56 protein-coding genes and 3 pseudogenes (1 of these 59 running past the window's edge) are annotated in these 55559 nt (G+C 62.8%); 39 read left to right on the forward strand and 20 right to left on the reverse strand.

Translation table 11 applies throughout. From position 1 onward, the window contains the following. Positions 1-2 precede the first annotated feature (2 nt). A complete protein-coding gene (locus tag GGD66_RS36110; protein ID WP_183261462.1) occupies positions 3-1682 on the reverse strand; it encodes a DNA polymerase/3'-5' exonuclease PolX in 1680 nt (559 codons plus the stop codon). Positions 1683-2209: 527 nt separating this feature from the next. Between GGD66_RS36110 and ligD the strand changes: the two genes are divergently transcribed. Together ligD and GGD66_RS36120 are read left to right on the forward strand one after the other, a co-directional pair. Further along, a complete protein-coding gene (gene ligD / locus GGD66_RS36115; RefSeq protein WP_210316857.1) occupies positions 2210-3100 on the forward strand; it encodes a non-homologous end-joining DNA ligase in 891 nt (296 codons plus the stop codon). 34 nt (positions 3101-3134) lie between these two features. Then, positions 3135-3440: a hypothetical protein gene (locus GGD66_RS36120; protein WP_183234818.1), complete on the forward strand. Its 306-nt coding sequence runs from the start codon at positions 3135-3137 to the stop codon at positions 3438-3440. Between the two features lie 360 nt (positions 3441-3800). On the opposite strand, the gene GGD66_RS36125 is transcribed toward GGD66_RS36120, so the two are convergent. After that, positions 3801-4175, reverse strand: a complete 375-nt coding sequence (locus GGD66_RS36125; protein WP_210317847.1) for a hypothetical protein — start codon at positions 4173-4175, stop codon at positions 3801-3803. Between the two features lie 369 nt (positions 4176-4544). Between GGD66_RS36125 and GGD66_RS41765 the strand changes: the two are divergent. Next, positions 4545-4652 (forward strand): annotated as a pseudogene (locus tag GGD66_RS41765) (AraC family transcriptional regulator); the annotation flags it as partial. A gap of 125 nt (positions 4653-4777) precedes the next feature. Here the strand turns inward: GGD66_RS41765 and ribB are convergent. Both ribB and GGD66_RS36135 read right to left on the reverse strand, forming a co-directional pair. Then, positions 4778-5854: a 3,4-dihydroxy-2-butanone-4-phosphate synthase gene (gene ribB / locus GGD66_RS36130; protein ID WP_183234986.1), complete on the reverse strand. Its 1077-nt coding sequence runs from the start codon at positions 5852-5854 to the stop codon at positions 4778-4780. A gap of 142 nt (positions 5855-5996) precedes the next feature. Then, positions 5997-6554, reverse strand: a complete 558-nt coding sequence (locus GGD66_RS36135; protein ID WP_246783209.1) for an Lrp/AsnC family transcriptional regulator — start codon at positions 6552-6554, stop codon at positions 5997-5999. Positions 6555-7231: 677 nt separating this feature from the next. Between GGD66_RS36135 and GGD66_RS36140 the strand changes: the two genes are divergently transcribed. The 12 genes from GGD66_RS36140 (at position 7232) to GGD66_RS36195 (ending at position 18564) form a co-directional block, all read left to right on the forward strand. After that, a complete protein-coding gene (locus tag GGD66_RS36140; protein ID WP_018316669.1) occupies positions 7232-7585 on the forward strand; it encodes a VOC family protein in 354 nt (117 codons plus the stop codon). Positions 7586-7654: 69 nt separating this feature from the next. Beyond that, positions 7655-8200, forward strand: coding sequence for a flavin reductase family protein (locus GGD66_RS36145; RefSeq protein WP_246789153.1), 546 nt, complete (start codon positions 7655-7657; stop codon positions 8198-8200). A gap of 114 nt (positions 8201-8314) precedes the next feature. Then, positions 8315-9184, forward strand: coding sequence for a branched-chain amino acid ABC transporter permease (locus GGD66_RS36150; protein ID WP_183234816.1), 870 nt, complete (start codon positions 8315-8317; stop codon positions 9182-9184). Positions 9185-9254: 70 nt separating this feature from the next. Next, positions 9255-10199: a branched-chain amino acid ABC transporter permease gene (locus GGD66_RS36155; RefSeq protein WP_061881449.1), complete on the forward strand. Its 945-nt coding sequence runs from the start codon at positions 9255-9257 to the stop codon at positions 10197-10199. Next, positions 10196-10921: an ABC transporter ATP-binding protein gene (locus GGD66_RS36160; RefSeq protein ID WP_028140599.1), complete on the forward strand. Its 726-nt coding sequence runs from the start codon at positions 10196-10198 to the stop codon at positions 10919-10921. Before GGD66_RS36155 ends, GGD66_RS36160 begins: the two co-directional genes overlap by 4 nt. After that, the gene (locus GGD66_RS36165; protein ID WP_183234815.1) at positions 10914-11633 is read left to right on the forward strand and encodes an ABC transporter ATP-binding protein; all 720 of its coding nucleotides are present in this window, start codon (positions 10914-10916) and stop codon (positions 11631-11633) included. Before GGD66_RS36160 ends, GGD66_RS36165 begins: the two co-directional genes overlap by 8 nt. Before the next feature lie 105 nt (positions 11634-11738). Next, on the forward strand, positions 11739-12503 hold the full coding sequence (locus tag GGD66_RS36170; RefSeq protein WP_092215471.1) for an enoyl-CoA hydratase/isomerase family protein: 765 nt from the start codon (positions 11739-11741) through the stop codon (positions 12501-12503). A 4-nt stretch (positions 12504-12507) separates the two neighbouring features. After that, entirely contained in the window at positions 12508-13299 is a 792-nt protein-coding gene (locus tag GGD66_RS36175) for a creatininase family protein (protein WP_183234814.1), read from the forward strand. A gap of 167 nt (positions 13300-13466) precedes the next feature. Continuing rightward, positions 13467-14600 carry an LLM class flavin-dependent oxidoreductase gene (locus tag GGD66_RS36180; RefSeq protein ID WP_007594451.1) on the forward strand — a complete coding sequence of 378 codons (1134 nt, stop codon included), beginning with the start codon at positions 13467-13469 and terminating at the stop codon, positions 14598-14600. Between the two features lie 16 nt (positions 14601-14616). Then, positions 14617-15396, forward strand: a complete 780-nt coding sequence (locus tag GGD66_RS36185) for an enoyl-CoA hydratase/isomerase family protein (protein ID WP_007594449.1) — start codon at positions 14617-14619, stop codon at positions 15394-15396. Between the two features lies 1 nt (position 15397). Next, on the forward strand, positions 15398-17263 hold the full coding sequence (locus GGD66_RS36190; RefSeq protein WP_183261464.1) for a long-chain fatty acid--CoA ligase: 1866 nt from the start codon (positions 15398-15400) through the stop codon (positions 17261-17263). Positions 17264-17340: 77 nt separating this feature from the next. Continuing rightward, positions 17341-18564: an ABC transporter substrate-binding protein gene (locus GGD66_RS36195; RefSeq protein ID WP_183234812.1), complete on the forward strand. Its 1224-nt coding sequence runs from the start codon at positions 17341-17343 to the stop codon at positions 18562-18564. A gap of 72 nt (positions 18565-18636) precedes the next feature. Here the strand turns inward: GGD66_RS36195 and GGD66_RS36200 are convergent, their stop codons facing one another. Further along, entirely contained in the window at positions 18637-19497 is an 861-nt protein-coding gene (locus GGD66_RS36200; RefSeq protein WP_018316658.1) for a helix-turn-helix domain-containing protein, read from the reverse strand. A 370-nt stretch (positions 19498-19867) separates the two neighbouring features. Between GGD66_RS36200 and mdeB the strand changes: the two genes are divergently transcribed. The 6 genes from mdeB (at position 19868) to scpA (ending at position 31341) form a co-directional block, all read left to right on the forward strand. Continuing rightward, positions 19868-22546 (forward strand): alpha-ketoglutarate dehydrogenase, encoded by a 2679-nt coding sequence (gene mdeB, locus GGD66_RS36205; protein ID WP_183234811.1) that lies wholly within the window; start codon positions 19868-19870, stop codon positions 22544-22546. Between the two features lie 17 nt (positions 22547-22563). Then, positions 22564-23844 (forward strand): 2-oxo acid dehydrogenase subunit E2, encoded by a 1281-nt coding sequence (locus GGD66_RS36210; protein ID WP_183261466.1) that lies wholly within the window; start codon positions 22564-22566, stop codon positions 23842-23844. Between the two features lie 8 nt (positions 23845-23852). After that, entirely contained in the window at positions 23853-25568 is a 1716-nt protein-coding gene (gene lpdA / locus GGD66_RS36215; protein WP_183234809.1) for a dihydrolipoyl dehydrogenase, read from the forward strand. Between the two features lie 17 nt (positions 25569-25585). Next, on the forward strand, positions 25586-27115 hold the full coding sequence (locus GGD66_RS36220; protein ID WP_183234808.1) for an acyl-CoA carboxylase subunit beta: 1530 nt from the start codon (positions 25586-25588) through the stop codon (positions 27113-27115). 8 nt (positions 27116-27123) lie between these two features. Continuing rightward, a complete protein-coding gene (locus GGD66_RS36225) occupies positions 27124-29139 on the forward strand; it encodes an acetyl/propionyl/methylcrotonyl-CoA carboxylase subunit alpha (RefSeq protein ID WP_183234807.1) in 2016 nt (671 codons plus the stop codon). A 63-nt stretch (positions 29140-29202) separates the two neighbouring features. Next, positions 29203-31341 (forward strand): methylmalonyl-CoA mutase, encoded by a 2139-nt coding sequence (gene scpA, locus GGD66_RS36230; RefSeq protein WP_183261467.1) that lies wholly within the window; start codon positions 29203-29205, stop codon positions 31339-31341. Positions 31342-31380: 39 nt separating this feature from the next. On the opposite strand, the pseudogene GGD66_RS36235 reads toward scpA, so the two are convergent. Continuing rightward, positions 31381-31799 (reverse strand): annotated as a pseudogene (locus tag GGD66_RS36235) (sigma factor); the annotation flags it as partial. Between the two features lie 317 nt (positions 31800-32116). On the opposite strand from GGD66_RS36235, the pseudogene GGD66_RS41770 reads away from it, so the two are divergent. Then, positions 32117-32281 (forward strand): annotated as a pseudogene (locus tag GGD66_RS41770) (MFS transporter); the annotation flags it as partial. On the opposite strand, the gene GGD66_RS41775 reads toward GGD66_RS41770, so the two are convergent. After that, on the reverse strand, positions 32245-33414 hold the full coding sequence (locus GGD66_RS41775) for a site-specific integrase (protein WP_246783207.1): 1170 nt from the start codon (positions 33412-33414) through the stop codon (positions 32245-32247). The pseudogene GGD66_RS41770 and the gene GGD66_RS41775 overlap by 37 nt on opposite strands. A gap of 541 nt (positions 33415-33955) precedes the next feature. On the opposite strand from GGD66_RS41775, the gene GGD66_RS36245 reads away from it, so the two are divergent. Further along, a complete protein-coding gene (locus GGD66_RS36245; protein ID WP_183261470.1) occupies positions 33956-34777 on the forward strand; it encodes a helix-turn-helix domain-containing protein in 822 nt (273 codons plus the stop codon). Positions 34778-34817: 40 nt separating this feature from the next. Next, positions 34818-35642: a helix-turn-helix domain-containing protein gene (locus GGD66_RS36250; RefSeq protein WP_092258952.1), complete on the forward strand. Its 825-nt coding sequence runs from the start codon at positions 34818-34820 to the stop codon at positions 35640-35642. Here the strand turns inward: GGD66_RS36250 and GGD66_RS36255 are convergent. Then, positions 35630-36430: a thioesterase family protein gene (locus tag GGD66_RS36255; RefSeq protein ID WP_092258955.1), complete on the reverse strand. Its 801-nt coding sequence runs from the start codon at positions 36428-36430 to the stop codon at positions 35630-35632. The genes GGD66_RS36250 and GGD66_RS36255 overlap by 13 nt on opposite strands. A gap of 170 nt (positions 36431-36600) precedes the next feature. On the opposite strand from GGD66_RS36255, the gene GGD66_RS36260 reads away from it, so the two are divergent. Beyond that, on the forward strand, positions 36601-37266 hold the full coding sequence (locus tag GGD66_RS36260; protein ID WP_020508626.1) for a DsbA family oxidoreductase: 666 nt from the start codon (positions 36601-36603) through the stop codon (positions 37264-37266). 7 nt (positions 37267-37273) lie between these two features. On the opposite strand, the gene GGD66_RS36265 is transcribed toward GGD66_RS36260, so the two are convergent. The 3 genes from GGD66_RS36265 to GGD66_RS36275 form a co-directional block, all read right to left on the reverse strand. Continuing rightward, positions 37274-38434 (reverse strand): GNAT family N-acetyltransferase, encoded by a 1161-nt coding sequence (locus tag GGD66_RS36265; protein ID WP_183261472.1) that lies wholly within the window; start codon positions 38432-38434, stop codon positions 37274-37276. A 150-nt stretch (positions 38435-38584) separates the two neighbouring features. After that, positions 38585-40027, reverse strand: a complete 1443-nt coding sequence (ccoG, locus tag GGD66_RS36270) for a cytochrome c oxidase accessory protein CcoG (protein WP_183261474.1) — start codon at positions 40025-40027, stop codon at positions 38585-38587. Positions 40028-40058: 31 nt separating this feature from the next. Beyond that, positions 40059-40376 carry a helix-turn-helix transcriptional regulator gene (locus tag GGD66_RS36275; protein ID WP_018316642.1) on the reverse strand — a complete coding sequence of 106 codons (318 nt, stop codon included), beginning with the start codon at positions 40374-40376 and terminating at the stop codon, positions 40059-40061. A gap of 93 nt (positions 40377-40469) precedes the next feature. Here GGD66_RS36275 and GGD66_RS36280 point away from each other — a divergent pair, with 93 nt between their 5' ends. From GGD66_RS36280 to GGD66_RS36290, 3 genes are read left to right on the forward strand one after another with little or no spacing between them, the layout of a single operon-like run. Beyond that, on the forward strand, positions 40470-40898 hold the full coding sequence (locus tag GGD66_RS36280) for a YeeE/YedE family protein (protein ID WP_183261476.1): 429 nt from the start codon (positions 40470-40472) through the stop codon (positions 40896-40898). A 5-nt stretch (positions 40899-40903) separates the two neighbouring features. Further along, a complete protein-coding gene (locus GGD66_RS36285) occupies positions 40904-41371 on the forward strand; it encodes a DUF6691 family protein (RefSeq protein ID WP_183230093.1) in 468 nt (155 codons plus the stop codon). Between the two features lie 23 nt (positions 41372-41394). Then, on the forward strand, positions 41395-41751 hold the full coding sequence (locus GGD66_RS36290) for a carboxymuconolactone decarboxylase family protein (RefSeq protein WP_092258973.1): 357 nt from the start codon (positions 41395-41397) through the stop codon (positions 41749-41751). Between the two features lie 76 nt (positions 41752-41827). Here the strand turns inward: GGD66_RS36290 and GGD66_RS36295 are convergent, their stop codons facing one another. Together GGD66_RS36295 and GGD66_RS36300 are read right to left on the reverse strand one after the other, a co-directional pair. Then, complete coding sequence (locus tag GGD66_RS36295) at positions 41828-42154, reverse strand: hypothetical protein (RefSeq protein ID WP_018316638.1); 327 nt, start codon at positions 42152-42154, stop codon at positions 41828-41830. Positions 42155-42267: 113 nt separating this feature from the next. Next, positions 42268-42672, reverse strand: a complete 405-nt coding sequence (locus tag GGD66_RS36300; protein WP_026201706.1) for a hypothetical protein — start codon at positions 42670-42672, stop codon at positions 42268-42270. 164 nt (positions 42673-42836) lie between these two features. Here GGD66_RS36300 and GGD66_RS36305 point away from each other — a divergent pair, with 164 nt between their 5' ends. Then, positions 42837-43061 (forward strand): hypothetical protein, encoded by a 225-nt coding sequence (locus tag GGD66_RS36305; RefSeq protein ID WP_018316637.1) that lies wholly within the window; start codon positions 42837-42839, stop codon positions 43059-43061. Positions 43062-43074: 13 nt separating this feature from the next. Then, entirely contained in the window at positions 43075-45111 is a 2037-nt protein-coding gene (locus GGD66_RS36310) for a pyrroloquinoline quinone-dependent dehydrogenase (RefSeq protein ID WP_246789155.1), read from the forward strand. A gap of 44 nt (positions 45112-45155) precedes the next feature. Here the strand turns inward: GGD66_RS36310 and GGD66_RS36315 are convergent, their stop codons facing one another. Then, positions 45156-45398 (reverse strand): PilZ domain-containing protein, encoded by a 243-nt coding sequence (locus GGD66_RS36315; RefSeq protein WP_183261478.1) that lies wholly within the window; start codon positions 45396-45398, stop codon positions 45156-45158. 182 nt (positions 45399-45580) lie between these two features. Between GGD66_RS36315 and GGD66_RS36320 the strand changes: the two genes are divergently transcribed. After that, entirely contained in the window at positions 45581-45874 is a 294-nt protein-coding gene (locus tag GGD66_RS36320) for an HdeA family protein (RefSeq protein ID WP_026201704.1), read from the forward strand. 133 nt (positions 45875-46007) lie between these two features. Here GGD66_RS36320 and GGD66_RS36325 read toward each other — a convergent pair whose 3' ends face one another. Further along, positions 46008-46472, reverse strand: coding sequence for a PaaI family thioesterase (locus GGD66_RS36325; protein WP_183261480.1), 465 nt, complete (start codon positions 46470-46472; stop codon positions 46008-46010). 376 nt (positions 46473-46848) lie between these two features. Here GGD66_RS36325 and GGD66_RS36330 point away from each other — a divergent pair, with 376 nt between their 5' ends. Continuing rightward, the gene (locus GGD66_RS36330) at positions 46849-47145 is read left to right on the forward strand and encodes a hypothetical protein (RefSeq protein WP_018316631.1); all 297 of its coding nucleotides are present in this window, start codon (positions 46849-46851) and stop codon (positions 47143-47145) included. Positions 47146-47269: 124 nt separating this feature from the next. Next, positions 47270-47524 carry a hypothetical protein gene (locus GGD66_RS36335; protein WP_183261482.1) on the forward strand — a complete coding sequence of 85 codons (255 nt, stop codon included), beginning with the start codon at positions 47270-47272 and terminating at the stop codon, positions 47522-47524. Positions 47525-47533: 9 nt separating this feature from the next. Here the strand turns inward: GGD66_RS36335 and GGD66_RS36340 are convergent, their stop codons facing one another. Next, positions 47534-47767, reverse strand: coding sequence for a DUF6894 family protein (locus GGD66_RS36340; protein WP_018316629.1), 234 nt, complete (start codon positions 47765-47767; stop codon positions 47534-47536). Between the two features lie 153 nt (positions 47768-47920). Beyond that, on the reverse strand, positions 47921-48118 hold the full coding sequence (locus tag GGD66_RS36345; protein ID WP_026201702.1) for a hypothetical protein: 198 nt from the start codon (positions 48116-48118) through the stop codon (positions 47921-47923). 357 nt (positions 48119-48475) lie between these two features. Between GGD66_RS36345 and GGD66_RS36350 the strand changes: the two genes are divergently transcribed. Further along, positions 48476-48733 carry a DUF2798 domain-containing protein gene (locus GGD66_RS36350; RefSeq protein WP_179734448.1) on the forward strand — a complete coding sequence of 86 codons (258 nt, stop codon included), beginning with the start codon at positions 48476-48478 and terminating at the stop codon, positions 48731-48733. 663 nt (positions 48734-49396) lie between these two features. Here the strand turns inward: GGD66_RS36350 and GGD66_RS36355 are convergent. Together GGD66_RS36355 and GGD66_RS36360 are read right to left on the reverse strand one after the other, a co-directional pair. After that, positions 49397-49564, reverse strand: a complete 168-nt coding sequence (locus tag GGD66_RS36355) for a hypothetical protein (protein ID WP_018316626.1) — start codon at positions 49562-49564, stop codon at positions 49397-49399. A 155-nt stretch (positions 49565-49719) separates the two neighbouring features. After that, positions 49720-49920, reverse strand: coding sequence for a hypothetical protein (locus tag GGD66_RS36360; RefSeq protein ID WP_183261484.1), 201 nt, complete (start codon positions 49918-49920; stop codon positions 49720-49722). Between the two features lie 300 nt (positions 49921-50220). Here GGD66_RS36360 and recA point away from each other — a divergent pair, with 300 nt between their 5' ends. The 5 genes from recA to GGD66_RS36380 all read left to right on the forward strand — a co-directional run bounded on the left by recA (position 50221) and on the right by GGD66_RS36380 (position 54441). After that, positions 50221-51309 carry a recombinase RecA gene (gene recA / locus GGD66_RS36365; RefSeq protein WP_018316624.1) on the forward strand — a complete coding sequence of 363 codons (1089 nt, stop codon included), beginning with the start codon at positions 50221-50223 and terminating at the stop codon, positions 51307-51309. A gap of 107 nt (positions 51310-51416) precedes the next feature. Beyond that, on the forward strand, positions 51417-52403 hold the full coding sequence (locus GGD66_RS36370; RefSeq protein WP_183261486.1) for a hypothetical protein: 987 nt from the start codon (positions 51417-51419) through the stop codon (positions 52401-52403). A 9-nt stretch (positions 52404-52412) separates the two neighbouring features. Further along, the gene (locus GGD66_RS36375; protein ID WP_183261488.1) at positions 52413-53411 is read left to right on the forward strand and encodes a hypothetical protein; all 999 of its coding nucleotides are present in this window, start codon (positions 52413-52415) and stop codon (positions 53409-53411) included. Between the two features lie 56 nt (positions 53412-53467). Then, the gene (locus GGD66_RS41780; protein WP_246789157.1) at positions 53468-53779 is read left to right on the forward strand and encodes a hypothetical protein; all 312 of its coding nucleotides are present in this window, start codon (positions 53468-53470) and stop codon (positions 53777-53779) included. Then, on the forward strand, positions 53773-54441 hold the full coding sequence (locus tag GGD66_RS36380) for a hypothetical protein (RefSeq protein WP_246789159.1): 669 nt from the start codon (positions 53773-53775) through the stop codon (positions 54439-54441). Before GGD66_RS41780 ends, GGD66_RS36380 begins: the two co-directional genes overlap by 7 nt. Before the next feature lie 136 nt (positions 54442-54577). Here the strand turns inward: GGD66_RS36380 and gcvP are convergent, their stop codons facing one another. Further along, positions 54578-55559 carry the final stretch of an aminomethyl-transferring glycine dehydrogenase gene (gene gcvP / locus GGD66_RS36385; RefSeq protein ID WP_183261490.1) on the reverse strand. The gene runs 1886 nt beyond the window's last position, so the window shows 982 of its 2868 coding nt (coding positions 1887-2868); its start codon lies off the right edge, out of view — the gene reads right to left on this strand; the stop codon is at positions 54578-54580.

Here is a 55559-nt window from a genome sequence, read left to right on the forward strand (position 1 = left end):
CATCAGGCAGCGCGGGCGAGCGAGCGCCGCTTCTGGCGGAGGTAGCGCGTGATCTCAGGAAGCGTCATCGCATTCAGGATACGGTCGGCGGGGACTCCACCCTTGCGGGCCATCTCGACGCCCCAGTGCATGTGGTCGAGCTCGGCAATCGAGTGCGCGTCCGGATTGATGCTCAGCATGCAGCCGAATTCGAGGGCCGCCTGGTGCCAACGCCAGTCCAGGTCGAGGCGCCATGGATGTGCGTTGATCTCAACGACGACGTCGTGCTTCGCACAGGCCCGAAGTACCTTCTCGACGTCGATTTCGTAGCCGGGCCGTCGCTGGAGCTGTCGCCCGGTCATGTGGCCGATGATGGTCGTGTGAGGATCGGAAATGGCCCGAAGCAGGCGCTGCGTCTGCGCCTTGCGGTCAAGCTTGAAACGGCCGTGAATGCTGGCGACGACGAAGTCGAAACCTTCAAGCACCTTTTCATCGTAGTCGAGCGACCCGTTAGCCAGAATGTCCGACTCAATTCCCTTGAGTATCCGAAAGTCCTTACCGAAGCGCTTGTTCAGGCGGTCGGCTTCCCGGTGCTGCTGCACGATCTCTTCGAGGGAGAGACCGCCGGCGTAATGGGCGGACTTGGAATGGTCGGCGACCCCAAAATACTCGAAGCCGCGCTGACGGGTCGCCTTCGCCATGGTCTCTAGGGTCTCTGTCCCATCGGAAGCATCGGTGTGGCAGTGCAGGATTCCGCGCAAGTCCTTGTCGGTCACAAGCTTCGGCAACTTGCCCTTCAAGGCCAGCTCGACCTCGCCGCGGCCTTCCCTTAGCTCGGGATCGATGAAGGGCAGCCCGAGAGCCTGGTAGATGTCAGCCTCCTCGCTGGCAATCAGTGCGCGGCCCTTGTGCAGGCCGTGAGCGTCCAACCGCATGCCCTTCTCGGCGGCCAAGGCTTGGAGCTGCTCGATGTGAGCGGCGGAGCCGGTGGCGAAGAGAAGGGCGGCGCCGAAATGTTTGCGGTCGGACACCCGGACTTGCAGTCCTTCGGACGATGGCATCGCTGTCTCGTCCGACTTGGCAGCCTCCGCAACGATTGTGAGGTCGGCGACGAGTTCGCAGCCTCGACGGAAATCGCCGGCAATCGTCACGCGCTTCAGTTCTGGCCGGGACTTCCGGATGGATTCCTTCGCGTGCGCGAGCAGGGTGGCGGCGCGGTGCAGGTGGAGGCGGCCTTCTCCGCTTTTGGCCATCGCCAGGTTCTGCAGGATCTTGGTCTGCAGCGCGGCACCGAGTCCTTTCGCCTTCTTGATGCGGTCGTCCTTGGCGGCGGCCTCCAATTCCGCGAGCGAGGTGATGCCGAGATCCTGATAGAGCCGCAGCACCTTCTCCGGCCGCAAACCGGGTACCGCGAGCATCTCGAGCACGCCCTCGGGAATCTCCTTCCGCAGCTTTTCGAGACTGGGATGACTGCCCGTCTTGTGAAGCTTGGTGATGATGTCGGCGATCGCATCCCCGACGCCCGGGATTTCTGTGAGCTGATCTTCGGCGATGAGCACGTCCAGAGCAACGGGGAGGGCCGCTAAGCTGTCGGCGGCCCGAGAGTAGGCTTTCGCCCGGTAGGGGTTGCCGCCTCGCAAGGCGGTGCGCTGCGCGTACTCTCGCAGGAGACTTGCCACACCGCGAGCGTCGAGCACTGGCATTCAGCGAACCTCCCGGTCCGCGCTTTGCGTCGCCGTTGGAGTAGAGCGAACGCCAGAGCGGCCGCTTGACCGGCGATCGAACGAACCCTCGAGCTTCTGGGCGGCGCGGAAGTCGTCCAGGTGCTGGATATTGGAACCGTAAGCGGCCTCCTTCTTGAGGGGATTGTATATCCGACCGGCCACTAGCTGCAGATGCTTCAGCCGGCCCTGCGGCATAGATCTCGCTTTGCAGAGAGCGCGAACGGCGTAGGCCCGAAAGTAATCGAATGCGTCTGACATGATAGGTAAACGCCCGCCATGGACCGGAGTTCGATGCGGCAGGATTGGCTTTTTCGGCGCTGCTCGAAAGCTTGCGAGGTGCGAGGTCTGGGAACTCCTCGCTGCCTTCGAAGTTGCGAGACTCGTTGAGTAAGGTAGGTAAACTGCCCGCCGCCGGCCCCAACCCGGCGGCGGTTTTTTGTGAGTGGCGTAGCGTGGCAAAGCGTACAAGAGCGGCGCCTCCGGCCGAGAAGCCAGAAGCTCCTCAGATGCCGGGGTTCATCAGCCCCCAACTCGCGAGCCTGAAGGTGAAGGCACCTTCGGGATCAAGATGGATTCACGAAATCAAATACGACGGGTACCGCATCCAGCTCCGAATCGATGGCGACGATCGCCGGGCCTACACCCGCAACGGCTACAATTGGGTCAGCAAGTTTTCGAAGATTGCTGCCGCCTTCGATATCGAGGGGCAGGCCATCGTCGACGGCGAAGTCGTCGTCATCCATGACGGCCGCACCAACTTTTCCGAGCTGCAGGCAGACCTCGGCAGAGGCGACCAGGACCGCCTGATCTTCTTCGCGTTCGATCTGCTGTGGCTCGACGGCAAGGATTTGCGCAAGGAGCCGCAGCTCGAGCGGAAGAGGCTGCTCAAAGAACTGATCGAGGAGCACAGGCTCGAGGAGCCCATCTTTTTTAGTGAACACCATGAAGGGGACGGGCAGGCTCTGTTCGTCGCCGCCAGCAAGTTGAACTATGAGGGCATCATCTCAAAGCGCGTGGATGCGCCATACCGATCGGAGCGGGTCGAAGCCTGGCAGAAGATCAAAGTCGTCCAGAAAGGGAAGTTTCCCGTGGTCGGCTTCATCAAGGACCCATCCGGCGTCGCCGCGCTCTATCTGGGCAAGAAGGAAGGCAGTGATCTCGTTTATATGGGTAAGGTCGGCACAGGGTGGAGCCGGACCACCTCGGCGCAGATCCGCAAGGCGCTCGATACCGTCGTCAGCCCCAAGCAGAAGTTGACCAAGACCATCAGAAAACCGAAGGCCACCTGGGTCGAACCCAAGTTCTATGCCGACATCGAGTACCGCGACATTACCTCCGAAGGACTCCTGCGGGCCAGCTCGTTCAAGGGACTGAGCAAAGGAACGCGCCGTTCATAGCCGCGTTTGCCTCAGAGTATCTGGAGTACCGGTCATGGACCCGGAACAGCGAGTTGCGAAGGCGTTGGAAGACGCTCAGGGCATCCTGGCCCGGTATGTCGAGCCTGGCCCCAGAGATTGCGTGCAAACCATAAACCAGCTGCTGGATGTGCTCGACGACGAGGCAGTCGTGCAGGCGCTCAAGGATTCGAAGATGGGAAAACCAACTGCAGAACAACTCGCCGAGCTCAAGAGGCTCAGCGCGATCGCACGGGTGCCGGATGAATCGGAGATCGTTACCTCGAAGGAAGAGGCCGAGACCCGAATCCGCGACCTGAAAGACAAGGCTCGGATGGAATGATGCCTGAGAAGCCCACGAATGGCGTGGAGCCCCAACGCTCCGAGGACAACATTCAGCGCGATCAGCTGGGTCCGCGCGGCGTACCCGGCAAGGAAAGTCCGGCGAGGATGACACCTCAGCGGGAGAAGAAGACGCCTAAGGACGTCGATCCCGGACATCCGGCATGAACTTGATGGACACGTTAGATCCCGATATGCCGCGTCGCCGAGATCCCCAGCCCACTACAATAAGCTAAGGCGAAGTCGCGGCGCGGATTAAGGCGGTGGGTACGCCGTGTCGCGGGCCTGCAGCCGGCACGACGGTCATTCTGACAACCAAGAATTCTGTAATGATCTCGACGAGCTAAAAAGCTGTGAAATGTCAGAATGGGCGTTGAGATGGCGAGCGAAATTCGAAGACTTCCAATCTGAGTATCGCCGAAAGCCATCCGTTCGCGAGCAGCTTCACACTGCCGAGCTCAGCCTTGAGCGACGCCATCACAGCAGCCTTTGACCGGCGAGGGGGTTTTCCAACCTCGCGCATGTCTTCGTCGTGCAGATCAATCAGATCGCCAAATGTGCGAACGTTGCGCACCGCGCGTGGTTTAGACGATCCATTGCGGTCAATGTTGCGCTCCATCTCGAGCGCCCATTCTTCGCCGTCCTTGCGCCGCCGGAAAGTCTCGGCCACATAGCGGTTCTTGCGGCGGACTTGAACGCGCCAGTTTCCCGATCCCAATTGAGTGAAGGTCGCCACGCGTGTGCACTCCGGCTTTCGTGTGCACTATGTGTGCACCGAGAGGTCAAAACGGGTACAAACGTGTGCAATTTCGGCTAGTTTGGAGTGCACACGTTCGTGCTTCATCCCATTGAGAGGATAGGATAAACGATTGAAATATCAAGACTATCGCTTTTCCGTGGCACCCATGATGGACCGGACTGGCTGATCTCGGACCCCGTTGCACGATACTTGATGATGCGCGGCCAAGTTGGATGGGCGAGATATTTTGACCGCAGATTGCGCCAGCAGGCAACAGCTCCTGTGCGATTGCCATCAGGCGTTCGGCAATTTTGAAAGTCGCGGGTTCAGCGCTGTTGTCGCGCATTTACTGTTCGTCAAGCGCGCTCTGCTGGCGACACGTTTCAGTCCGTGTCCGAGGCGCTCGGCTACGAGTCGGTGAGCGCGTTCATCACCATGTTCAAGAAGGCGCTTGGCAAATCGCCGGCGCGCTACTTCTCCGAGCGCGAGGCCGGCCAGACTGGCCCGGGGAGACCTGCCGCGAGACGAACTGCAAGCTTCGCCGGATGCCTGAGGTGCGGGACGCGCTCAATGGACTTTCGAAACGCGGATGGCTGGAGTTAGAGCGCTTCGTTTCGGACGATCTCGATGCCGAAGCCTGACAGTCCCTTGAAGTGATGCGTCGACGACGTGAGGTGACGGATGGAGCTGATCTTGAGATCCCGCAGGATCTGGGCGCCGACGCCGATCTCGCGCCATTGCCGATTACGGTCGTCTTCGCGCGAACTGATCAGGCCTAGCGGCGCAGGCGGAACGCCCGCCGCGCCGTCGCGCAGATAGACGAGCACGCCGCTGCCATTATCCTTGAAGCGTTGCAGAATGACGTTCATCTTGGCATGTTCCTGACCCGAGAACAAATCGCGCAGGATGTTGGGTTTGTAGAAACGCGTGAGGACATTGGTGCCGTCGCCCAGTTCTCCGTAGATATAGGCGACGTGATGAATGGGGTCGAACGGCGAGCGATACGAATAGCCCTGGAGCGGGCCGATCGAGCTCTCCGCCGTGACGCTCGAGACGCGCTCGATCAGCGTCTCGCGGGCCTGCCGGAAGCTGATGAGGTCTGCGATCGTGACCTGTTTCAGCTTGTGCTTGTCGGCGAACGCCGCGACTTGCGGACCCCTCATCACCGAGCCATCGTCGTTCATCAGTTCGCTGATGACACCGACCGGCTCGAGACCTGCCAGTCTGCACAGGTCGACGGCGGCCTCGGTGTGACCCGAGCGCATGAGTACGCCCCCTTCTTTTGCGATCAGCGGGAAAACGTGTCCCGGCCGGCAAAAATCGCCGGCGCCAGCGTTGGGGTTGGCGAGTGCACGGCAGCACGAGGCCCGTTCTTCGGCCGAGATGCCCGTACCGTTATCCGGCCGGTAGTCCACTGACACGGTGAACGCCGTGGTGCGAGCCGAGTCGTTGTTGACAACCATCGGGTCAAGCCGCAGGCGTCTCGCGTCTTCGAGGGTAATCGGAGCGCAGACGATTCCCGATGTATGGCGAATGATGAAGGCCATCTTCTCAGCCGTACACCGCGAGGCGGCAACGACGAGGTCCCCTTCGCCCTCGCGATCGTCGTCGTCGGTGACCACGACGATTTCGCCGTCGGCGAGCGCCTGCAGGGCCGCTTCGATCGATCCCGTCATCTCGGTCGCTCTGCTCGCTGGAACCGACGGGTGCTCGCGTTGGGCCGTGTGCGGATTGTCAGGCTCGCAGCGCCGCTCGAGCACTCTGCCGATCTTAACTTCACCATTATTGCCAACTGGCCGGAGCCCATGGCGGGGCGCCTCATAGCCTTTCCACGCTGTAGCTGGGACGATTGGTGTCGAGCCCGATCGGCGCATCGGACAGCAAAGGACCGGTTGGGTCGTATCGGGGTCTTGGTGAGCGCTCCAGAGGGCGCGAGGGGGCGGCGCAAGCCTTGACGGTGACCGGCCGATTGGCGTCGATCGGCAGCACGGTCTTGTGCGAAATGCGCTTGAGGGCCAGATTTGATCGAATGCTGCTGACGCCGGGAATGCGGGATAGTTTGTTGACAATCAGGTCTTCGAGATCTTCGATGTCGGCCGCCATGACGCGGAGCATGTAGTCGCTCTCACCGGTCATGAGATAGCATTCCATTACCTGGGCCAGCCGGTCGATGGATCGGGTGAAATTCTCGAGGGACGTCTGGACCTGCTTTTCCAGCTTGATCTGGATGAAAGCCGTTACACCAATGCCGAGCACGGCGGGATCGAGAAGGGCGATCCGTCGATCGATCACGCCGAGTTTTTCGAGTGTTCTGACGCGTGCCAGACACGGCGACGGCGAGAGATTGACGCGTGATGCGAGCTCGACATTGGTCAAGCTCGCATTCTGCTGGAGCTCGTTGAGGATCTTGATATCTATTCTGTCGAGAGAGGTTGTCGACATCGCGTATCTCCCAAGTATGGCAGTCTTCTGCGGCGCGTATCACCGTCGTTTGCGGGGTGATGACAATCGCGTGGTAAAAGCTAACCGCAATTGCGCTTGTGGGATTTCGACAAATCGTCGATTTGTATCGAAAAACCATCAACCTTCGCATTGTGCATTGCGATCAGGAGGTTAGTTGCCTACTTCCGATACATTTTTTGCCTATGCGATATGCAGGCCGACGTTGATCCACGGATTCGGTCAAGATGTAATGCCCGCCGCTCCATCGATTGGCTCCCCATGTCACTTGACGGGACGTGCAGCAGAGTTCGATGTCGAGAGCTGCCCTGTTTCGTACAACCGCCTGTCGTCGCGTGTGGCCCCCGGTCCCACGCCGCTGACCACGCCGCGGGCGTTGCGCGAGACAAAAGGTTCGGCAGCAACGACGCCCACCCTCGTCAACCAGAAAATGGCAAAGATCGGCCGGATGCAGAGTTGGATCTAGCGACTCGACAAGTCGTTACAGCATAAAATGCTGATGAAGCTTCTGTGACAGGCGTTGTTCAAGCAGTAATGCTGCGAGGCTCGGGCGACTATCCAACCACGATCGCACTTGGGTAGCGACGGTTTGGATGTCGAGCGTGAAACTGAAGCAAGTCTATTTGACAGCGAACGATCCTGGACGCTTGGCCGAGTTCTACGAAGGCCTGGGTCTGAAGGTGCGCTTCGCTGATCACGGCAAGTGGATCCAGTTCGTGAGCGATGCGGCTGCGTTCTGCGTCGCCGGACCGACGGAGTCGGTCTCGGACCAGCTGCAAGATGCCGTTCTTGTCTTCGATGTCGATGACCTCGATGCCGCCATGGAGCGTGCCGCAGCCATGGGGGCGCAAGTCGGCGCGGTCCGGGACATGGAAAGTCACGGCCGTGCGGTGAAGGTGCGGGATCCGGGCGGCAACGTCATCCAGTTCTATCAAGCAGCCGGATAGCTCAGACGTTCACCGGGGCGGCGCTGCATGCCCGGAACCACAACCAGACAAAGAGGGCGCATCCATCCCATGAATCCAAGGGTCGTAGCCATGCCGTCCGCAACACCGCCGCTGTCCGAAACGAGCCCACTCGACGCCGCAGCATTCCGTGCTGCGATGCGCAGCGTGCCGGGCACCGTGTCGATCGTCACGACAGGCCGGGCGCCGAACCGCCATGGTCTGACACTCACGGCGGGCTGCTCGCTGTCGGCGGCTCCGCCCAGCGTGCTGGTTTGCGTCAATCGATCTGCCGGTGCGCACGACATCATTCTCAGCAGTGGGTCGTTCTGCTGGAATATTCTAGGGGTCGAGCATCGCGATCTGGCGCTCAAGTTTTCCGGGCAGGACGGCAGCAAGGGCGATATCCGCTTCGGTGACGGTTTGTGGTGCGATCTCAAAACCGGAGCACCAAGTCTGGTCGGCGCGGTCTGCAGCTTCGATTGCCGCGTGGTGAATGCTTACAGCGACAGTAGTCACACCATTTTCACCGGAGAGGTGGTGGCTCAGACCACGAGGGCCGGATGTGAGTCGCTCGTCTACATCGACGGATGTTTCGCCGCGCCAAAGGCGGTCTGAAACACAGGACGACGTCAGGCGCCGCTACGTTTCCGCTACAGCCAAGATGGAACCGATCAGCATGCAAGGAAGACGAAGACTTTCTATCGCGCATCCATCGGCGGTCGGTCGCTGATGCTGTCGCTCTGGCTCAATGTCATCGCCGGCGGGGTGCTCATCGGGCTGGTTTACGGGCTCGTCGCGCTCGGTCTCACGATCGTCTTCGGCGTCATGCGCGTGGTCAATTTCGCTCATGGCGAGATGGTCGTGTTCGGGATCTACATCGGATACTGGACCGTTCAAATCTGGGACATCCCGATCGTTTTAGCCGCCGCGATCGCCGCGGTCGTCATGTTCGTGTTCGGCTATCTGCTAGAGACGCTCGTCGTGAAGCGGTTCGTTAATCGGCCGCATCACTATCAGTTCATCGTCTTCATCGGCCTCTCACTGCTTTTCAGCGGCGTATTGCTGATGTCGTTCGGTCCGGATCCGCGGCCGACGGCGTCTCAGTTGTCCTTCCAGACCGTGAGCGTGGGATCGCTCACCTTGGATTGGGCCCGCATCCAGGCGGCCGCTACGGCCGGACTGCTGATCGCCGCACTGGGAGCCTATCTGAAGTACTCCGCATTCGGCCGATCGCTGCGGGGCGCCGCCAATAATCGACTGGGCGGACTGGTGGTCGGGCTGAATATCCCTCGGGTCTATGCGGTGACCTTCGGCATCGGAGCCGCCTGCGCTGGCGTCGCCGGCGCATTGATCTCGCCGCTGTTCGATGCGCAGCCCTATCTCGCCGTCGACTTCACGCTGCTGGCCTTCGTGACGGTGATCGTCGGCGGTCTCGGCAGCTTCGGCGGCGCTCTTCTGGGCGGCCTGACGATCGGGGTCGCCGAAGCGATCGCGGCCTTGATGTTCACGCCGTCGATGAAAACAGCACTCCCTTACGCACTTCTGATCATCATCCTGATTTTCCGTCCGAGGGGGTTTTTCGGTGCAAAGGACCTCTGATCAAGCCAGCGACACCAAGCGTTGGGGTGCCGGCGCTCTAGTCTTCGCCGCCCTGGCCGTGGTGGGTGGCATGTCCAACGCCTACGTCATCTCACTTCTGACGATCGTCCTGTTGTTCACCTTCATGGGACAATCGTGGAACCTGATGCTCGGGATCGGCGGGCAGCTATCCATCGGTCACGCGCTGTTCGTTGGAATCGGTGCGTATGCGGTGGCGATCCTGAACATCAAATACGGCGTCACCCCGTGGATCGGTCTGCTGCTGGGCGCGGTGATTGCGGGCTTCGTCGGCGCGGTGCTGGCGTGGCTGAGCTTCCGCTTCGAGGTCCGTGGCATCTATTTCGCGCTGCTCACGATCGCAGCCGCCGAATTCGCCCGGATCATGTTCGGCGGGTGGGACTATGTCGGCGGCATGCAGGGCCTGTTCTATCAGGCGCCGAGTGGCACGATGGACCTCGGGATGCTGCGCGGTGACGCGCGGTTCTACTACTTCGTCGCGCTCGCGCTTGCGGCCATCGGCGTCGCGGGAACGGAGCTGATCTCGCGGTCCTATTGGGGCTATGTCTGGCGGGCGATGCGGGACGACGACGAGGCCGCCCGCGCACTGGGGGTGCGGACGTTTCGCCACAAGGTGCTGGTGGTCTCGATATCGGCCGCGACAGCCGCGGTCGGCGGCGGCGTGCTGGGCTTGGTGCAGGGTGCGATCTTTCCGGATTCGATCATGGGCATGGCGATCTCGGTCGACGTACTGATCGGCCCTGTGGTCGGCGGATTGGGCACTGCGTTCGGCCCGCTGGTCGGCTCGATGGCCGCGATCCCGCTGCATCACGCCATGGGGGCGCTCGGCGACAGCCTGGGGCTCCCCGGACTGAACAGCGTCGCCTACGGGGCGGTGCTGATCCTGGTCGTGTGGTTTCTGCCCGACGGCATCTGGCCGGCGATCGTCCGGCTCTACGAGGCGATCCAGCTGCCGGCGCGCGGCCGGATCTCACAATTGCGGAAGGTCGAGGAATGACCGCGCTGCTCGAAGTGAAGAACTTGACCAAAGCGTTCGTTGGATTGGTCGCGGTCAATGACGTCAGCTTCTCACTGCAGGCAGGCCGCATCACCGCCCTGATCGGGCCGAACGGCGCCGGCAAGACCACCTGCTTCAATCTCGTCGCCGGGGCGCTGAGACCGACCGCCGGGCGGGTGCTGTTCGAGAGGCGTTCGCTCGAGCGCGAGCCGCCCGAAGCGGTGTGCCGCATGGGCATTGCGCGCACCTTCCAGATCGTCCGACCGATGAAAGATATGTCGGTGCTCGAGAATGCCATGGTGGGCGCCTTCAGCTGGACGACGAACGTCAAGGAGGCGCGGGACAAGGCGTATGAGTCGCTCGAAAATGTCGGGCTCGCCGGCAAGGCGAATGCCCGGACGGATCAGTTGACGTTGCCCGATCGCAAGATGCTCGAGATGGCGAAGGCGCTCTCGACTCGCCCCAAGTTGCTGCTGCTCGACGAAGTGATGGCGGGGCTGCGTCCGACCGAAGCGGCCGGCGTCGTCGGCGTGCTGCACCGGCTCGCCGAGGGTGGACTGACGATCCTACTGGTCGAGCACGTGATGCGGATCGTGATGGAAGTGGCGTCGACCGTGGTGGTGCTTCACCACGGCGCCAAGATCGCCGAGGGCAAGCCGTCTGAGGTGGTAGCGGATCCCGCGGTGCTGGAAAGTTATCTGGGAGCCGGCTTCCATGCCTGACGACGCGCTTCTCGAAATCGACGACCTGTGCGTGGCCTATGACGGCTCCAATGCGCTGAACGGCGTGTCGCTCAGCATCGGTAAGGGTGAACTGATCTGCGTGGTCGGCGCCAACGGCGCCGGCAAGACCTCTCTGATCCGATCAATCGCGGGGATCGTTCCGTCGTCGCGCGGTTCCGTCAGGATCAACGGAGTCGAAATCTCGCGGCGACCGCCGTGGGACATATGCGAAATGGGCATCGCTCAGGTCGCCGAGGGCCGCCAGATCTTCAGTGCGCTCTCCGTCGAGGACAATCTGCTGATCGGCGGCTCGCTGAAGCGGGCCAGGCGAGATCTGGCAAATACGCTTGATTCCGTCTATCAGCTGTTCGGGCGACTTCGCGAGCGCCGCGACCAACTCGCCGGCACGCTGTCCGGCGGCGAGCAACAAATGCTGGCGATCGGTCGGGCGATCATGTCGAAGCCAGAAATCGTGATGTTCGACGAGCCGTCGATCGGACTGTCGCCGGCGCTGACCGATGTGATGTTCGGCGTCGTCAAATCCCTCAACGAGCAGGGGATCACGGTCCTTCTCGTCGAGCAGAATGTCGCCAAGTCGCTCGCGCTGAGCAGCCGCGGCTATGTGCTCGAGAACGGCTCCGTGGTGTTGCATGGATCTAGCCGCGATCTGCTCGAGAACCCCGATGTCCAGCGCGCCTATCTGGGATTGTGAGGCGCGCCGTCTCGGCGAGGCGTCGGGCGTTGCGGCTCTCGTCGCGCCGCCGTTCGGTCCACCGCTCCCCGGCTGTTGCAGCCGCCTCTCGCTTGGGTCTCATTGATGAACACTGCCACCTCTCTCCTGATCGAGCGTGATCAAGACCTGGTCACGATCACGATGAACCGGCCGCCGGCCAATGCGCTGAATGCGCAACTCATCGTCGAGTTGCTGGAGGCGATCCGGCGCCTTGCCGACGACGAGAATCCGCCCGGCATCGTGCTCACCGGAAGCGGCGACCGCTTCTTCAGCGCAGGCGGCGACATCAAGGAAGTCGTCGGGATCGACGTCGCGAGGCCGCGCATTCGGTTCTTCCACGAACTCCTCGTGGCGATGGAGAACTATCCGGGCCCGATCGTCTGCGCCGTCCGCGGCTATGCGGTCGGAGGCGCCCTGGAGTTTCTGCTGCATGCGGACTATGTTGTGGCCGATGCGGCGTGCAAGATTGGATTTCCGGAAATCAACCATGGCCTGCTGCCGGTGACCAAAGGCATGCGCCGGGCCGTCGAGAAGCTCGGCGTGCGGGCGGCGCAAGAGCTGCTGTACTGGGGCGAGCTCGTCGGCGCGGAGCGTGCCGTGGCGATCGGCGCCGTGAACGAGATCGTCCCGACCGAGGAGGTCGCATCCCGTGCGCGAGACGTGTGCGGCGTGTTGCGGCAGAAAGACCGCAAGCTGTTCCATGCCATCAAGCGATCGCTCAACCTCACCGCGCAAATGAGCGATCAGGCGCTCGAAAAAATGACCGTGGCCGACCTCGACGCCTATGTCACAGCCGAGAGCTCAACCAACGCGCGTGCGAGATTTTTGTCAAAGAACAGCAAGGGCTGAGCCGATGACGCGCGGATATCCCGATCAGATCTATCTGGAGCAGATGAGCCACGAGGAGGTCGCCGCGGCGCTGGCCGATGGGTGCACGACGGTAGTGATCCCGCTGGGGGCCGTCGAGCAGCATGGGCCGCATTTGTCTTTGGGCATGGATGCGGATCATGCCGATGCTCTGGCCGAGCGGATCGCGCGCAGCCGCGGCAACACGCTGGTGGCGCCGACCATCACGGTCGGCTGCTCGTCTCACCATCTGCGATTCGCGGGTACGATCTCGCTACGGCCGGAGACGCTGGAAGCGATTTGTGTCGATTATTGCACAAGCCTGGCGCGGCACGGCTTCAAGCGTATCCTGATTCACTCGGGTCACATCGGCAATTTTCCGGTGCTGAAGGACATGCTCGGTCGCTTGCGCGAGGCCGTCCCCTCGGATGTCGAGATCCTGGCGTTCTTCGACTCGACGAAATGGATCGACACGTGGCGCGATGCGGTGCGCGAAGCCGGAGGAGACGTGTTGGCCGTCGGCGGCCACGCCGACATCGCCGAGACGTCGCTGATGATGGTCATTAGGCCCGATAGCGTCAGACCGGACCGCTTCGAGGTGGGCCATCTTGGCGGCTTGTCGGAGGCTGATCTCGAACTGATGTGGAAGAACGGCATCCGATCGGTTTCGCAGAACGGCGTGATCGGAAGTCCGATCGGCTCGAGCTACGCCATCGGCGAAGCGTGCCTCGCGGCGGTCGCCGAGTTGCTGATCAAGACCTTCGATAGCGGGGCCGGAGCCGCCAGCGCCCGCCGTTGACGGTCAGCCCGTCCGCTGCGTGGCGAAGCTTCCTGGGGCGTCTGCCATGTTGCGAATGCTGACAGCATAAAATTCGGAAAGCGTTACTACGCAACGCGGCTTTCGGGCGAAAATATCGCCACGCCTATGAAACCCTGTGCCATCTCGCAAGCTAAAAGGATTGAGACATGGCACTTACGTTTGGGTTCTGGTCTGAACAGGAAACCCAGGTCGGCCACAGTTACTCGCGCAGGCTTCACGAACTGGTCGACGAAGTCCGTCTGGCCGAGAAGGTCGGCTTCGACTGCGTCGCGCTCTCCGAGCAGCACGTGGCACTGGGCGGGATCTCGAGCTCGGCGCCCGAAGTGGTGTTCGGCTATCTGGCCGCGGTGACGTCGCGCGTCAAGCTGCGCGCGGCGGTGACGCTGATGCCGCAGCGCATCAACCACGCCTTGCGTTCGGCCGAGCGGCTTGCCGTGACCGACATCCTGTCCAACGGCCGCATGGAATTCTACGGCGGCCGCGCCAACACCACCATCGCGATGCGGGCGTTCAACGTCGATCCCAACGAAACGCTGGCGCAGATGGAAGAAGGGCTGGCGCTGCTGAAAACGGCGATGCGCCAGGACATTTTCACGTTTGACGGCAAGTACTACCAGATCCCTCCGCGCCAGCTGGTTCCGAAGCCGCTGCAGAAGCCGCATCCGGTGATCGGGATCGCGGCGACCAGCGAGCGCAGTCATCTCTGGGCGGCCTCGCAGGGCTTCGCCGTGATGAGCAGCAACATCTATCAGGGCTGGGAAGCTCAGCAGAAGCTGATCGACGCCTATCAAAAAAACTGGAAGTGCGACGCGGAGGGACCGCTGCAGCGTCCGCGTATCGGCATTCCGCTGTTCATCGGCATCGGGAAAACGGACGAGCAGGCCAAGGCGGATTATGCCGGCCCGCTAATGCACTATGCCAAGATCTCGACCGATGCCTATCCGCGTCTCGCGGCGATTGCCGACGACTACAAATACATGGGGGAGAGCGTGCCGTCGATGGAGCGCGCCGCCAACGACTGGGACTATCTGGTCAACGAGTCGGCCACGACGGTGTGCGGCAGCCCCGATACGGTCATTCGTCAGATCGAGAAGTTCGAGGCCATGGGTATCGACGAGGTGCTGCTGCACATGGACTCCGTCCCGCACGAAAAGATCATGGAGGCGATCGACATGGTCGGTCGCTACGTCATCCCGCATTTCAACGACGGAAACAACGTCGTGCGGCCGACGGAGGAGATCCTCGGGCAGATCCGGCTGATGCGGACCCAGAAGCAGTAATCGAACGGTGAAATCAATGTCGCAATACGGCTACAAGTACCTGATTGTCGAGCAGCGCGCCACTGGCGTCGCGATCGTCACGATGAACCGCCCGGAGATCCTCAACGCGATCAACTGGGAGATGCACGAGGAGCTCGAAGACGTCTTCGTCAAGCTGGATCACGACAGTTCTGTCAACGCGATCGTTCTCACCGGTGCGGGCCGCGGATTTTGCTCTGGTGGCGATCAGAAGTCGCTGGATAAGGGAACGCTGCCGTCCCCGACGCGCAGCGGTCGCCACCTCATCCGCAACATGCTGGAAGTCGAAGTGCCGATCGTCGCGGCCGTCAACGGTGTCGCGGTCGGCCTGGGTGCCACGCTCGCGCTGTTCTGCGACGTGATCTATGCGAGCTCGACAGCCCGTTTCGCCGACACGCACGTCAATGCCGGCGTCGTCGCGGGCGATGGCGGCGCGGTGATCTGGCCGCTGCTGATGGGGCCGGTACGCGCGAAGCACTATCTGATGACCGGCGAATTCATCTCGGCCGAGAAAGCGGCTGCTATCGGCATGATCAACGAGGTGGTCGCAGACGGCAACGTTCTCGATGCCGCGATCGAATACGCCGAACTGCTGGCAAGCGGGCCGAAGGAATCGATCGTGTGGACCAAGTACAGCGTCAACAAGATCATCAAGCAGTACGCCCACCTGCTGCTCGACACCTCTGCGGCGCTGGAGATGTTGACGTTCAAGTCGCCCGAGCGGGCCGAGGCGGTTGCCGCATTCGCGGCCAAGCGCAAGCGTTTCGCGGAGCGCTGAGATGAACGTCGCTGAGATGACATCCGGCGCCCAGTTGGCGGATACGACCGTCGTGCAGCTTTTGGCCGCGCGACTCGCGGAGCGGCCCGACAAGATCGCCTTGCAACAAAAGCGTCACGGCGCCTGGACCGCCATGACGTGGGGCGCCTATGCGCAGCGTGTCGTGAACCTGGCCAGCGCGCTGCGGCGTGCTGGTCTCGAGCGCGGCGATCGGGTCGCGATCATGGGCGATTCGTCCGAGGAATGGCTGATCGCCGACATGGCCACGATGTGCGCCGGCGGCGTCATGGTGGGCGTTTACTTCACCTCGTCACCCGAAGAAGTGGCTTACTGCTTCACGGATTCAGGCGCGAAGTTCGCGTTCGTCGGCGGGGAGCCGCAGCTTCGCATCGTGCTCGCCTCCGGTCGGGCCGAGCAGCTCCGCGGCATCATCGTGCTCGACCCGGGTTGGACCGGCGAGGCCTCGGCGTCGATCAAGTCGCTGGCCGCCTTTGTTGGAGCACCCGATGTCGATGCGCATGACTATCTGCAGAAGGAGAGCGCGACAGCAAAGGCGTCCGATGTCGTCAGCATCGGCTATACGTCCGGGACGACCGGAAACCCCAAAGGCGCCATGCTGACGCACCTTTCCATTCTCGCCGGCGTTCATTGCATCACCCTGTTCGGCCCCAGCATGCGCGAAGAGGAACACCGGGTGGTCGTGCATTTGCCGATGTCGCACACCGTGGCGCGCGGGCAGGCGACCACGTTGCCGCTGATCGCCGACGCAGTTCCATATTTCGGCGAGACGACCGCGGACTTCGCCCAGACGATCAAAGAGGTGAAGCCCACCTACTATATGGCGCCGCCGCGGTTCTACCAGCGCTTTGCGACACAGATCCTCAGCAAGGTGCATCCCGCCGGGGAAGCGGGAGATCAGAACTACACGCTCGCCATGACGATCGCGCGCAGGGCGCTCGAAGACCGTCAGCGCGGCCACGAGGATGCCTTCGTCTCGAAACTGTTCGCGGCCTGCCGCGAGCAAGTGTTCCTGCCGCTGCTCGCGGAGGTCGGTTTCGACGAGCTGAAGGTCGCGTTCACCTCGTCGGCGGCGATGCCGTCCGAGCTGATGTCGCTGTGGCAGCTGTGGGGCTTGCAGCTCAAGGAGTGCTACGGCCAGACCGAACTGGTCGGTGCCAATCTGGTGCAGATGGCGGAGTGGCCGAAGGCCGGCAACGTCGGGGTCCCGCTGCCGGATCCGGCCTGGGAAACCGCCGTGCTCCAGGACGGCGAGATGATCGTCCGTGGACCGGGATTGTTTGCGGGCTATTGGAACAAGCCGGACGAGACGAAAGCGGCGCTTCGCGACGGCTGGCTCTACACCGGCGACATCGTCGAAGTGTCGCCGGAAGGAACCTTCAAGCTGGTCGACCGGAAGAAGGAGATCATCAACACGTCGAACGGCAAATCGATCAGCCCGACTCAGATCGAAAACGAGCTGAGGCACAGCCCGTTCATCTCCGAGGCGGCTGTGATCGGCGAGGGGCGAAAATATCTCACCGCCCTGATCGAAGTGGATGCCACCGCCACAATGGACTGGGCGAAGTCGCGCGACGACAAGATCACAGGTTACGCCGACCTGGCAGGCTCCGAGATCGTCAACCGGCTGATCGAGGCGGAGATCGGCAAGGCCAACGGAAGGCTGGCGCGAGCCGAGCAGATCAAGGCGTTCCGCATTCTGCCGGAGGAGCTGTCGCTCGAGAACGGCGTGATGACGCCGACGCGGAAGAAGCGTCGCAAGCAGATCAACGAACGCTATCAATCGCTGATCGCGTCGCTCTACGACGAAACCGAGGAAGAGTTGATCAAGGCCGAGATGGGCCTTTGACGTCGGCGGTCGGTCCCAAAACGTACGAAGCTACCAGTCGAGATAAGATTTCACTCCTTCAGCAACAGGACATCGAGATGACCAAGCGAAGCGGAATCACGCGGCGGACGATTGTCGGAAGCGGATTGGGAATTGCGGCAGGAATGGTATCAAGGCCATCGTTTGCGGCGAACACGAAAGTGAAAGTCGGAGCGATCATGCCCAGCAGCGGCGTGCTGGCGTTTCCCGGTCAGGCCTGCGTGCGCGGCATCGATCTCGGCGCCAAATTCGCGCGTGAGAAGTTCGGCCTCGACATCGAGATCGTTCACGCCGATACGCAAAGCCGTCCGGAGAACGGCCGGATTGCCGCCGAGAGCCTGATCCGGCAGGGCTGCACCGTGCTGATCGGCGCGTGGGATTCCGGTGCCACCATTTCGGCGCTGCAGGCCTGCGAGGCCGCCAAGGTGCCGATGGTGGTCCACATCGCGAGCGCCACCCAGGTAACTTCACAGGGCTTCACCCAAGTGTTCCGCTATTACCCCACGTCGCTGACCATCGTGCGGCAATCGTTGACCGAGCTGAAGTCCGTGCTCGGCACGCTGAAGGATCCGCCGAGCAGCGCCGTCGTTCTCCATCTCAACAACACGATGGGGCAGTCGACGGCGGCCAGCATCGATCAGGCGTGGAAGGAAGTGGATGTTCCGCTCAAGATCGCGCAGTACGTTGCCTATGACGAGAAGGCCAAGGATCTGTCGGTGGAAGTTGCCAAGGCGAAAGCGTCGGGTGCCGATGCTTTGATCTCGGTCACGCGCGTCAACGACGCGATCATGATCGCGCGCGAATGCATCAAGCAGGGCTGGGACCCGAAGATGGTGTTTTCGCCCAACTCCAACGGCGTGTCCGACAAGGCGTATCACGACGCGCTCGGAAAGTATGGTGACGGTCCGGTTCTGTCGGCGTTGTGGCTCAATCCCAAGGGCGCCGAGACCGACAAGATCATGAAGATGTTCGCGGCGGACTACCCGAACGACTGGTTCGATGCCAATGCGGGCTGCGCGTTCGAGGCGGTGCAGATCGTCGCAGACGCCGTGACGCGGGCGGCTTCGCCGGAGTCGGCGGCGATTCACGGCGCGCTCAAGAAGACCGAAATGAAGCCGATCCTGATGTACGGCGACAACACCAAGTTCGACGAGACCGGCCAGAACATCCACTGTTCGATGGTGATGCTGCAGGGTTTGAAAGGCAGGCCGCGGGTGGTGGCTCCAAAGGCCATCGCGGAAGCGTCGCTCGAATATCCACTTGCGCCTTACAGCAAACGCTGAGCTCGTCCCGTGCGACCCCGCGAAAGCGTCGTGGGGTCGCGGTCGTCAAATATCGAGGCAGGGACGTGCGAGCTAGGGCAAACTGTCCGAATTTATCAGGCGCGACCGCTCGGCAAGGAAGCGGCGAGGGCTCTGTCCCATCGTCTTCTTGAACATCGTGATGAACGCGCTCGGGGTTTCGTAGCCCAGTTCTAGCGACACGGCCTGGACCGAACTGCCCGCCGTGAGGCGTTGCATGGCGATCAGAATGTGGAGACGCTGGCGCCAGCGCCCGAAGGTCATCCCTGTTTCCTTGGCGATGAAGCGTGCGAACGTGCTCTCGCTCATTGCGTAGCGCGAGGCGACTTCGTCCATCGTGCTGCGGTCGCCCGGATTATTCAACAAGGAAGTGGCGAGGTGTTGAAGACGGGCGTCGGGGGAGATCGGCAGATACATTTCATCCGTCGTCGGCATCTGCACGAGTTCGTCGAGCAAGACCCGGCCGAGACGGCTGGTCGGTCCTTCCAGCGGATAGAGCGGTGGGAACACCGAGAGGCGGTGGATCAATTCGCGCACCAGCGACGTGATCATCAGCGTGCAGCAGGTCCGCGGCAGCATGCTGACCTGTGGATCGATGAACACGGTGTAGAGTTTGCCGAAATCGGCCACGCAATTGCTGTGCTGCACGCCGGCCGGGATCCATACCGCGCCTTGCGGAGGTACGATCCACAAGCCACCAGGCGCCCGGCACATCACCGAGCCATGAGATGCGACGACCAATTGGCCTTTGCGGTGTGAGTGCAGCGGTAGGTCGTCGTTGTCTTTGCTGGTTTCGAGACAGAATGAAGTGACGGGACGATCGAACTGATCCGGATCGACCGGATCATAGTTGATCCGAAGATCGGGGAGATCCATTCGCGCAAAATCCGGATCGAACTCGGTCTCGGGCGGCATTTCAATCCTGTCAATTCGTCAAGTCTGTCATGCCTTGATGCAGATCCTGCTGCTAACCCAGGTTAGCTGTTTTGAAAGCTCAGGTCACTAGTCGCGGCGAGCCGTCGAGTTCGCTGATCCGCGACAAGATGGCCGCTCCTGCGGCGTGAGCGCTGAGCGATGCGGCATGCTGCGCCGCGACCAAGCGTGAGCACCTGTCAGGCGGCCGACGGCTCGATCACTTGCCTGATTAAACCAACAGCAGAGAATGCTGCGATGCGAGCCTCGGCGTCCCGCCGGAACCGGGCAATCCGTCGGAACGCGGCCGTATTCAGCAGCACGTGCCACAGCACCCGATGCTACCAAGTGCGGGCTTCTGGGAGCCCGACGCATGACTGCACACATCGATCCGCCACGCAAGGGCGTCAACGCCGATCAGGACGCGGTCGAAACCGCCGATTGGCTCGCATCGCTCGGATCGCTGCACCACAGCGCCGGTGCCGAGCGGGTGCGATACATCCTGGCTGCGCTCGATCGGCGCGCGAAGGAACTCGGCGTTCTGCCGGACTCTCCGCCGTTCTCGCCCTATCGCAATTCGATTCCGCTCGAGCAGCAGAAGCCCTACCCCGGCGACATCGCGATCGAGACCCGCCTGACGGCGATCATTCGCTGGAACGCGCTCGCGATGGTGGTCCGTGCCAACAAGGCCTATGGGGAACTCGGCGGGCACGTCGCCAGCTACGCCTCGGCCGCGGAGATTTTCGAAGTCGGCTTCAATCATTTCTTTCGCGCATCAAGCTCCGGGTCGGAGGGGGACTTGGTGTATTTCCAGCCGCATTCGTCTCCCGGAGTCTATGCACGAGCGTATCTCGAAGGCCGACTGTCGGACGAAAATCTGAAGCTGTATCGCCAGGAACTGAGCGGCCCCGGTCTGTCGTCCTATCCGCATCCCTGGCTGATGCCGGAGTTTTGGCAGGTGCCGTCGGCATCGATGGGCCTCGGCCCGATCAGCGCGATCTACCAGGCGCGGTTCATGAAGTATCTGCAGCATCGCGGCCTGGTGCAGACGGCTGGTCGCCACGTCTGGGGTGTGTTCGGCGACGGCGAGATGGACGAGCCGGAATCGATCGCCGGGCTCGCCCTGGCGGCGCGGGAAAATCTCGACAACCTCACCTTCGTCGTCAATTGCAACCTACAGCGCCTGGATGGGCCGGTCCGCGGCAACGGGCAGGTGATTCAGGAACTCGAATCCCTCTTCCAGGGCGCCGGCTGGAACGTCATCAAGGTGCTGTGGGGATCGGACTGGGACGATATCTTCGCGCGCGACAGCAGGCATGCGCTGTTGCGCAAATTCGCCGATACCGTCGATGGCAAATATCAGACGCTCGGCGCCAAGGATGGGGCCTACAACCTCGCCAACTTCTTCAGCGAGGACCCCGAGGTCCGGGCGCTGGTTGCGCACATGTCGGACGCGGATATCGATGGCCTGAAACGCGGTGGCCACGACTTCAAGAAGCTGTTCGCGGCCTTTGCCGCCGCTAAGGACATCAAGGGTCGGCCGACCGTCATTCTGGCGAAGACCAAGAAGGGCTACGGCATGGGCGGCGCCGGCGAGTCGCGCATGACGTCGCACCAGGCCAAGAAGCTCGACGTCGACGCGCTGTATGCGTTCCGCGACCGGTTCGCTCTGCCGCTCAGCAACGAGCAGGTCGAGAATCTGGAGTTCTTCACGCCTGCGGAAGACAGCGCGGAAATTCAATATCTGCGCGCCCGTCGCGCTGCGCTCGGCGGCTACATGCCGGTGAGGCGACGCGCTTCGGCGGCGCTGCCGGTGCCGCCGCTGCAATCCTACGCGGAGTTCGCGTTGCGCGGCGACGGCAAGGCGACGTCGACCACGATGGCGATCGTGCGGCTGTTCAACAATTTGCTCAAGGACAAGACGCTCGGCCCGCGCATCGTTCCCATCGTTGCCGACGAAGCCCGCACCTTCGGAATGGCGAACCTGTTCAGGCAGGTGGGCATTTACTCGCCGGCAGGACAGCTCTACGAGCCGGAAGATGCCGGCTCGATGCTGTACTACAAGGAAGCGATCGACGGTCAATTGCTGGAGGAGGGGATCACCGAGGCGGGGGCGATTTCGTCATGGACCGCGGCGGCGACCTCCTACAGCATCCATAACTTCCCGTTGCTGCCGTTCTATATCTACTATTCGATGTTCGGCTTTCAGCGGGTCGGCGATCTGATCTGGGCGGCGGCGGACCAGCGCGCGCGTGGCTTTTTGATCGGGGCGACGGCCGGCCGGACGACGCTCGGCGGCGAAGGCTTGCAGCATCAGGACGGGTCCAGCCATCTGATGGCGGCGACCGTTCCGAACTGCCGGGCCTACGATCCGGCATTCTCCTACGAGGTGGCCGTCATCGTCGATCACGGCATGCGGTCGATGCTCGAGCAGGGCAACGACGAGTTCTATTACCTCACGGCGATGAACGAGAACTATGCGCAGCCCTCGATGCCCGACGATGCACGCGACTGCATCATCAAGGGTCTCTATCGGGTTCTGCCGAGCGCTGACGGGCCGGCGAAGATCAGGCTGGTCGGCTCGGGCGCCATTCTCCCGGAGGCGCTCGCCGCCGCAGCGATGCTGCAAAGCGAATGGAAAGTGGCCTGTGAAGTCTGGTCGGCAACGAGCTTTTCCGAGCTGGCGCGAGAGGCGCGTGAGGTGGAGCGAACTAATCGGCTTTCGCCGCTGTCGACCCCGGTCGAGAGCCACGTCGCACAATGCCTCGGCGGCAAGGTGCCGATCGTCGCGGCTTCGGATTATGTCCGGGCGTATCCGCAACTGATCGCTTCTTACATCGAGGCGCCCTATACGGTGCTGGGCACCGACGGCTTCGGGCGCAGCGATACGCGCGCCGCGCTGAGATCTTTCTTCGAGGTCGATCGCAAGCAGATCGTCGTTGCGGCGCTGTCGGCGCTGGCAAAATCGGGTGACGTGGCGCGTGAGCAGGTCGCCGAAGCCATCGCCAGCTACGAATTGCCGACCGGCGTTGCATCGCCTTGGTCGCGCTGAGAGAGGGCGGAGCGCGCATGTCTCATTCAATTGAGGTCGTTTTGCCGGATATTGGGGACTACAAGGATGTTCCGGTAGTCGAAATCAATGTGCTGGTCGGCGACGAGGTCACAATCGACATGCCGTTGCTGTCGATCGAGTCCGACAAGGCGATGATGGAGGTGCCATCCCCGGCCGCAGGCACGGTGGCCAAACTGATGATCGACGTCGGGGCGCGGGTTTCAGAAGGTTCGGTTCTGATGATCCTCGAAGGTCGCGGTGACTCCATCGCGCCTCCGCCGGCGGCTGCGTCGGCGCCACAGGTGGAGCAACGGTTGCCGCAGCAGGAGGCGCTGTCACAGCCGACGCCCGCCGCTCCAGCCGATGACTCGCGAGCACGTGCACAGCAGCCGCAGCCCAGCGGGGCGGCGCATGCATCGCCGTCCGTTCGCGCGTTGGCGCGTGAGCTCGGCGTGGCGCTGGATTCTGTCGTGCCCACCGGCCCCAAGGGCCGGATTCTGCGCGAGGATGTGGCGGCCTTCGTCAACGGACTGGTGCGATCGGGACCGGCGATGGCGCCTGCGCGCGACGCGCCGGTCGATTGGCCCAAGGTGGATTTCGAGAGGTACGGCGCGGTCGAGCGCCTGCCGCTGACGCGAATCCAGAAGCTGACCGGCGCGAACCTCTCGCGCAACTGGAGCGTCATTCCCCATGTGACGAATTTCGACAAAGCGGATGTGAACGACGCCGAAGCCTTTCGTCAGCTCGCCAACGCCGAGGCCACGAAGGACACGGCGAAGCTCACTATGGTGTCGCTGCTGATCAAGGCCGCGGCCTTGGCGCTGCAGAAATACCCGCGCTTCAATTCTTCGCTCGATGGCGATGAGCTGATCCTCAAGCACTACGTCCACATCGGCTTCGCCGTCGACACGCCGAAAGGTCTGGTCGTGCCGGTGATCCGGGACTGCGATAAGAAGGGCCTTCGGCAGATCGCCGCGGAGATGCGCTCGCTCGCCGACAAGGCGCTCGCGGGGCAGCTCGCGTCGGGCGACATGCAGGGCGGCTGTTTCTCGGTGTCGTCTCTGGGAGGCATCGGCGGTCAGGGATTTACGCCCATCATCAATGCGCCCGAGGTCGCAATCCTCGGAGCTGGTCGTGCCGCCACCGAGGCAGTCTGGAACGGCCGCGAGTTTGAACCGCGACTCATCCTTCCAATGAGTCTGTCGTGGGATCACCGGGTCGTCGACGGCGTGGCCGGGGCCCGATTCCTGGGATTCGTCGCGTCGGTGCTGACCGATGTGCGGCGCTTCGCATTGTGAGGACGCAGATGCGGACAGAGGAGATCCTGGTCCCCGACATCGGGGATTTCCGAGACGTCGAAGTCGTGGAGGTCCACGTCAGGGCGGGCGACGTCGTCGCGCGAGAGCAGGCTTTGATCACCGTCGAATCCGACAAGGCGACGCTGGAGATTCCGTCACCGATCGCAGGGGTGATCACGAGCATTTCGCTGCGCGTTGGAGACAAGGTGTCTCAAGGTTCCATGATCGGCACAGCGTCGGCGTCCGACGGGGGCGGCGCGCAAGCTGAGACGATCTCGCCGGAACAGTCCTATGCTGGCCCGCACGCAATCGACCCCACGCGCTACGACCTCGTGGTGATCGGAGGGGGGCCTGGCGGCTATTCAGCAGCTTATCGCGCCGCAGACCTTGGACTGAGGACCGCGATCGTCGAACGCTACGGCACCTTGGGCGGAGTTTGCCTGAACGTCGGATGTATCCCGTCGAAGGCGCTGCTTCATGTTGCGGCCGTCAAGGAGGAGGCCGAACGGATCGCCGACCTGGGCATTCGCTTCGCCGCGCCGCAGATCGATCTGCAGGAGCTGCGCGCCTTCAAGCACGGCACTGTCAAGAAGCTGACGGATGGGCTGAGCCAGATGGCGGCAGCGCGCCGCGTCACGGTGATCCGCGGCACCGCAAAATTCGCCTCCGCCACGCGGCTCGAGATTGTCGGTGAGGGGGCAGGATCGCAGCAAATTGAATTTGGTCAATGCATCATCGCCACGGGCTCGCGCGCGGTGCAGCTGGCGGTGCTTCCCAAGGACGAGCGGGTCGTGACCTCGACCGGCGCGCTCGCGCTGCGAAGCATTCCGGGCCGCATGCTCGTGATCGGAGCGGGGATCATCGGGCTGGAGATGGCGACCGTCTACAACTCGCTCGGCACCAAGATCGATCTTGTCGAAAGGCTTCCCGATATCCTGGCGGGCGTGGATGCCGACGCGGTGAAGATCTGGCGTTCGCGCAACGCGCATCGCTTCGAGCATATCGACGTCGCAAGCAGCGTATCAACCGCCGAAATCACGCCGGACGGCGTGAGTGTCGGTACCACAGGCGCATCGGTACGGACACGATCGTACGATTTGGTGTTGCAATCGGCCGGCCGTGTTCCCAACAGTAGCGAGCTCGGCCTCGAACGGATCGACGTTGCCATCGATTCGAACGGCTTCATTCAGGTCGACGAGCAGATGAGAACGACGGCGCGCAACGTCTTCGCCATCGGCGACGTCGTCGGCGGTTCGATGCTGGCGCACAAGGCCGTTCACGAGGGGCACGTCGCCGCGGAAGTAGCTGCCGGGAAGCCGGCGGTCTTTACCGCGAAGATCGTCCCCAATGTCGCCTACACCGATCCTGAGATCGCCTGGGTCGGCAAGTCCGAGCGTGATGTCGCCGAATCCGGAGGGAAGATCCGTTCGGCAAAATTCCCGTGGGCCGCGTCCGGCCGGGCCATCGCGTCGGGCGCATCCTATGGCATGACCAAGCTGTTGTTCGACGTCGAAACCAGTCGCATCGTCGGGGGTGTGATCGTCGGACCGCATGCCGGCGATATGATCGGGGAAATCTGTCTCGCGATCGAAATCGGGGCTGACGCGATCGATATCAGCAAGACCATTCACCCGCATCCGACCCTCGGCGAGACGATCGGCATGGCTGCCGAAGTCTATGAGGGCATTTGCACCGACCTGCCTCCAATCGCCCGAAAACGGTAGACCAGTTGGCCCAATCGATGTCCGTTATCGAAGCCCTTGAACAACGTCGCGCCGGCGCAAAGCTCGGCGGCGGGGAGAAGCGCATCGAGGCGCAGCACGCCCGCGGCAAGCTGACCGCACGCGAGCGCATCGAGCTCCTGCTCGACAAGGGATCGTTCGAGGAGTTCGACATGTTCGTCGAGCACCGCTCCACCGAGTTCGGCATGGAGAAGAACAAGATCCCCGGCGACGGCGTCGTCACCGGCTGGGGCACCGTCAACGGCCGCAAGACGTTCGTCTTCGCCAAGGACTTCACGGTGTTTGGCGGCTCGCTATCGGAAACGCATGCGCTGAAGATCACCAAGCTCCAGGACATGGCGATGAAGGCGCGGGCGCCCATCATCGGCCTCTATGACGCGGGCGGCGCCCGCATCCAGGAGGGTGTCGCCGCGCTCGCCGGCTATTCCTACGTCTTCCGCCGCAACGTGCTGGCCTCCGGCGTGATCCCGCAGATCTCCGTCATCATGGGCCCCTGCGCCGGCGGCGACGTCTATTCGCCTGCCATGACCGACTTCATCTTCATGGTGAAGAACACCAGCTACATGTTCGTGACCGGTCCTGACGTCGTGAAGACCGTCACCAACGAGGTCGTCACCGCCGAAGAGCTTGGCGGCGCCTCGGTGCACGCGACGCGCTCCTCGATCGCGGACGGCGCCTTCGAGAACGACGTCGAGACGCTTCTGCAGATGCGCCGCCTGATCGACTTCCTGCCGTCCAACAACAGTGACGGCGTGCCGGAATGGCCGAGCTTCGACGACATCGGTCGCGTCGACATGTCCCTGGATACGCTGATCCCGGACAATCCGAACAAGCCTTACGACATGAAGGAGCTGATCCTGAAGGTCGTGGACGAGGGGGACTTCTTCGAGATCGCGGACATGTTCGCCAAGAACATCGTCACCGGCTTCGGCCGCATCGCTGGCCGCACCGTCGGCTTCGTCGCCAACCAGCCGATGGTGCTGGCCGGCGTGCTCGACAGCGATGCCTCGCGCAAGGCGGCGCGCTTCGTCCGCTTCTGCGACGCCTTCAACATCCCGATCGTCACCTTCGTCGACGTGCCGGGGTTCCTGCCGGGCACCGCGCAGGAATATGGCGGCCTGATCAAGCATGGCGCGAAGCTCTTGTTCGCCTATTCGCAGTGCACCGTGCCGCTGGTCACCATCATCACCCGCAAGGCCTATGGCGGTGCCTTCGACGTCATGGCATCGAAAGAAATTGGCGCCGACATGAACTACGCCTGGCCGACCGCCCAGATCGCGGTGATGGGCGCCAAGGGCGCGGTCGAGATCATCTTCCGCAGCGATATCGGCGACGCCGACAAGATCGCCGCGCGCACCAAGGAATACGAAGACCGCTTCCTGTCGCCCTTCATCGCCGCCGAGCGCGGCTACATCGACGATGTCATCATGCCGCATTCGACGCGGAAGCGGATCGCAAGGGCGCTGGCGATACTGAAGGACAAGAAAATGGAAGCGCCGGCGAAGAAGCACGACAACATGCCGTTGTGAGAAGAGCAGTGTTCAAACGCATCCTGATCGCCAATCGCGGCGAAATCGCCTGCCGGGTCATCAAGACTGCCCGCAAGATGGGAATCCAGACGGTTGCGGTCTATTCCGAGGCCGACCGCGATGCCCTCCATGTCGAGATGGCCGACGAGGCCGTGCTGATCGGCCCGCCCGCGGCAGCCGAGAGCTATCTGGTGATCGAGAAGATCGTCGAGGCATGTAAAAAGACCGGCGCCGAGGCCGTGCATCCCGGCTACGGCTTCCTGTCCGAACGCGAGGCGTTTCCGCGCGCGCTGGAGGCCGCCGGCATCGTCTTCATCGGCCCGAACCCGGGCGCGATCGCCGCAATGGGCGACAAGATCGAATCCAAGAAGGCGGCCGCGAAGGCCAAGGTCTCGACCGTGCCGGGCTATCTCGGCGTCATCGAGGACGACAAGCACGCGGTGAAGATCGCCGACGAGATCGGCTATCCCGTGATGATCAAGGCCTCCGCCGGCGGCGGCGGCAAGGGCATGCGCATCGCCCATTCCAAGGCCGAGGTCGCCGAGGGCTTCAACCTCGCCAAGGCCGAGGCCAAGGCCTCGTTCGGCGACGACCGCGTCTTCGTCGAAAAGTTCATCGTCGATCCCCGCCACATCGAGATCCAGGTGCTGGGCGACAAGCACGGCAACGTGATCTATCTCGGCGAACGCGAATGCTCGATCCAGCGCCGCAACCAGAAGGTCATCGAGGAGGCGCCGTCGCCGCTGCTCGACGAGGCCACGCGCCGCAAGATGGGCGAGCAGGCGGTCGCGCTGGCCAAGGCCGTGAATTACGATTCCGCCTGCACGGTCGAGTTCGTCGCAGGGCAGGACAAGAGCTTCTACTTCCTGGAGATGAACACGCGCCTCCAGGTCGAGCATCCCGTCACCGAGCTCGTCACCGGCGTCGATCTCGTCGAGCAGATGATCCGCGTTGCCGCCGGCGAGAAGCTCGCGATCGCGCAGAAGGACGTCACGCTCACCGGATGGGCGGTGGAATCGCGGCTCTACGCTGAAGACCCGTTCCGCAACTTCCTGCCCTCGATCGGGCGCCTGGTGAAGTACCGTCCGCCGGCCGAGGTGAGCAAGGACGGCATCACCGTGCGCAACGACACCGGCGTGCAGGAGGGCGGCGAGATATCGATCCACTACGATCCGATGATCGCCAAGCTCGTCACCCACGCGCCCTCGCGCGCGGCCGCGATCGAGGCGCAGGCCACCGCGCTGGATTCGTTCTATGTCGACGGCATCAGGCACAACATCCCGTTCCTATCGGCGCTGATGCATCATCCGCGCTGGCGCGAGGGCCGGCTGTCGACCGGCTTCATCGCCGAGGAATTCCCCAAGGGCTTTGCGGTGCGCGTGCCGGAAGGCGAGGTCGCGCGGCGCATCGCCGCGGTCGGCGCTGCCATCGACCACGTGCTCGGGGAGCGCAAGCGCCAGATCTCGGGCCAGATGGGCGGACGCATCGTGCAGCGCGAACGCCGCCGTGCGGTCTGGCTCGAGCGCCAGGAGATTTTGCTCGAGGTTGCGCGTGAGGGCGAGGCCATTGCGATCCGCTTCGTCGACGCCGAAGGCAAGGCCGGCAACGCGCATCTGTTGCAGTCGCCATGGAAGCCGGGCGATCCGGTCTGGCAGGGCACCATCGATGGCCATTTCGTCGCCGTGCAGGCGCGCCCGATCGCCAATGGCATCCGTCTGGCGCATCAGGGCGTCGAGGTGCCGGTCTATGTCTGGACCGAAGCGGAAGCCGCATCGGCCCGGCTGATGCCGGTGACGACGGCCTCCGACACCGGCAAGAAGCTGCTGTGCCCGATGCCCGGCCTCGTGGTCTCGATCGCGGTGACCGAGGGGCAGGAGGTCAAGGCCGGCGAGACGCTCGCGGTGGTCGAAGCCATGAAGATGCAGAACGTGCTCCGTGCCGAACAGGACGGTACGGTGAAGAAGATCCACGCCAGCGCCGGTGCGACGCTGGCGGTGGACGCGCTGATCTTGGAATTTGCGTAAGCAGGCCATGTAGCCCGCGATGCGTGGTCGACAATTAGGTCGGTAACCCGTGCGAGATCAGGAATGTCGATGTCATTTCCAGATGAATGGAAGAGGATTGCCGAGAAGGAACTAAAAGGCGATCCCATCGCGCTCGTGCGGAAGATTCCGGAGGGCATTGAAGTCAAGCCGATCTATACGGTGTCTGATTTAGATGGGATCGAGCATCTGGACACGTTACCTGGCATGTCGCCGTTCGTTCGTGGTCCTAAGGCGACGATGTATACTGGCAGACCGTGGACAATCCGCCAGTATGCGGGATTCTCGACTGCAGAGGCGTCAAACGCATTCTATCGTGCCGCCCTTTCCTCAGGACAGAAGGGCTTGTCGGTTGCGTTCGATTTGGCGACCCACCGCGGCTATGATTCTGATCATCCTCGCGTCCTAGGTGATGTCGGGAAGGCGGGCGTTGCCATCGACTCAGTCGAAGACATGAAGATCCTCTTTGACGGCATTCCCCTCGGGGAAACGTCGGTGTCGATGACCATGAACGGAGCGATAATCCCCATTCTCGCAACCTTCATTGTCGCCGGTGAAGAGCAGGGAATTCCGCGCGAAGCTCTCTCGGGAACTGTCCAAAACGACATTCTGAAGGAGTTCATGGTCCGCAATACATACATTTATCCGCCGGAACCATCGATGCGCATTGTTGCTGACATTATAGCGTTCACCGCGCAGAACATGCCGCGCTTCAACTCCATCTCGATTTCAGGCTACCATATGCAGGAGGCGGGGGCGACGCTCGTCCAGGAGTTGGCCTTTACGCTCGCTGATGGACGTGAATACGTCCGGTCTGCTCTTGCCAAGGGCCTTAACGTCGATGACTTCGCAGGGCGGCTTTCATTCTTCTTCGCTATCGGAATGAATTTCTTCATGGAAGCGGCGAAGTTGCGCGCTGCTCGACTTATCTGGTCGCGCGTTATGGCGGAGTTCAACCCCAAAAAGCAGTCGTCTTCAGTGCTTCGTACGCACTGTCAGACGTCGGGAGTGTCGCTCCAGGAGCATGATCCGTATAACAATATCGTGCGGACCGCTTATGAGGCCTTAGCCGCCGTTCTGGGCGGCACGCAATCGCTGCACACAAATTCGTTCGACGAAGCCATCGCATTGCCTACTGAGTTTTCGGCTCGGATTGCCCGGAACACCCAGCTGATCCTTCAGCATGAGACGGGCGTCTCCGACGTCGTCGATCCCCTCGCGGGATCCTACTATGTCGAGCGCCTGACGGACGATCTCGTCAGGGCTGCCTGGCAACTCATGGAGGAGGTCGAAGAGCGGGGAGGGATGGCGAACGCGATCGCGACAGGGTGGCCTAAGCGATTGATCGAAGAATCGGCGACGCGCAAGCAGGCCGCGATCGATCGCGGCGATCAGGTTATCGTCGGAGTTAATCGGTTTCGGCTTGAACAAGAGGAGCCAATCGACATTCTGGAGATCGACAATTCGACTGTGCGCGCTTCGCAAATTCGCCGCCTGACTGATATCAAACGGTCTAGAGATTCTAAGAGCGTCTCCAGTGCGTTGGCTCGACTGAACCGGGTCGCGCAATCAGGTGAGGGAAATCTGCTGGAAGCCGCGATTGAGGCCGCTAGGTCTCGAGCAACCGTCGGCGAAATGTCTGATGCAATGCGGCAGGCTTTTGGAGATCACCAGGCGATACCCGATGTTGTTTCGAGTGTCTATGGCCCTGCTTATGGAAACGATCCCGAGTTCACCAATCTTGTTTCGCGGCTCGACGAAGTGTCACAAGCGATTGGCGTGAGGCCAAAGATTATGATCGCCAAGCTGGGACAAGATGGTCATGATCGAGGTGCGAAGGTTATTGCGTCGGCATTCGGCGATATGGGATTCGATGTTATTGCCGGTCCTTTGTTTCAAACGCCAGCCGAAGCTGCCGCGATGGCCGTTCAGGCAAAGGTACATGTTCTGGGGGTCTCGTCGCTCGCGGCCGGTCACAGGACGCTCGTTCCTCAGGTTGTCAGGGAGTTGAAGCTGGCTGGCGCTGGCGGCATCATTGTTGTTTGCGGGGGCGTCGTGCCACGGCAGGACTACGAGGAGTTGCTTCGGAGCGGAGTGGCAGCCGTGTTTGGACCTGGTACCAACGTACTTGAGGCCGCTATGGCAGTTCTCGATCTTATCGAGGGACGGCGAAGAAATCGCTGATCGAGGCCCGGCCGCTTTGAAGTTGCACGGGCTTCGATCAGGATGCGTTCTATTCATCCAAGCACGAGCGCGCGCCGCGAGCGTACGGACCGCGGCTGGCTGGCGGGGTGATGGCCACTTCAGTCAGCGGTACGTCGAAGACGTCATGGAGAAGAAAAGCGGCCCGCTCCAGAGGGACAGACGCTCGAGGGCCAGCATCAACGTGACCTTGACGTCGTCGGCGACCGTCTCGTCCGGCTCCATGGAACCCACGAGAGGATCTGGCAACCAGGGTCCGAGGTAGGCTTCCGGCGCGCTCGCGTGGAGCGGCGTCGGTCAGGGCACAGGCGTGTGACGATGCGGGTTAGATGGGCGGGAGGCGAATCGAGGTCCACCCCGACCCACCGCAGCCATGCGTCCTGAACGACGTCCTCCGCCTCGGCGAGCCAGCCCATCATCCGATAGGCCAAGCGTGTCAGGCACCCGCGCTCCGCTTCGAACTCGGTGTCGCCGACCCGATGGAAACCCGTTGGCCATAGAGTTGGCTGCCGCCGAACGGCTGCCGAGATTGCTGCCACCTGCCATCCCGTCGGGGAGGAAGCAATAACCTTGGCCTGGTACAATGGAAACACTGCCATCGCACTGCGACGCCGCCATCAGCGGCGACAACGTCGTACGAGATCCGTCCCGCTGGCAAATAGAACAGCGCGCCCGCTCGCAAGGGCCTTCGAGCCGCTGCTCGGCTCACCAGCCGCCCGAATAACGGGCAATCGGAAAGGGCGCTTTCTCGTCCGGTGTGGAATACCGGATTGATCAGGCGAAACGAGAAGCGTTTCTGCACGCGATCGCCGGCTTGGAGCAGCAACGACGGCGCGACGGCGCTTACGCGTGGGATCTCTTCGAAGACGCGGCTGTGAACGGCCGCTACCTGGAGACTTTCAAGGTCGCCTCGTGGCTCGAGCACCTGAGGCCGCACCAGCGCGTGACAAACGCTGACCGTGCCATCGGATGCGCGATTAGGAATTGCTCCATTGATGGCTGTGCAGCTTTCTGCATCTTGTGCAGATCTTCGGGCTTGAGATTTGTATATCGGCGCAACATTCGCCAGTCTTTATGGCCTGTCACCATCGCAACCTGCTGTATCGAAAAGCCCGCTTCGAAGAGTCTACTTGTTCCTTCATGGCGCAAATCGTGAAAGCATAGGTCATCTATATCGATAGCGTTGCATGACCTGCGGAAGGCAGCTCCTACCGACTTCGAGTGGTATGGAAAAACGCGTCCGAGGCCGCGCGTGAGAATCCGCTGCTCGAGCATAAGCTGCCAGGCATCGTACCCGGTCGAATTGAGGAGAGGAACCACTTGGTGGTTTCCGTCTTTGCGTCGAGGATCTTTGCGGTCGCGAATAGTGACGGTTCGCTTTGACATGTCGACATCAGTCCACTCGATGCGGCAGATCTCAGCTTGGCGCATTGCTGTCGCCACAGCAAAGCGAACAATTCTACCGAGTGGTAGATACTGTTGGGCGTTAGATTCGGTGTATCCGATCAGTCGATCGAGTTCGTCTTGGCTAGGGCGCCGATCCCTCTCGTTTGACTTTCCGACGAGATCCAGGTGCTTTAGCGCAGCTCTGGCCAGCTGTACGTTCTCGACTGAAACGTTAATGCCGTGGACTGCGGCAGCGTGAAGTAGGATCGTTCGGATGAATGAGAAATCGATCGCAAGGGTCGCCGGTCCAGCGCCTTGAGCAGCTCGCTTTCGCCCGAACTCAATCAATCTCTCCCTGGTCAGCTCTTTGAGGTTTGTTCGTCCAAGCGAGATCTTAAGGGCCTTGAGCACCATCGACTTGGATCGTCGTACGGGCTTGCCGACCTGGGCAAGATCGTCGAGATGCAGGGTGATCAAATCGGAAAAAATTCGAGGCTGCTCAAAAGGCCGGGAACGTCGAATTGGGGTGCCGCGATCGATAGAGCGCTCCACATCAATCGCCCATTCTTCAGCATCGCGCCGTCGCACGAACGTGTTTGCGATGTACTCGTTTTTCCTCCTGACCTGAACGCGCCAGCTTCCCGATCTGAGTTTTGTAAACGTCGGCATTGCGTGTGCACTCCACCCCGATTTCGTGTGCGCTACGTGTGCACCGGGAGATCAAAGGCGGTACAAACGTGTGCAATTTGGGCTAGTTTAAGTGCACACGTGTGCACCTGGTTCACGTTCTAGTCCATTGAAAGAATAGGACAACTTATTGAAATATCAAGACTATCGCTTTTCCGTGGCACCATGATGGACTGGACTGATCCACGCTAGCTCACGTTGCCTGGTACTGGATGAAGTCGACCTGCGGCCGACCTTACGGAGTAAACGTGCTTCAGGTCGCGTGTTCGCTCGTAAGTCTAGCAATGGCGAGAGGCACCCTTCCTAGTGGGGCGATCAGTGATTGGTTCTTAATTCCGGCTACCAATCGGCTCGGCCTAAATATCTATTCGTGTCGGAAGTTGTTCCTGGGGTTGTTGGTATTTCTGTTGGTATGGGCCAGACACGTCGCAAACAAACGCAACGATTTCAGTTAGCTAGGTGCCAATATCCGTTACCTCGTGGGTAATGGAAGGGCCGAAATCGGCATGATAGGTTTCTGGTCATGAACGCACATGCATCCACGGCACAGGCCGACCGCAGCCAGCCGGTTCACATCGGCGACCATTTGCGCGAATGGCGGCAGCGCCGCCGCATGAGCCAGCTCGATCTCGCGGGCGAGGCCGAAATTTCGGCGCGTCACCTAAGCTTCGTCGAGACCGGCCGCGCCGCGCCCTCGCGCGACATGGTGCTGCGGCTTGCCGAGCGTCTCGACGTGCCCTTGCGTGAACGCAACGTGCTGCTGGTCGCGGCCGGCTATGCGCCGGCATTCCAGCAGCGCCCGCTGGAGGACCCGGCCTTGAAATCAGCCCGCCGGGCGATCGACCTCGTGCTGAAGGCACATGAGCCCAATCCCGCGCTCGCGGTGGACCGGCACTGGAACCTGGTATCGGCGAACCGCATGGTGGCGCCGCTGCTCGACGGCATTCCGCAGCGGCTGCTCGGCCAGCCCTTCAACGTGCTGCGGCTCGCCTTTCATCCCGAGGCGCTGGCGCCGCGCACGGTCAATCTCGCGGAGTGGTGCGGCCATCTTTTGGAGCGTCTGCACCGCCAATGCGAGGTGACGGCCGATCCTGAGCTGATCAAGCTCTACAACGACCTCAAGAGCTATCCGATCCCGGCGCGGACGGGGCCGCTGTCGAGCGACAACGTCGCGATCCCGTTCAAGCTGCGTCACGGCGGTGAAATCCTGAGCTTCTTCTCCACCACCATGGTGTTCGGCACGCCCGTCGACATTACCCTGTCGGAGCTGGCGCTGGAGACCTTCTTCCCGGCGGACGAGCGCACCGCCGAACGGCTGAAGCAGATGGCGGCCGGGCTGCCATAGCGTCGTTTACAGGCAGCAGCGGTCCCCGCATAATTGGCCGATGGACACACGCTCGTTCCGGCGATTGCGGCCGGCCAATCCCGTCGGCGATCTCTTGCGCGCCTGGCGCATGCGCCGGGCGTTGAGTCAGGCGGAGCTGGCGTTCGAGGCCGGCATTTCGATCAAGCATCTGAGCTATGTCGAGACCGGCAAGGCGGCCGCGAGCCGGGACATTCTGCTGCAACTCGCATCCGCTCTCGATTTGTCGCTGCGCGACCGCAACGCGCTGCTCGAGGCCGGCGGCTTCGCCCGGCAATATGGCGAGCGCGACCTCGCCGCGCCCGAGCTTGCCGATGCGCGCCGGGCCATCGATCTTCTGCTGCGGCGGCACGAGCCGTTTCCCGCGATCGTCACCGACCGGCGTTGGAACGTGATGCAGACCAACCGTGCCGCATCGCGCCTGATGACGATGCTGCTCGGACCTGAGCGCATGCAGCGGCCGCTCAATCACATGCGCATGTTCCTGGCGCCGAACGAGCTCAAGCCGTTCGTCGAGAACTGGACCACCGTGGCCGCGGCTCTGCTGTCGCGCGCGCGCCATGAGGCAATGGCCGCGCCGCTCGACGAAGCCTTGCAATCGACCTGGCGCGAATTGATGCGGCTGCCGGAGCTGCCCGCGCTTGGGATCGAGGACAACGCCGTGCCGGGGCCGCTCTGCGAGGTGCGCCTGCGCAAGGGCGATGCCGGCGTCTCACTGATCGGCGCGGTTCTGACTTTAGGCACGCCGCAGGATGTGACGCTGCAGGAGCTCCGCGTCGAGATGTTCATGCCTGTTGATGCCGCCTCCGAGGCGACCCTGGTCGCGTTTGCGGCTCAAGACGCCTGAGCTTGCGCGGCCTCACGCCGCTCGAAGCTCATGGCCTGCATCACCTCGGCAAACGGACCCTTGAGATCGCTCAAGGTCGCCGTGGTGAGGCCGGCGCCGTTGGCGCCAACGCGCGTGGCGGCGCGGATCAGGATCCATTCGCTCTCGGGCGGACGGAAGAAGTAAAGGCTGATCTCGGGATTGATGAAGGTCCAGTCGCGCATGTCGACGATCTGCGCGACCCCGCTGGCGAAATCCGCGGCCTGCACCGCCTGGAGCAGCGGTGTGTTCGGCTCGCCCTCGACCAGCGCCGCGTCAAGCCGCATCCAGGCCGCCGCCGGGCCCGGCTTCTCCAGCGCGCCCTCGATCAGCCGCACCGACACGTTCTGGAAATAGCGGCTCCATTTCTGCGCGAAGGCCGGCGGCGGGCTGCCCGCCTCGGGCGCCTTGTCGAGCGCCATGGGGCTCGCAAAGGGATCGGTGGGGGATTCCCCGCTCGGCGCCGTCAGCAGCGCCGTGCAGCGGCCGATCTCGGTCTCGCCGTCCATCAGCCGCACCTGCAAGGTCTTGGCCTTGCGGCCGTCGCGCAGCAATTCGCTGACGGCCCTGAAGGCGCGCAGGCCCGCCGGTCGCCACAGATCGAAGGTCAGGCGTCGCACAACAAAGCCGGATTCGGTGGCGAGACGCTCGACCTCGCGGGTCATCAGGGCAGTGGTGGCGCTTCCCTGCAGCATGTCCGGAGACCACGGACCGCCGGCATGCTCCGTAGCCCGGAACTGTTGGCCTTCCGGCCTGAAAATGGCGCTCATCGCGGTCTCCTCTCGGACTTGATTGTGGTCGCGAGTATCGGGGCGGGGTGCAGCGGTCACAATAACCGCAGAGGTGAAGTCGTGAGCCATGCAGGACCGGCGGCTTGCGCTGCCCCCGGTTCGGCTTATCTTCCGGCGAACCCGTGACCCGCCCGAAGGAGACGCCTGACATGAGCACGCTGAAACCGCTCCAGATCGATGTCGTCTCCGACGTGGTGTGCCCCTGGTGCTATATCGGCAAGCACCGGATCGAGAGTGCGCTGGCGCTGGTGCCGGACGTTCCGGTCAAGCTCAATTTCCGCCCGTTCTTCCTCAATCCCTGGGTGCCGCGCGAGGGCATCAGCCGCGAGGCCTATCTCACCCAGAAGTTCGGCTCGGTCGAGGCCTATAAGGGCATTGCCGGACGTGTCGTTGCGGCCGCCAGCGAGGAGGGCCTCCTCTACAAGCCCGAGCTGGTGGCGCGGCAGCCCAACACCACCGACTGCCATCGCCTCATCCTGTGGGCGGAAGCGATCGGCAAGGCGCCCGAGATGAAGCAGCGCCTGATGGAGCTGTATTTCCGCGACGGCGGCGATCTCACCGATGTGAACGTGCTGGTGCAGGCGGCCGCCGATGTTGGCCTCGATGCCGAGGACGTGCGTCGGCGCCTTGCCACCGACGAGGACGTCGCGCGCGTCTCGGCCGATGCGCAGGAGGCGGCGGAGAAGGGAATCTCCGGCGTGCCGACCTACGTGTTCGCGCAGAAATACGCCGTCTCCGGCGCGCAGGACCCGAACCTGCTCGCGCGCGCCATCCGCCAGGTCTCGGAGGAGATCAACGCCCAGGCAGCGGAATAGCCTTCGCTTATTTGCGGAGCCGGCGAACCACGCCTCGCGCAGCTTCATGCGCGGCGTTGAGGCCAACCAGCGCTGCGTGAATGAGCGCCACGACCGGATCGTGCCGCCGCAGCGGAATCAGCACGTCGCCGACCGCAAAACGCCCGCGCCAGATCGGGTTGATCATGGGGTGATCGGCGCTCGCGGTGGAATCCGCGCTGGCGATGGCGGGATCGGCGCAGAGATGGCGGGTGAGCTCGATTGTGAGCTGCACGCCCGGCGAATATCTTGCAAAGCGCTCGTCGATGCCGAGCTTGAAGAAGAAGGCGCGGTCCTGGTGGCGCAGCACGATGCCCGCGGCGACCGGTGTCGTCCCGGCGCGAAGCGTGATGATTTCGCACTGCGCGGTCTCCGCCAGCGCCGGCACCGCGCGGCGAATGAAGGTCGCATCGCCTGCGTGCTGAACCAGCGCGGTGCCGCGCTTGCCTTTCCAGCCGCTGGCTTCGAGCTGCAGGAATGTTTCGAGCGCGGGGCCGATCTCGTCAGGCCGGCGTGCGACGTCGAACGCAACAGGGCCATGCTCTTCGAGGCGATGGCGTTGTCGGCGCAGCTCCTTGAGCTTCTTGGTGCCCAGTGCGTCGCGCAGCTGCGTCTCGGCATCCTGCGTCGCATCGAGGCTGGCGCGGATGTACGAGGAAAGGACGCGCGGCCTCAGGCCGTCGCGGGTCAGGACCTGCTCGAGCGCAGTCATCGCAGCGCCCTCGAGCGCAACGTCGTTGAGCACGAGCGCATGCGCGCCGCACTCGCGTGCCCGCTGCAACAGCTGCGTGGCCGCCTCGATCGGGGCGCCTCGGTCGATCAGCGGGCTGCACAGCGTGCCGTAGGGATGCGCGCTCACCAGCGCGGGCAGGGGAATCTTCAGGGCGTGCCACAGCGGGATCACCGGCATCAGCCCGATCAGCCGCGTCGACGTGCCGTCGAATGCGGGCAGGGCCGAGGCGTTCGTGCGGCCGCGCGCGGTGGCGCTGACGGCGAGCTCCCAGGCGGGCAGGTAATATCCGTTCGGCTCGATCGCCCGCTGCGCGAGCGCGCGCCATTGGCCAGGATCGATCGCCGCGAGCGGGACGCGCGCCGCCATGGCATCCCCGGATGCCGGATGGATCGCTGCCTGCTGCGCGATATCGACCACGTCCCCTCGTCCCGTTCACGCGGGCAAATGCCGCGTCACGTGGCCATGCTTAGCGCAAAAATTGGAAAATACCGTTGGGACGCGGCTCCAATTCGAACGGTAATGTTAACGTCTCGTTGAGCATCCGTGGCCGGATGCTCAACGCAGGCCTTACTTGTCGCCGGGCAGGAAGTGATCACGGGCGCTTGCCCGTCCACCGCCGGCGGTATCGGTGATCGTGACCTCGACATCGCGCGAGGTCTTCGGCAGATCGGCAGGCCCGACCTGCACCGACAGTCTGACCTCGCGGGTCTGGTCCTGTCCGACCTCGACGACGGGCTTGCCACCGGGAGCGACTTCGATGCCCGCAATCCGAATGTTCGCGCCGGGCAGCCCGGAGACCTCGATCGCAAACGATCGCTGTGCGCCCTTGTTGAGGATGCGCACGGTGTAATCGTTGCGGACTCCGCCGTCCGAGAGCTGAACGAACAGAGGATTGCGCTCGTGCAGCACGTTGACGTCCATGGTCGCGCGCGTGGCGAGGGTGTAGACCATGATGGTGCCGACGATGGCAATGGCTGCGGTATAGATCAGCGTGCGCGCGCGAACGATGCGATAGATCGGCGGCTTGCCTTCGCGCCGGCGCTGCATGTTGATGTCGGTGTCGTAGCCGATCAGGCGGCCCTCGGGCCGGCCGATCTCGCGCATGACGTTGTCGCAGGCATCGATGCAGAGGCCGCACTGGATGCAGCCGAGCTGGATGCCGTGGCGGATGTCGACGCCGGTCGGGCAGACGTTGATGCATTGGTGGCAGTCGACGCAATCGCCGGCGAAATCGCCATGGGCGCGGGCGGCTTCCGCCTTCTTCACCGACATGCGCGGCTCGCCGCGGTCGCGGCGATAGGTGACGTTGAGGGCCCATTCGTCGGTCAGGGCCGCCTGGATGCGCGGCCACGGGCACATGTAGATGCACATCTGCTCGCGGGCGTGGCCGGCAAAGACATAGGTCGTTGCGGTCAGGATACCGATCCAGAGATAGGTGATGAACGGCGCCTGGAAGGTGGCGAGCTCCTTCACCAGCGTCGGCGCGTCGTCGAAATACAGCACCCAGGCGCCGCCGGTCCACCAGGCGATCATGATCCAGAGGAAGTGCTTGAGCGCGACCTTTCGGATGTGGTCGAACGTCCAGTAGCGCTTGTCGCCCTGCATGCGCTCGCGCCGGTCACCTTCGACCCAGCGCTCCACGGCATAGAACAAATCGGTCCACACCGTCTGCGGGCACAAATAGCCGCACCACAGTCGCCCCGCGACTGCGTTCATCAGGAACAATGCCATCGCCGCGATGATGAGCAGGCCGGTGAAGTAATACACTTCCTGCGGCCACAGCTCGATGAAGAAGAAATAGAAGCGGCGATGCGGCAAGTCGATCAGCACGGCCTGGTCGGGCAGGCCTGGTCCGCGATTCCAGCGTACGAACGGCAACAGATAATAGATCCCAAGCGTGACGCACAGGATCGCCCATTTGATACGGCGGAACGGCCCGTGGACCGATTGCGGATAGACCTTCCTGCGCTTCTCGTAGAGAGGTCCTTCGATGAAGGTGTCGTCGGTCATGCCGCGCTCCCGCGTTTGCGCCGGCGAAGTCCTAGGGTGCGCAGAAGAGGCGGTACAGCGTCTCCAGCACCACGCGGACTTCCCGGCTCGCGATGCTGTAGTATATCGTCTGGCCGTCCCGTCTGGGTTTGACCAGGCTCAATGCGCGCATCTTGCCGAGATGCTGCGATAGCGCCGCCGAGGACAGGCCCGCGATCTCGGCGAGTTCGCCGACGGACTTTTCGCCCTCCAGCATGTTGCAGAGAACGAGCAGGCGCTTGGGATTGCCCATGGCGGTGAGGAGGCGGGAGGCCTCTTCGGCCTTCTCCTCCAGAGCGATCAATTCCTGATTGCGGGGCTTGCGATTCATGGTCGGCCTATATATTAGTATATTCGAAAATAAGAAACAACTGAAATAAGGTATTCGCCGCCCGTGAAGGGCGCTCTCGGTCCGGAGGGTCGAATGGTTGTAACGTCTTTCACGCCAATGGCTTCGCTTGTGGGCGGCGTGCTGATCGGCCTGTCCGCCGTTCTGCTGATGTGGGCGAAGGGACGGGTCGCCGGCGTCAGCGGCATCGCGGCACGGTTGTTTCCGCCCTATGAGGATGGCGAGTTCGCCGGTCGCCTCGCCTTCGTCGCCGGCCTTGTCGCCGCGCCCATGCTGGTGCGGCTCGTCACGGGAAGCCTGCCGTCGCAGACGATCGAGGCGGGAACGGCAATCCTGATTGTCGGCGGCCTGCTCACCGGCTTTGGCTCGGTGTGGGGCAGCGGCTGCACCTCCGGCCACGGCGTCTGCGGCCTGTCGCGGCTCTCCACGCGTTCGCTGGTCGCGACCGTGACCTTCATGGCAGCCGGCATGGCGACCGTCTTCCTGACGCGGCATTGGAGCTGACGCCGATGGCCATTCTCGTTCAATTCGTGATCGGCCTGATCTTCGGTCTCGGCCTCATCGTCTCCGGCATGTCCGACCCGGCGAAGGTTCTGAACTTCCTCGACGTCGGCGGCATTCCGGCGGGGACATGGGATGCGAGCCTTGCCTTCGTGATGGCCGGTGCGGTGGCGGTGACCTTCATCGGCTTCAATCGCGTCCTGCGGCGCGCCCGTCCGTTCTTTGCCGAACGATTTTTCCTCCCGACGCGAAACGATATCGATCCCAGAATCGTCGCAGGTCCGGCGATCTTCGGTATCGGCTGGGGATTGGCCGGCTTCTGTCCGGGGCCGGCGCTGACCGCGCTCGGGTTCGGGTCTTCTTCGGCCTTCATCTTCGTTGCGGCGATGTGCGCCGGCATGGTGCTCGCACGCTTTGCCGCCCACCTGCCGTCGCTGACGCGCTTGGTCGCGCCGGCCGATCCGCTCGAAACCTGAAGTCACTGCAGAGAGTAAAGATCATGGACAAGAACTACCCCGACATCGTCAGGCAAATCTCCGCCAACATGCGCAAGCTGCGGAGCGACATTCCCGAGACCATGAAGGGATTTTCCGCACTCGCCCAGGCTGCCACGCACGAGGGTGCACTGGACAAGAAGACGAAGGAGCTGATCGCGCTGGCGCTCGGTGTCGCCGCGCGTTGCGACGGCTGCATCGGCTTTCACACCGAAGCCCTCGTCAAGCTCGGCGCGACGCGTCAGGAGGTCGAGGAGACGCTCGGCATGGCCGTCTACATGGGCGGCGGACCGTCGCTGATGTACGCCGCCGATGCGATCGCGGCCTTTGAGCAGTTTCAGCAGCAATCGGTCGCCGCCTGACGCGGCGATCTGATGAATCACGTGACGGGACCGGGCGAGCTGTCTCGTCCGGTCCCGTCCGTGCTCGATGTATCAACTACCAGCGGTCGCCGACACCGACGCCCACGCTGACGCCGGGTGTCCGGATGCCGACGCCGGCACGCGGACCATCGTCCCAGTCGCGATAGGTGCGTCGCTCATAATAGCGATCGCGCGGCATGGTCGCGTAGGAGTCGCGCACGATCACGCGCGAGCCGCCGCGGGTGCGGTAGCAATTGCCGGCGTCGTCGCAGACAAGCCGGACTTCCTGAATGAGATCGGGGTTCGTGTATTCGCTGGTCGAATAGATGTCCGCCGCCTTGGCACCGGTTGCCGCGGCCAGCGCGCCGACACCCGCCAACAGCGCAATCGTAAATGTCTTCATCGTGTCCTCCACCGAAACTGCCCTCGGCGGTAACAAGAAGGGGAGGCGGCGATCGTTCCCGGTTGCGGTGCTGGTTTTTCCCGGAACCGGAGCTTTGTTACGCAGATTCGCTGCTAGATCGGCTCGTAGGTTTCCGTTCCGCAGATGTCCTCGGCTTCCGCCCGGCGGCGGTCGACCACTTTTCCGCCTGATATCGTCACGATGTAGGTCTGGGCGCCGAGCGAGGTGCCGGTGGCGGAGGTGAGCTGGGCCCGGACGCAGGCGGTCCAGCCCGGCCCGCGCACCTCGCGATGGGGCGCAGCGACGTGCACCTCGCGCGGATAGGAGGTGGCGAGGAAGACGACGTCGATCTGCTCGCGCACTACGCGCTTGACGTCGGGGGCGGGCTCAGGCGGCGGCTGCTCGGTTTCCTTCATGCGCATGAATTCCGGCACCGGCGCGCGGCTGTCGGCAAAGCCGCAGGCGCCGAGCGCGAGCGCGCCGGCGAGCAGCGCCGCATGTGCAATGATCCGTAACATCCGTGAAGGTCCCCTGCGGGCCAACAGATAGGCAGGAATGCGATCCGGCGAAGTCCCCGGCGATCAAGATTTGCTGAAGTCTCCAGGAAGTCCTGGAACTCGCGGCATTTCATATTCCGGAATTGCAGGCTAAGTTTGTACCCCAGACGAGGGGGGTTGCATCAATGAGGATTTTGGTCATCGCGGCTGCGGTCATGGCGCTGACGGTTGCATCGGCGCAGGCGCAGGGCCGGCGGCCACCCAATGAGGCAGCTAAACCGGCGGACAACAAGCCCAAGGTCGACGAGAAAGCCTACAAGGCCGCGCTTGAGCGCATTCCCGAGCCCAAGGACAAGTACGACCCGTGGGGCGGGGCCCGCCCGAGTGAACCCGCCAAGAAGCCGAAATAGGGCGAGGCGAGCGTTGCGGACCGGCCTGCGATTTCCGATCGGGCTCGTTGCGCTGCTGCTGATTGTCGTGCGGCCAAGCGCGGCCTGGGAGAGTTGGGGCGGCGATGCCGGCGGCTCGCGCTTCTCGCCACTGCAACAGATCACGCCCGACAATGTCGGCAATCTGGTTCGGGCCTTCGAATTCCGCACCGGCGATCTCGCGGTGCGCCCGCCGCAGGTGATGCGGCGAACCAAATTCCAGGCAACGCCGCTGTTCGTCGAGGACAGCCTGATCTTCTGCTCGCCCTTCAACGAGGTGATTGCGCTCGATCCCGGCTCGGGCGCGCAGAAATGGCGTTACGATCCGAAGATCGCGACCAATCAGCGTCCCGCCAATCGTTACGTCTGCCGCGGCGTCACCCACTGGACCGACGATGAGGCGCCCGCGAATGCCGCCTGTCGATCGCGCATCTTCATGGGCACGAACGACGTCCGCCTGATCGCGCTCGATGCGAAGACGGGAATTCCCTGTGCCGGTTTCGGCAATGGTGGCGAGGTGAAGCTTGATATCGGTATTGCCTTGGAATGGCCCGGCGAGTTCCAGATCACCTCGCCGCCCGCCGTTGGCCGGGGTGTCGTCGTGGTCGGCTCCTCGATCTCCGACAACCGACGCGTCGATGCGCCGAGCGGCGTCATACGCGCGTTCGATGCGCGCACCGGCCGGGCGCGCTGGAGCTTCGAGCCGCTCAAGCGTGACGGCATCGAAGCCGGGCACGCCAATGTCTGGGCGCCGATGTCGGTCGACACGGCGCGCGGCCTGGTGTTCCTGCCGACGTCTTCGCCGTCGCCGGATTTCTGGGGCGGCAAGCGGCCGGGCAACAACGAGCATGCCAATTCTGTGGTCGCACTGCGCATCGAGACCGGTGAGCTCGCATGGGCATTCCAGACGGTGCACCACGACGTCTGGGATTACGATCTGGCGGCGCAGCCGACGCTTGCGCGCCTCGATGCGGGAGACGGCCAGCGCGACGTCGTGATCCAGCCGACCAAGCAAGGTTTTGTCTTCGTGCTCGACCGCGACAGCGGCAAGCCGGTCTGGCCGGTGGAAGAACGCGCGGTGCCGCAGGGCGGCGCGGAAGGGGAAACGTTGTCGCCGACGCAGCCGTTTCCGACGCATGTGCCGGCGCTGACATCACAGGCGATCTCGACCGACGACGCGCTCTCGCTGTTGCCGGAACTGCGCCCCTCGTCCTGCGAGCGCCTGTTTACGGAGGCGCGCAACGAGGGTCTGTTCACGCCGCCTTCCGTGCGGGGCACGCTGGAATTTCCCTTCACCGGCGGCGGCGTGAACTGGGGCAGCGCGGCCTTCGATCCGGTCCGGCAGATTCTCTACGCCAACACCGGGCGCGCCGTTCATCTCATCAGGCTGATCCCGCGCACGGAGGCTGCCGGATTCAATCCGCCGCCGGGGCATGATTTCGGCCAGCAGCGCGGCGCGCCGTTTGCGATGTCGCGCGCGGTGGCGATGTCGCCGCTCGGTCTGCTCTGCAACAAGCCGCCCTGGGGCGAGATGGTTGCGGTCGATCTGAAGGCCGGCAAGATCCTCTGGCGTTCGACCGTCGGGACCACCGAAGACCTGGCACCACTTGGCGCGCCGCTGCCCTGGGGTGCGCCTCTCGTCAACGGAGTGGCGGTCACGGCAGGCGGCCTCGTCTTCACCGGCGCGATGGATGCTTATCTGCGCGCCTTCGATGCGCGAAGCGGCAAGGAGCTGTGGCAGGGACGGCTGCCGGTGCCCGGCGTCGCCAATCCCATGACCTATCTGTGGAAGGGCGAGCAATATGTCGCGATCGGCGCCGGCGGTCACTCCGAAGTCGGCACCTCGATCGGCGACAGCGTGGTCGCGTTCCGCCTGGCGCGGCCGGGCGAGGCGCCGACATTGTGGTCGCGCACCATCGATCGTCCCGGTGGACGATTTTTCGGAGCATCCGCGGCGATCGGAATCGCAATCGCCGCGCTCGTGATCGCAAGCCTGCGCTGGCGTCGCCGTCGTCGTATCACGCAATCATAATCGTGTTGTGGATGCGATGCGAACGTTCGTTCACATCGCGCGCGCTATTGCACGAAGGCGAGGCCGACGCGCTTGTCACTGCGCCAAACTGTGCGACAATTCCGCACGAAATCGTCGCGCGCGATCGATAGCGTGAACGATTGCGGCAATGTGACGGGGGTGTCGAGGTCGATCGCCGCGCCGCCCGCCGACATGTTTCGCACGGTGCAGGAGATGCCGCTGCTTTCGAAGGTGATCGTTCCACCCTTGAAAACACGGTGCCGCTGCGCTGCACGCTTCTCGATCATCCGCGTTGGTCCAACATGATGATTGTGAAGTAATGCATAGAAATTACGTTGAACTAAACTCAATACTGGCGCTACTTGCACAGCGCTTCAGACTTCGTTTACGACGTTGACGCGGAGAATCTCTCCGCCGACTTTCCCCACACGCACTTCTTTTATGGCGCTACGCGCCGATGGAGATACTGATGAAGACCACGCTTTCGATTTTGCTCGCCGCCGCGTTCTCGCTGTCGTCGATGCCCGCCCACGCCGTCAAGTGGGACCTTTCGACCATGAGCTGCAAGCAGTTCCTCGAGAGCGGCGAAGACAACATCCAGGTCGTGCTGACCTGGATGGACGGCTGGTACAAGGGCGACGAGGACAACGCGATCATCGACACTGACGTGTTCATCGAGAACGCCAAGAAGTTCGGTGCCTATTGCGGAAAGAATCCGACCGCCAGCATTGTCACCGCGGCCGACGAAGTGCTCGGAAAATAATCTCGACAAGTCATGAAGCGTGCGGACCGAAGCGAGGATGCAATCGCGCTTCGGTCTTTTGCTTCGACACGATCGTGATGGAGAGCCGCGGTGCGCTTTGCGCCCACGCGGCTCTCTTCTTTTGAGATGCTGCTCAGCCCGGCAGCATCGCGAACGCGCTCGATACCATCGCGATCGGTTTGTTGTCGGTCGCCGAGAGCAGCGTGACGCGGCCAAAGCTCATGGTGCGCCCGAGCCGCACCACGCGCGCGTCCGCCAGCACGTCCGTTGAGGAGACCGCGCGCATGAAATGCGTGGTCTGGTCGACCGTGGTCATGGGGCGGTAGCCGCGATTGGCCGCGAGGTTCGCGATCACCATCGCGGTGTCGGCGAGCGCCATCAGGGCCTGGCCGCAGACCATGCCGCCGTTCCGGCACAAGCGCTCCGAAAACGGCATGCGCAGGAGTGCGCCCGGCTGCCAGTCCGGCGCATCCGCCGGCTGCACGTGCTCGAGGCGCTCGACCGCGAGATCGAGATCCTGGACCCAGGGCGCGATAATCTCGCCGAGGATGCGTCTGGCGTCGGAGAGGCCGAATTCGGTGTCTGGCTGCATTTGCATTGCTGGCGCGCTCTCCTGTATTGCCGGATGTTTCGGCCCATTGTGCGCGCATCGGCGCGGCAAAGTCACCCGGTCTGGGGCCGGTCCCATCGGCTTGAAAATGCCTGACTTGGCCCGATATGATGGCTTGCTCGGGGTATGGGTGGATGATGTTGCGTCGGTGTGTCCTCCTCTTTTGTATGGCCGCGCTCGGCCTCGCGCTGAGCGGGTGCACCAAATGCGGTCCGATCTGGGACGACTGGCTGCATGCGCCGAAATCGTGCAGATCGGATCGGCTCTAGGGGGCCCCGGACGGCCTCGGCGGTCGCGACCGGGCGCGACAAGGATGACCAGGCACGGGCGAACCGTGCCTCCATGGATGATCAAGGAGTAGACGATGAAGCTTTTCCGTTTGGCCGCGGTGCTGGCCGTGCTGGCGGGACCTGCCTATGCGCAAATGCCCAATCTGAATTTGCTGCAGGACGCCCCGAGCAAGACCCCCGAGGAAAAGGCCGCGGAAGCCGAGCGTGACAAGGCCTATAAGGAAACGCTGAAGAAGATCCCGGATTCCAAGACGTCCAACGATCCCTGGGGCGGCATGCGCTCCGATCCGCCGAAGCAGCCGGCGGCGCCGAAGGCCTCGGCTGCAACCAGCGCGCCGAAGAAGTCCAAGAGCGGCACCGCCGCCAACTGACGAGCGGCGCCAGCTGACCCCCCAGCTCCATCCGGGGGCGGCACAACGCCTTCGGGAGGGGACTCCTCTTCGTCCGGCCCACGCCCTACATTTGGCTGGAGCGTAGCGCGTAGAGGAGGAGGACATGGCCGACCGTCCGCGGGATCTCGCCGAGCGGATGGCGCGCCGGCGCAAGATCGCCGGCAAGCCGGGCCAAGTGGTCGGCGACGGCTATCTGCGCGAGACCTTCACGCTGCCGCGCGCGGCGGCACGGGAAAGGGCGCAGGCCTTCTTCGCCCGCTACCCCAAGGCCGGCTATATGAGCGCGGTCGAGACTTGGCGCGAGCTGCCCGGCGGCGACATCGAATTCACCATGCGGCGGCTGCCCAGCGCGGATTGAAGCTGCTTGCTAGTCGAGGGTTTCGGCGACGATGCGGATCCGGAACACGGGCTCCTTGGCCTCGTCCAGCAGCTCCATGTGCCATTCGGAATTCTCCTGGAGCTTGCGGGCAATGCCGGCGGTCATGTCGGCGCAGACATTGGTCATCTCTTTCCAGGCCGAATCGCGATCGGCGAATTCCGTCGCCTGGTCCGCGCAGCCCGAATAACGGCCATTCCGGATTCGAAAGAAATACAATGGCATGGCTGGCACCGATCGCGCGCGTGATGGCCTTGCCCCCAGGGCCATGAGCGCGCGCAGTCCAATCCCAAACCACCGTCAGATCAATTCCGGGCGGCTACGGATGATGTTCCGCCGCCAGCCGCGGCGGCACAAGGCGCCATCCGACGCCGACCTTCATCCGGCCGGTTCAGTCGGCCCGGCCGATCGCTTCAGCTCCCGATCGATGCGCAGCTGCACGCGCCGGATCGCCAACAGATCGATTTTCGTCTCGGTCTTGCCGGTCTTGACCTGCTCGCCGATGCGGAACTGCCATTGCCAGATTCCGGGAATCGCCGTCTTGGCGACAGTGAATTCGATGCCCCTGTGATTCATGGTGACCTCCCCACGATTCACTCTCCATGTCTGCAAACATGTTGGGCGTCCCAATATTCCGGAGACAAGCAAATTCTGTCGGTAAGCCCCGGATAGTTCGGGGATATCTCGAAAGCGCGCGTGCGCCGAAACAAGCGGAGCCGGCTTTCGAAAGACGCCGGGCCGTGAGACAGTAAGGCTGTCGCATACCCGTGGTTCTCCGACCATGAACAAAGTTCCTGGGCTGCACCCGGCTGCGCCGGTACGCCGATCGGACGGGGCCGCAGGGGCCCCGCCGAGGATCACTGATTTCCCTGCAAGCGGCGGCATATGCCTTGCTTGGTCTGAACGACGGCAAGAAACAACATGGGCCCGGTCATGCTCGGCATTCCCCGCCGCTACAGTCATTTCGTCTTCGGAATCATCCAGTCCGGACTGACCTCGCTGATCGCGGCGGGGATCGCCAGCTTGCCCGCCGGCAGCGCGATGAGCTTCGTCGGGCACTGGATGGTGTCGTGGCTGATCGCCTGGGCCGCGATGCTGCCGATCGTTCTGCTGGCTGCGCCCGCGATCCGCACTTTCTCGCTGCTCCTGACCCAGGAGGAGAGAGATCCGCGAACCGCCCGGCAGGGATGAAAAAGCCCCGCCTGGGGAGAGCCAGACGGGGCAAAAAGTTATTGGAGGCTGAGGTGCTGGGCTGCAACACCATAGCCACATCATTCTAGCCGGCTGCGCTTACGGCAGCCTGACAGGCGGCGGATTTCCGGGCCGAGCCTCGAGGCCGCAGACTGGCCCCGCACCGGTCCCAATTTCGACATCCGTTCGCACAACTGCGGACACACCGGTCGGCAAGATTCCACATCGTTCGGCGCAGCCATGGGGGAAACGTGGCACGCCGACCACGGGGTGGCATCATGGATAACGTAGAGCGGTCATTCGCCGCCGCGACAGCGGCTGGCTTCGTGGTGCTGGTGATCGGCCTCGTGCTGCTGGCGCTGCTTTAAAACAGGCGCGCGAGCGGCAGCCTTTCCCCGGATGACGGGTTACGGGGCGTACCGCATTCTCAAAACTGGAAAAACAACCCCATGCACAGTAGGCGACATGGAAATTCGTTTGTTCTTTCAGTGACTTATGGGTAGTATTTGGTACCGTCCTTGCGCGCGATGCGCCTTGTGAGCAGCTCAAATCGACTCAAGCTGCGCTGCCGAAACCTTGCGGTGATCGGACGACTGCTTCGCCGCCGCCAGCCACATCGCCAGCGCGCCCTTGTCAGCTTCCGAAGCCGGCCCCGCGCCGTGTTTAGTGGATCTTGATTTCGTTCAGGGGAAGGTGGAGCTCGGCGGCGCGCTCTTGGCGGTCCTTCTTGCGGAACTCGTTTTCCGCGCGCTCGAACTTCATCAGCTCCTCCTGCGCCGCCTCCAGCAGGGGATTGCGCCTGATCGTGTCGCGGTTCGTGTTGTCCGTCATGACTGAGATCCCCAAAGTTGCGGTCCCATCCTGGAGAAGGCCCAAGACCGCGAAAAGGTTCGGTGCCGCAGGATTACGGAATTCTGACGGCGGCCGGGCCATGCGTCTTTGATGCGCGTCAGCTTCGGCCGGGGAATGACGTTGCGGCAGCCCTGTTATTTCGGCGGTTGCAGCCCGGGGGATATGATCCAGTCGTGCAGATGATTGGCGACATCGGCCTGGCGGGCCTTCTTGAACAGGGCGTCCCGCTCGGGCCCGGGCGGAAGCCTGGAGGCCTGCTCCTCGACCTGCTTCACCCAGGCGGAGAGTCGATCTTGAAGCGTCAGCTGCTGCTTGAAACGTCGCCGCTTGAGCATGGCGCGCTCCTTTCCGCGCGAGGAAGGCGGGAGCGCAATCGGGCGTTCTCATCACCGATAGTGGCCGCGGTTCGTGCGGTGATGGCCCATTGAGGACCAGTAACGGGAGCCGCGTCTGTCCAGTTGTGTGCACAACGCGAATGAGGAGGGGGACTTGGGGATGCTCACGGACAAACCTCCAAATCCGCAAAAGAACATATTGCGAACCTAGAACAAATGGGGTACGTTGCTTTTATCGCCGAGCCGCCTCGCCAATCGTTTGTCCCTCACGCGAATCCTCGCCATAAGGAGCACGACCCAATGTCCGCCACTGCCCTGCGTATCGTCGAAGGATCTTCCATGGACAAGAGTAAAGCTCTGGCCGCCGCGCTCTCTCAGATCGAGCGCCAGTTCGGCAAGGGCTCGGTGATGAAGCTCGGCAAGAACGACCGGTCGATGGACATCGAGGCGGTGTCGTCAGGCTCGCTCGGGCTCGATATCGCGCTCGGCATCGGCGGCCTGCCCAAGGGGCGCATCGTCGAGATCTACGGGCCGGAATCCTCAGGTAAAACCACGCTGGCGCTGCACACGGTGGCGGAAGCGCAGAAGAAGGGCGGGATCTGCGCCTTCATCGACGCCGAGCATGCGCTCGATCCGGTCTATGCCCGCAAGCTCGGCGTCAACATCGACGAACTCCTGATCTCGCAGCCCGACACCGGCGAGCAGGCGCTGGAAATCTGCGACACGCTGGTGCGCTCGGGTGCGGTGGACGTGCTGGTGGTTGATTCGGTCGCCGCGCTGGTGCCGAAGGCCGAGCTCGAAGGCGAGATGGGTGATGCGCTTCCGGGTCTGCAGGCGCGCCTGATGAGCCAGGCGCTGCGCAAGCTGACGGCGTCGATCAACAAGTCCAATACCATGGTGATCTTCATCAACCAGATCCGCATGAAGATCGGTGTGATGTACGGCTCGCCCGAAACCACGACCGGCGGCAACGCGCTGAAGTTCTACGCCTCCGTCCGCCTCGACATCCGCCGCATCGGCGCGATCAAGGAGCGCGACGAAGTGGTCGGCAACACCACGCGCGTGAAGGTGGTGAAGAACAAGCTGGCGCCGCCCTTCAAGCAGGTCGAGTTCGACATCATGTACGGCGAGGGCGTCTCCAAGATGGGTGAGATCCTCGATCTCGGCGTCAAGGCCGGCATCGTCGAGAAGTCAGGCGCCTGGTTCTCCTATGACAGCCAGCGCCTCGGTCAGGGCCGCGAGAACTCGAAAGCCTTCCTGAAGGCCAACCCCGACATCACCGCCAAGATCGAGACCTCGATCCGCCAGAACTCCGGTCTGATCTCCGAGCAGATTCTGGCCGGTACGCCCGAGAGCGACGCCGACGGCGAGGAGCCGGCAGACGAGTAAGACGAACCGCGAAAGCTTTTCGCGAGGAGCGGGCGCTGAAGACGTTGAGTTGCCGACGTCGTCAGCGCCCGTTTCGTTTTGCGTTGTCGTGATCGGGTGGTGGTGTGATGAAGCGTCTGATCCTGACCAGTGCGGCCGGCGCCGATCTCGCCAAATCGAAGCTGGCCGAGATCGTCGTTCTGTTCTTTTTTCGCTTCACGTGGGGGCCGTTGCCTTCGTCCGACTATTTCGCAGCCTATTTCGGGGCGCAGTCAGGGACGCTCAGGCCGGGCGATCATTGGTCGGATTGGGGTACAAAATGGCCCTCCAAGTTCAAGGAACTCAGGAAGCTACCCTTTGCCGATTTTTGCGAGCGCTATGACGAGATCGAACTTTGGTTCGATCCGAGCCCAGACGATCAACTGCAGCTGATCTGGCTGCTCGACTATCTTGCCTCATACCCTGAGCTGCTGAAAAAACTCAGGTTGCGTCTGCTTGCATCCGATCTCTTCGATCTGAGAGACCGAGTTTCCGAAGCGTCCGCGTCGCATATTCCTATGGTGGATGTTCAGGCCCGTGAACTTAGCACTGCCAGAATGGCCTGGCAGGCCTATCGCACGCCGACGCCCGAGGCCTGCGCCAACCTACTTTGGAGCGATCTGAGCGCCTTGTTGATGTTGCGACCAGCATTGCAAGAGCTGTTGGCAGAGCTACCGTCATCCTCGACGGGTCTTGGTGCGACCGAGATGCGATTCCTGGAGCTGCTTTCCAGAGGATTTGCAAACACGAACGCCCTGTTTCATCTGCGCTCGCAGCGGCGCACGTACGTGTTCAGCGAATTTGATTTGGGTTCGCTGTTGGAGGGGCTCGCGCTTGGCCCCAGGCCCGCCGTAGCCGGTTTGGGCGATGAACTGCGTACAATCGACCACGGCAATCTAAGGGCTCGGCATGAGGTCTATCTCCGCAGCCGATTGTCGTTGACCGAGTTCGGGAAGGCTGTCCTGGCCCATCAGGAGGATTTCAGCCGATACAATCCGATCGACCGCTGGTGGGGCGGCACGCATCTGACCAATGATAAGCTATGGCGCTACGGCGCAGTCCTGACGAAACCCTGAGGATCCCGCATGACGCGGCTCATCGTGACGACCGATTCGTCCGCCGCCGGCGCGATACAAGGCGCCGGCCTTGGCGATCTCGTCCTTGCGATCGAGCGCCGGCTTGTCTTGGGGCCGCTGCCGTCTGATGCGGAACACCGGGCATTCTTCTCCCCGCGAACGACCCAAGCGCTCGGCCTGCACTGGCTGGACCACACCCCGGCCTGGCGTCTGGAAGGGTCTGGGGTGAGGGGGCGCGGACTGGTCGACCTGTTGTCCGAATGCGACACGGCCGAACTGTGGATGGGATCAGAGCCAAATGCACAGTTAATTCTGCTTTGGTTGCTCGATCATTGCAGCACCGAGAAAGCGGCAGTTTCCAAGCTCTCGATACGTCACCTGGACTTTGCCGTGGGTGATGTCGCGCCGGAGCAACTTGTGAAGCTGAATCCGCCAATAGGAAAACTTGCGGAAGATCACCTTGAACTGGCCGGTCGCGCATGGTGCGCTTATTGCGGACCCACGCCGCAGGCCTGGTTCAACCTGCTTGAAGCGGACTTGAGTCCGCTTCCGCAGCTCGAGCATTGCGTTGTTGACCTGCTCGAAGAGCTTCCAAACGTGACCAGCGGCCTCGGGACCACGGAGACACGGATGCTGCAACTCATCGCGCCGGGCGAAGTGCAGCCCTTTCACGTCTTCCCGGGACATCAGAAACCCAACGACCGGCGCGTGTACGATTACTGGGAGGTCGGCGCGCTGCTCGATGGACTCGCGCGATGTCCAGTGCCGGCCGTAGCCGGGCTGGAGGAGGGGCCATTCACGCTCGACATGCATGACGATGCTCGCCGTTTCGCGCAATACAAGCAGTCCCTAATGTCGCTCACCGATTTCGGGATGGCGGTGCTGACGGGAGAAGAGGACTTTCGGCGCCATAATCCGTTTCGCCGCTGGTGGGGTGGCACACTTCTCACCAGCGAACGGCTTTGGCGATGGGACGCCGAGCACCGCGCGTTGATCGCACCTGACTAAGGGCGCGCATGGCTCTCAGCGTTCCTGTACGCGAATCAATTTTTTAAGAGGCGACCGTGTCTCATTTGATCTTATCCACGAACCACCTTGACGAAGACGTGCTTGCCCCGTCGCGCCTCGCGAATGTCGTGGTTGGATTCAATCTACGCTTCGTGTGGAGGAAATTGCCTCCCGAGGAACAACTATTGCTTGGGCTGGAGCGCCGATCGGCGAAGCACGGCAATCCTGGCGATCATTGGCTCGATGAGGCTTGTCGCGGCTCGCTGGAGGGGTTCGGAACGCGTGATATCGGTTTCTTCGAGCTGTGTGCGAAGTTCGACTCAATTGAAATCGGGTCGACCCTCGACCAAACGATCAGCTTGTGCTGATCTGGCTGCTGGACCTGCTTCGCCCCTACAAGGAGATTACGACGAAGCTCAGTCTGGTGCACACAGATGATCATGTTGCGGACTATGCTCCGGAATCTGTCGCAAAATGGAAGCTGCCGGCCTTCAAGGTGACCGAAAACCATTTGGCCTTGGCACGCCGCGCCTGGCAAGCCTATCGGGCTGAAACGCCAAAGCCCTGCTTCGATCTTCTGATGACGGATCTGACGGCCCTGCCGAGACTTCGGCCGGCGCTCATCGCGTTGCTCGAAGAGCTTCCGGACAGTGTGACGGGCCTGGGTGCCAGCGAAATGGATATTCTGGAGTTTGTGAACGATGGGCACACCGACCCGAGGATCGTCGAGGGAGCGAGGTGGCTTCGCAATGTGTTTGACGAAAACGACGCGTTTGATGCCTTGCTCGAACTGGGGGCGCACCCGGCCCCGCCGATCCTGCTGGGCGATCCGGCATTCGACAATGAGGATCGCTATTTCGGCAGGAGCGAGTGGAAGGTCACGCTCACTGAACTCGGGCGTTCAATTTTTGCGCGCGAGGATGATATGTGGCGCCACAACCGGATTTATCGCTGGTGGGGCGGGACCGAACTCACCAACGAACGGCTCTGGCGCTGGGATCGTGAAAGCCGGTTGTTGATTGCGCCATAGCGGCGCATCCGGTGCCGTAGGGTGGAAAAAGGCGCGCAAGCGCCGTGCCCACCATTTTCAACAAGCAAGAGGTGGTGGGCACGCTGACGCTTTGCCCACCCTACGAGAGCTCCGCCGACGAGACCTCCGTCGTGGCTTACTCCGCAGCTTGCGCGTAATCGCTCACGGGCGGGCAGGAGCATACGAGGTTGCGGTCGCCGTAAACGTTGTCGACACGGCCGACGGGGCTCCAATATTTGTCGGTGCGAGAGGTGCCCGCGGGGAAGCAGCCTTCGGCGCGGGTGTAGGCGCGCTTCCAATCGTCGTCCGCGATGTCGTGCACGGTGTGCGGGGCGTGGCGCAGCGGCGAGGCCTCGATCTTGAAGCGGCCGGCCTCGACCTCGGCGATTTCTTTCCGGATCGCGATCATGGCGTCGCAGAAGCGGTCCAGCTCGGCCTTGGATTCCGACTCGGTCGGCTCGATCATCAGCGTGCCCGGCACCGGGAAGCTCATGGTCGGGGCATGGAAGCCGTAGTCGATCAGGCGTTTTGCGATGTCGTCGACGGTGACGCCGGACGTCGTCTTCAGCGGACGGGGATCGACGATGCACTCATGCGCGACGCGGCCCTTGGCGTTCTTGTAGAGCACCGGGAAGTGCGGATCGAGGCGCGCTGCGATGTAATTGGCGTTGAGGATCGCGATCTCGGTCGCGCGCTTCAGGCCTTCGCCGCCCATCATCAGGATGTAGATGTAGGAGATGGTGAGGATCGAGGCCGAGCCGAACGGCGCCGCCGAGACCGGGCCGACCGGGGCATCCGCCTGCGTTGCCGGATGACCGGGCAGGAACGGGGCGAGGTGCGCCTTGACCCCGATCGGGCCCATGCCGGGGCCGCCGCCACCGTGCGGGATGCAGAAGGTCTTGTGCAGATTGAGATGGCTGACATCGGCGCCGTAATCGCCGGGCCTGCTAAGGCCGACCTGCGCGTTGAGGTTGGCGCCGTCGAGATACACCTGGCCGCCATGGCCATGCACGATGTCGCAGATCTCGCGGATGTGCTCCTCGAACACGCCGTGCGTCGAGGGATAGGTGATCATGACCGCAGCGAGATCATTGGAATGCTTCTCGGCCTTGGCGCGG

It is taken from the genome of Bradyrhizobium sp. CIR48 (assembly GCF_014198315.1).
In the GTDB taxonomy this organism is placed as follows: Bacteria; Pseudomonadota; Alphaproteobacteria; order Rhizobiales; family Xanthobacteraceae; genus Bradyrhizobium.

Excerpts from the sequence above, each read along its gene's own strand:
- GGD66_RS36110 (WP_183261462.1), bottom strand. The coding sequence starts at position 1,682 with ATGCCAGTGCTCGACGCTCGCGGTGTGGCAAGTCTCCTGCGAGAGTAC.
- ligD (WP_210316857.1), top strand. The coding sequence starts at position 2,210 with ATGCCGGGGTTCATCAGCCCCCAACTCGCGAGCCTGAAGGTGAAGGCA.
- GGD66_RS36120 (WP_183234818.1), top strand. The coding sequence starts at position 3,135 with ATGGACCCGGAACAGCGAGTTGCGAAGGCGTTGGAAGACGCTCAGGGC.
- ribB (WP_183234986.1), bottom strand. The coding sequence starts at position 5,854 with ATGACGGGATCGATCGAAGCGGCCCTGCAGGCGCTCGCCGACGGCGAA.
- GGD66_RS36140 (WP_018316669.1), top strand. The coding sequence starts at position 7,232 with ATGTCGAGCGTGAAACTGAAGCAAGTCTATTTGACAGCGAACGATCCT.
- GGD66_RS36145 (WP_246789153.1), top strand. The coding sequence starts at position 7,655 with ATGAATCCAAGGGTCGTAGCCATGCCGTCCGCAACACCGCCGCTGTCC.
- GGD66_RS36150 (WP_183234816.1), top strand. The coding sequence starts at position 8,315 with ATGCTGTCGCTCTGGCTCAATGTCATCGCCGGCGGGGTGCTCATCGGG.
- GGD66_RS36155 (WP_061881449.1), top strand. The coding sequence starts at position 9,255 with ATGTCCAACGCCTACGTCATCTCACTTCTGACGATCGTCCTGTTGTTC.
- GGD66_RS36160 (WP_028140599.1), top strand. The coding sequence starts at position 10,196 with ATGACCGCGCTGCTCGAAGTGAAGAACTTGACCAAAGCGTTCGTTGGA.
- GGD66_RS36165 (WP_183234815.1), top strand. The coding sequence starts at position 10,914 with ATGCCTGACGACGCGCTTCTCGAAATCGACGACCTGTGCGTGGCCTAT.
- GGD66_RS36170 (WP_092215471.1), top strand. The coding sequence starts at position 11,739 with ATGAACACTGCCACCTCTCTCCTGATCGAGCGTGATCAAGACCTGGTC.
- GGD66_RS36175 (WP_183234814.1), top strand. The coding sequence starts at position 12,508 with ATGACGCGCGGATATCCCGATCAGATCTATCTGGAGCAGATGAGCCAC.
- GGD66_RS36180 (WP_007594451.1), top strand. The coding sequence starts at position 13,467 with ATGGCACTTACGTTTGGGTTCTGGTCTGAACAGGAAACCCAGGTCGGC.
- GGD66_RS36185 (WP_007594449.1), top strand. The coding sequence starts at position 14,617 with ATGTCGCAATACGGCTACAAGTACCTGATTGTCGAGCAGCGCGCCACT.
- GGD66_RS36190 (WP_183261464.1), top strand. The coding sequence starts at position 15,398 with ATGAACGTCGCTGAGATGACATCCGGCGCCCAGTTGGCGGATACGACC.
- GGD66_RS36195 (WP_183234812.1), top strand. The coding sequence starts at position 17,341 with ATGACCAAGCGAAGCGGAATCACGCGGCGGACGATTGTCGGAAGCGGA.
- GGD66_RS36200 (WP_018316658.1), bottom strand. The coding sequence starts at position 19,497 with ATGCCGCCCGAGACCGAGTTCGATCCGGATTTTGCGCGAATGGATCTC.
- mdeB (WP_183234811.1), top strand. The coding sequence starts at position 19,868 with ATGACTGCACACATCGATCCGCCACGCAAGGGCGTCAACGCCGATCAG.
- GGD66_RS36210 (WP_183261466.1), top strand. The coding sequence starts at position 22,564 with ATGTCTCATTCAATTGAGGTCGTTTTGCCGGATATTGGGGACTACAAG.
- lpdA (WP_183234809.1), top strand. The coding sequence starts at position 23,853 with ATGCGGACAGAGGAGATCCTGGTCCCCGACATCGGGGATTTCCGAGAC.
- GGD66_RS36220 (WP_183234808.1), top strand. The coding sequence starts at position 25,586 with ATGTCCGTTATCGAAGCCCTTGAACAACGTCGCGCCGGCGCAAAGCTC.
- scpA (WP_183261467.1), top strand. The coding sequence starts at position 29,203 with ATGTCGATGTCATTTCCAGATGAATGGAAGAGGATTGCCGAGAAGGAA.
- GGD66_RS41775 (WP_246783207.1), bottom strand. The coding sequence starts at position 33,414 with ATGCCGACGTTTACAAAACTCAGATCGGGAAGCTGGCGCGTTCAGGTC.
- GGD66_RS36245 (WP_183261470.1), top strand. The coding sequence starts at position 33,956 with ATGAACGCACATGCATCCACGGCACAGGCCGACCGCAGCCAGCCGGTT.
- GGD66_RS36250 (WP_092258952.1), top strand. The coding sequence starts at position 34,818 with ATGGACACACGCTCGTTCCGGCGATTGCGGCCGGCCAATCCCGTCGGC.
- GGD66_RS36255 (WP_092258955.1), bottom strand. The coding sequence starts at position 36,430 with ATGAGCGCCATTTTCAGGCCGGAAGGCCAACAGTTCCGGGCTACGGAG.
- GGD66_RS36260 (WP_020508626.1), top strand. The coding sequence starts at position 36,601 with ATGAGCACGCTGAAACCGCTCCAGATCGATGTCGTCTCCGACGTGGTG.
- ccoG (WP_183261474.1), bottom strand. The coding sequence starts at position 40,027 with ATGACCGACGACACCTTCATCGAAGGACCTCTCTACGAGAAGCGCAGG.
- GGD66_RS36275 (WP_018316642.1), bottom strand. The coding sequence starts at position 40,376 with ATGAATCGCAAGCCCCGCAATCAGGAATTGATCGCTCTGGAGGAGAAG.
- GGD66_RS36280 (WP_183261476.1), top strand. The coding sequence starts at position 40,470 with ATGGTTGTAACGTCTTTCACGCCAATGGCTTCGCTTGTGGGCGGCGTG.
- GGD66_RS36285 (WP_183230093.1), top strand. The coding sequence starts at position 40,904 with ATGGCCATTCTCGTTCAATTCGTGATCGGCCTGATCTTCGGTCTCGGC.
- GGD66_RS36290 (WP_092258973.1), top strand. The coding sequence starts at position 41,395 with ATGGACAAGAACTACCCCGACATCGTCAGGCAAATCTCCGCCAACATG.
- GGD66_RS36295 (WP_018316638.1), bottom strand. The coding sequence starts at position 42,154 with ATGAAGACATTTACGATTGCGCTGTTGGCGGGTGTCGGCGCGCTGGCC.
- GGD66_RS36300 (WP_026201706.1), bottom strand. The coding sequence starts at position 42,672 with ATGTTACGGATCATTGCACATGCGGCGCTGCTCGCCGGCGCGCTCGCG.
- GGD66_RS36305 (WP_018316637.1), top strand. The coding sequence starts at position 42,837 with ATGAGGATTTTGGTCATCGCGGCTGCGGTCATGGCGCTGACGGTTGCA.
- GGD66_RS36315 (WP_183261478.1), bottom strand. The coding sequence starts at position 45,398 with ATGATCGAGAAGCGTGCAGCGCAGCGGCACCGTGTTTTCAAGGGTGGA.
- GGD66_RS36320 (WP_026201704.1), top strand. The coding sequence starts at position 45,581 with ATGAAGACCACGCTTTCGATTTTGCTCGCCGCCGCGTTCTCGCTGTCG.
- GGD66_RS36325 (WP_183261480.1), bottom strand. The coding sequence starts at position 46,472 with ATGCAAATGCAGCCAGACACCGAATTCGGCCTCTCCGACGCCAGACGC.
- GGD66_RS36330 (WP_018316631.1), top strand. The coding sequence starts at position 46,849 with ATGAAGCTTTTCCGTTTGGCCGCGGTGCTGGCCGTGCTGGCGGGACCT.
- GGD66_RS36335 (WP_183261482.1), top strand. The coding sequence starts at position 47,270 with ATGGCCGACCGTCCGCGGGATCTCGCCGAGCGGATGGCGCGCCGGCGC.
- GGD66_RS36340 (WP_018316629.1), bottom strand. The coding sequence starts at position 47,767 with ATGCCATTGTATTTCTTTCGAATCCGGAATGGCCGTTATTCGGGCTGC.
- GGD66_RS36345 (WP_026201702.1), bottom strand. The coding sequence starts at position 48,118 with ATGAATCACAGGGGCATCGAATTCACTGTCGCCAAGACGGCGATTCCC.
- GGD66_RS36350 (WP_179734448.1), top strand. The coding sequence starts at position 48,476 with ATGCTCGGCATTCCCCGCCGCTACAGTCATTTCGTCTTCGGAATCATC.
- GGD66_RS36355 (WP_018316626.1), bottom strand. The coding sequence starts at position 49,564 with ATGACGGACAACACGAACCGCGACACGATCAGGCGCAATCCCCTGCTG.
- GGD66_RS36360 (WP_183261484.1), bottom strand. The coding sequence starts at position 49,920 with ATGCTCAAGCGGCGACGTTTCAAGCAGCAGCTGACGCTTCAAGATCGA.
- recA (WP_018316624.1), top strand. The coding sequence starts at position 50,221 with ATGTCCGCCACTGCCCTGCGTATCGTCGAAGGATCTTCCATGGACAAG.
- GGD66_RS36370 (WP_183261486.1), top strand. The coding sequence starts at position 51,417 with ATGAAGCGTCTGATCCTGACCAGTGCGGCCGGCGCCGATCTCGCCAAA.
- GGD66_RS36375 (WP_183261488.1), top strand. The coding sequence starts at position 52,413 with ATGACGCGGCTCATCGTGACGACCGATTCGTCCGCCGCCGGCGCGATA.